Source organism: Viridibacillus sp. FSL R5-0888 (genome assembly GCF_038009105.1).
Classification (GTDB): Bacteria; Bacillota; Bacilli; order Bacillales_A; family Planococcaceae; genus Viridibacillus; species Viridibacillus arenosi.
In genome coordinates this window covers 2652891-2710561 of record NZ_JBBPAU010000001.1, presented here as the reverse complement: position 1 = coordinate 2710561, position 57671 = coordinate 2652891, and the positions used below count along the sequence as shown (strand labels likewise).

The 57671-nt window shown below is 33.3% G+C and carries 62 protein-coding genes and 1 pseudogene (2 of these 63 cut by a window edge); 43 read left to right on the top strand and 20 right to left on the bottom strand.

Going from position 1 to position 57671, the window contains the following annotated elements:
• Together MKY02_RS13550 and MKY02_RS13545 are read left to right on the top strand one after the other, a co-directional pair.
• A protein-coding gene (locus MKY02_RS13550; protein WP_038189474.1) for an IclR family transcriptional regulator crosses the window boundary here: on the top strand, positions 1-425 show its 3' portion. Its footprint begins 325 nt before the window's first position; 425 of the gene's 750 nt are visible here — the last part of the coding sequence; its start codon lies off the left edge, out of view; its stop codon occupies positions 423-425.
• Between the two features lie 21 nt (positions 426-446).
• Positions 447-1379 carry an aldo/keto reductase gene (locus MKY02_RS13545; RefSeq protein WP_038189473.1) on the top strand — a complete coding sequence of 311 codons (933 nt, stop codon included), beginning with the start codon at positions 447-449 and terminating at the stop codon, positions 1377-1379.
• Positions 1380-1545: 166 nt separating this feature from the next.
• Here the strand turns inward: MKY02_RS13545 and MKY02_RS13540 are convergent, their stop codons facing one another.
• The gene (locus MKY02_RS13540; protein ID WP_051448823.1) at positions 1546-1998 is read right to left on the bottom strand and encodes a hypothetical protein; all 453 of its coding nucleotides are present in this window, start codon (positions 1996-1998) and stop codon (positions 1546-1548) included.
• Between the two features lie 349 nt (positions 1999-2347).
• On the opposite strand from MKY02_RS13540, the gene MKY02_RS13535 reads away from it, so the two are divergent.
• The 9 genes from MKY02_RS13535 to MKY02_RS13495 all read left to right on the top strand — a co-directional run bounded on the left by MKY02_RS13535 (position 2348) and on the right by MKY02_RS13495 (position 10241).
• The gene (locus tag MKY02_RS13535; RefSeq protein WP_143691536.1) at positions 2348-2710 is read left to right on the top strand and encodes a hypothetical protein; all 363 of its coding nucleotides are present in this window, start codon (positions 2348-2350) and stop codon (positions 2708-2710) included.
• 434 nt (positions 2711-3144) lie between these two features.
• On the top strand, positions 3145-3840 hold the full coding sequence (locus MKY02_RS13530) for a response regulator transcription factor (protein ID WP_038189469.1): 696 nt from the start codon (positions 3145-3147) through the stop codon (positions 3838-3840).
• 1 nt (position 3841) lies between these two features.
• Positions 3842-4777 carry a sensor histidine kinase gene (locus MKY02_RS13525; protein WP_038189466.1) on the top strand — a complete coding sequence of 312 codons (936 nt, stop codon included), beginning with the start codon at positions 3842-3844 and terminating at the stop codon, positions 4775-4777.
• 158 nt (positions 4778-4935) lie between these two features.
• Entirely contained in the window at positions 4936-5859 is a 924-nt protein-coding gene (locus tag MKY02_RS13520) for an ABC transporter ATP-binding protein (RefSeq protein ID WP_038189462.1), read from the top strand.
• Positions 5852-6544: an ABC transporter permease gene (locus MKY02_RS13515; protein WP_340711367.1), complete on the top strand. Its 693-nt coding sequence runs from the start codon at positions 5852-5854 to the stop codon at positions 6542-6544. Before MKY02_RS13520 ends, MKY02_RS13515 begins: the two co-directional genes overlap by 8 nt.
• 78 nt (positions 6545-6622) lie before the next feature.
• Positions 6623-7327, top strand: coding sequence for an ABC transporter permease (locus tag MKY02_RS13510; protein WP_038189456.1), 705 nt, complete (start codon positions 6623-6625; stop codon positions 7325-7327).
• 18 nt (positions 7328-7345) lie between these two features.
• Complete coding sequence (locus MKY02_RS13505) at positions 7346-8215, top strand: DUF4097 family beta strand repeat-containing protein (RefSeq protein ID WP_038189454.1); 870 nt, start codon at positions 7346-7348, stop codon at positions 8213-8215.
• 432 nt (positions 8216-8647) lie between these two features.
• A complete protein-coding gene (locus MKY02_RS13500; protein WP_038189452.1) occupies positions 8648-8833 on the top strand; it encodes a hypothetical protein in 186 nt (61 codons plus the stop codon).
• A complete protein-coding gene (locus MKY02_RS13495) occupies positions 8823-10241 on the top strand; it encodes an amidase (protein ID WP_143691074.1) in 1419 nt (472 codons plus the stop codon). The genes MKY02_RS13500 and MKY02_RS13495 overlap by 11 nt, the downstream gene beginning before the upstream one ends.
• Before the next feature lie 141 nt (positions 10242-10382).
• On the opposite strand, the gene MKY02_RS13490 is transcribed toward MKY02_RS13495, so the two are convergent.
• Complete coding sequence (locus MKY02_RS13490) at positions 10383-11324, bottom strand: helix-turn-helix transcriptional regulator (RefSeq protein ID WP_038189449.1); 942 nt, start codon at positions 11322-11324, stop codon at positions 10383-10385.
• A gap of 116 nt (positions 11325-11440) precedes the next feature.
• Here MKY02_RS13490 and MKY02_RS13485 point away from each other — a divergent pair, with 116 nt between their 5' ends.
• From MKY02_RS13485 to MKY02_RS13475, 3 genes are all read left to right on the top strand, one after another.
• The gene (locus MKY02_RS13485) at positions 11441-11962 is read left to right on the top strand and encodes a dihydrofolate reductase family protein (protein WP_038189446.1); all 522 of its coding nucleotides are present in this window, start codon (positions 11441-11443) and stop codon (positions 11960-11962) included.
• A gap of 273 nt (positions 11963-12235) precedes the next feature.
• Positions 12236-12475 carry a DUF3784 domain-containing protein gene (locus MKY02_RS13480; RefSeq protein ID WP_051448822.1) on the top strand — a complete coding sequence of 80 codons (240 nt, stop codon included), beginning with the start codon at positions 12236-12238 and terminating at the stop codon, positions 12473-12475.
• A 117-nt stretch (positions 12476-12592) separates the two neighbouring features.
• The gene (locus MKY02_RS13475; RefSeq protein WP_038189444.1) at positions 12593-12787 is read left to right on the top strand and encodes a YwbE family protein; all 195 of its coding nucleotides are present in this window, start codon (positions 12593-12595) and stop codon (positions 12785-12787) included.
• Positions 12788-12874: 87 nt separating this feature from the next.
• Here MKY02_RS13475 and MKY02_RS13470 read toward each other — a convergent pair whose 3' ends face one another.
• The 4 genes from MKY02_RS13470 to MKY02_RS13455 all read right to left on the bottom strand — a co-directional run bounded on the left by MKY02_RS13470 (position 12875) and on the right by MKY02_RS13455 (position 16375).
• On the bottom strand, positions 12875-13873 hold the full coding sequence (locus MKY02_RS13470; protein WP_038189441.1) for a sensor histidine kinase: 999 nt from the start codon (positions 13871-13873) through the stop codon (positions 12875-12877).
• Positions 13870-14541, bottom strand: coding sequence for a response regulator transcription factor (locus MKY02_RS13465; RefSeq protein WP_038189438.1), 672 nt, complete (start codon positions 14539-14541; stop codon positions 13870-13872). Before MKY02_RS13465 ends, MKY02_RS13470 begins: the two co-directional genes overlap by 4 nt.
• Positions 14542-14579: 38 nt before the next feature.
• Positions 14580-15566, bottom strand: coding sequence for an alpha/beta fold hydrolase (locus MKY02_RS13460; protein WP_340711365.1), 987 nt, complete (start codon positions 15564-15566; stop codon positions 14580-14582).
• Between the two features lie 278 nt (positions 15567-15844).
• The gene (locus MKY02_RS13455; RefSeq protein ID WP_038189433.1) at positions 15845-16375 is read right to left on the bottom strand and encodes a GNAT family N-acetyltransferase; all 531 of its coding nucleotides are present in this window, start codon (positions 16373-16375) and stop codon (positions 15845-15847) included.
• 281 nt (positions 16376-16656) lie between these two features.
• On the opposite strand from MKY02_RS13455, the gene MKY02_RS13450 reads away from it, so the two are divergent.
• The 9 genes from MKY02_RS13450 (at position 16657) to MKY02_RS13410 (ending at position 27829) form a co-directional block, all read left to right on the top strand.
• Entirely contained in the window at positions 16657-18126 is a 1470-nt protein-coding gene (locus MKY02_RS13450) for a UDP-N-acetylmuramoyl-L-alanyl-D-glutamate--2,6-diaminopimelate ligase (RefSeq protein WP_038189430.1), read from the top strand.
• A gap of 404 nt (positions 18127-18530) precedes the next feature.
• Entirely contained in the window at positions 18531-18965 is a 435-nt protein-coding gene (locus tag MKY02_RS13445) for a MarR family winged helix-turn-helix transcriptional regulator (protein WP_038189426.1), read from the top strand.
• Positions 18966-18981: 16 nt separating this feature from the next.
• Complete coding sequence (locus tag MKY02_RS13440) at positions 18982-20532, top strand: ABC transporter substrate-binding protein (protein WP_038189423.1); 1551 nt, start codon at positions 18982-18984, stop codon at positions 20530-20532.
• A gap of 99 nt (positions 20533-20631) precedes the next feature.
• Positions 20632-21549: an ABC transporter permease gene (locus MKY02_RS13435; protein ID WP_076035109.1), complete on the top strand. Its 918-nt coding sequence runs from the start codon at positions 20632-20634 to the stop codon at positions 21547-21549.
• 8 nt (positions 21550-21557) lie between these two features.
• Complete coding sequence (locus MKY02_RS13430; RefSeq protein ID WP_038189416.1) at positions 21558-22466, top strand: ABC transporter permease; 909 nt, start codon at positions 21558-21560, stop codon at positions 22464-22466.
• 18 nt (positions 22467-22484) lie between these two features.
• Positions 22485-23498 carry an ABC transporter ATP-binding protein gene (locus MKY02_RS13425; protein ID WP_340711362.1) on the top strand — a complete coding sequence of 338 codons (1014 nt, stop codon included), beginning with the start codon at positions 22485-22487 and terminating at the stop codon, positions 23496-23498.
• Positions 23499-23532: 34 nt separating this feature from the next.
• On the top strand, positions 23533-24477 hold the full coding sequence (locus tag MKY02_RS13420) for an ABC transporter ATP-binding protein (RefSeq protein WP_051448827.1): 945 nt from the start codon (positions 23533-23535) through the stop codon (positions 24475-24477).
• Positions 24458-25636: a M24 family metallopeptidase gene (locus MKY02_RS13415; protein ID WP_340711359.1), complete on the top strand. Its 1179-nt coding sequence runs from the start codon at positions 24458-24460 to the stop codon at positions 25634-25636. The genes MKY02_RS13420 and MKY02_RS13415 overlap by 20 nt, the downstream gene beginning before the upstream one ends.
• Before the next feature lie 1650 nt (positions 25637-27286).
• Complete coding sequence (locus MKY02_RS13410) at positions 27287-27829, top strand: YusW family protein (protein WP_038189399.1); 543 nt, start codon at positions 27287-27289, stop codon at positions 27827-27829.
• 111 nt (positions 27830-27940) lie between these two features.
• On the opposite strand, the gene MKY02_RS13405 is transcribed toward MKY02_RS13410, so the two are convergent.
• Both MKY02_RS13405 and MKY02_RS13400 read right to left on the bottom strand, forming a co-directional pair.
• Positions 27941-29263, bottom strand: coding sequence for an MFS transporter (locus MKY02_RS13405; RefSeq protein ID WP_412104699.1), 1323 nt, complete (start codon positions 29261-29263; stop codon positions 27941-27943).
• A 243-nt stretch (positions 29264-29506) separates the two neighbouring features.
• The gene (locus MKY02_RS13400) at positions 29507-30109 is read right to left on the bottom strand and encodes a LysE/ArgO family amino acid transporter (protein ID WP_038189392.1); all 603 of its coding nucleotides are present in this window, start codon (positions 30107-30109) and stop codon (positions 29507-29509) included.
• Between the two features lie 109 nt (positions 30110-30218).
• Here MKY02_RS13400 and MKY02_RS13395 point away from each other — a divergent pair, with 109 nt between their 5' ends.
• The 4 genes from MKY02_RS13395 to MKY02_RS13380 all read left to right on the top strand — a co-directional run bounded on the left by MKY02_RS13395 (position 30219) and on the right by MKY02_RS13380 (position 33569).
• Complete coding sequence (locus MKY02_RS13395; RefSeq protein WP_076065849.1) at positions 30219-31643, top strand: aminotransferase-like domain-containing protein; 1425 nt, start codon at positions 30219-30221, stop codon at positions 31641-31643.
• Positions 31644-31815: 172 nt separating this feature from the next.
• On the top strand, positions 31816-32130 hold the full coding sequence (locus MKY02_RS13390; RefSeq protein WP_038189386.1) for a PadR family transcriptional regulator: 315 nt from the start codon (positions 31816-31818) through the stop codon (positions 32128-32130).
• 2 nt (positions 32131-32132) lie between these two features.
• Positions 32133-32660, top strand: coding sequence for a DUF2812 domain-containing protein (locus MKY02_RS13385; RefSeq protein WP_076035113.1), 528 nt, complete (start codon positions 32133-32135; stop codon positions 32658-32660).
• 405 nt (positions 32661-33065) lie between these two features.
• Positions 33066-33569, top strand: coding sequence for an HIT family protein (locus tag MKY02_RS13380; protein WP_340711357.1), 504 nt, complete (start codon positions 33066-33068; stop codon positions 33567-33569).
• A 300-nt stretch (positions 33570-33869) separates the two neighbouring features.
• Here MKY02_RS13380 and MKY02_RS13375 read toward each other — a convergent pair whose 3' ends face one another.
• Positions 33870-35135 carry a hypothetical protein gene (locus MKY02_RS13375; protein ID WP_340711356.1) on the bottom strand — a complete coding sequence of 422 codons (1266 nt, stop codon included), beginning with the start codon at positions 35133-35135 and terminating at the stop codon, positions 33870-33872.
• A 365-nt stretch (positions 35136-35500) separates the two neighbouring features.
• Between MKY02_RS13375 and MKY02_RS13370 the strand changes: the two genes are divergently transcribed.
• The 3 genes from MKY02_RS13370 (at position 35501) to MKY02_RS13360 (ending at position 37951) form a co-directional block, all read left to right on the top strand.
• Complete coding sequence (locus MKY02_RS13370; RefSeq protein WP_076035115.1) at positions 35501-36094, top strand: GNAT family N-acetyltransferase; 594 nt, start codon at positions 35501-35503, stop codon at positions 36092-36094.
• Between the two features lie 136 nt (positions 36095-36230).
• Complete coding sequence (locus MKY02_RS13365; protein ID WP_038189376.1) at positions 36231-36695, top strand: DUF523 domain-containing protein; 465 nt, start codon at positions 36231-36233, stop codon at positions 36693-36695.
• A 71-nt stretch (positions 36696-36766) separates the two neighbouring features.
• Positions 36767-37951 (top strand): ABC transporter permease, encoded by a 1185-nt coding sequence (locus MKY02_RS13360; RefSeq protein ID WP_340711353.1) that lies wholly within the window; start codon positions 36767-36769, stop codon positions 37949-37951.
• Positions 37952-38029: 78 nt separating this feature from the next.
• On the opposite strand, the gene MKY02_RS13355 is transcribed toward MKY02_RS13360, so the two are convergent.
• The 4 genes and pseudogenes from MKY02_RS13355 to MKY02_RS13340 all read right to left on the bottom strand — a co-directional run bounded on the left by MKY02_RS13355 (position 38030) and on the right by MKY02_RS13340 (position 42040).
• Complete coding sequence (locus MKY02_RS13355; RefSeq protein WP_038189370.1) at positions 38030-39229, bottom strand: toxic anion resistance protein; 1200 nt, start codon at positions 39227-39229, stop codon at positions 38030-38032.
• Positions 39219-39875 carry a 5-bromo-4-chloroindolyl phosphate hydrolysis family protein gene (locus tag MKY02_RS13350; protein ID WP_038189367.1) on the bottom strand — a complete coding sequence of 219 codons (657 nt, stop codon included), beginning with the start codon at positions 39873-39875 and terminating at the stop codon, positions 39219-39221. Before MKY02_RS13350 ends, MKY02_RS13355 begins: the two co-directional genes overlap by 11 nt.
• Before the next feature lie 210 nt (positions 39876-40085).
• Positions 40086-40214: pseudogene (locus MKY02_RS13345) on the bottom strand (acylphosphatase); the annotation flags it as partial.
• 98 nt (positions 40215-40312) lie between these two features.
• Complete coding sequence (locus tag MKY02_RS13340; RefSeq protein ID WP_076035116.1) at positions 40313-42040, bottom strand: globin-coupled sensor protein; 1728 nt, start codon at positions 42038-42040, stop codon at positions 40313-40315.
• Between the two features lie 125 nt (positions 42041-42165).
• On the opposite strand from MKY02_RS13340, the gene MKY02_RS13335 reads away from it, so the two are divergent.
• From MKY02_RS13335 to MKY02_RS13325, 3 genes are all read left to right on the top strand, one after another.
• The gene (locus MKY02_RS13335; RefSeq protein ID WP_038189359.1) at positions 42166-42459 is read left to right on the top strand and encodes a DUF1033 family protein; all 294 of its coding nucleotides are present in this window, start codon (positions 42166-42168) and stop codon (positions 42457-42459) included.
• Between the two features lie 212 nt (positions 42460-42671).
• Positions 42672-42872, top strand: coding sequence for a cold-shock protein (locus MKY02_RS13330; RefSeq protein WP_038189357.1), 201 nt, complete (start codon positions 42672-42674; stop codon positions 42870-42872).
• A 316-nt stretch (positions 42873-43188) separates the two neighbouring features.
• A complete protein-coding gene (locus tag MKY02_RS13325; protein WP_038189355.1) occupies positions 43189-43560 on the top strand; it encodes a VOC family protein in 372 nt (123 codons plus the stop codon).
• A gap of 227 nt (positions 43561-43787) precedes the next feature.
• On the opposite strand, the gene kynB is transcribed toward MKY02_RS13325, so the two are convergent.
• The 3 genes from kynB to kynU form a co-directional block, all read right to left on the bottom strand.
• Positions 43788-44414 carry an arylformamidase gene (gene kynB, locus MKY02_RS13320; RefSeq protein WP_340709167.1) on the bottom strand — a complete coding sequence of 209 codons (627 nt, stop codon included), beginning with the start codon at positions 44412-44414 and terminating at the stop codon, positions 43788-43790.
• A 75-nt stretch (positions 44415-44489) separates the two neighbouring features.
• Entirely contained in the window at positions 44490-45344 is an 855-nt protein-coding gene (gene kynA, locus MKY02_RS13315) for a tryptophan 2,3-dioxygenase (RefSeq protein ID WP_340711352.1), read from the bottom strand.
• A 30-nt stretch (positions 45345-45374) separates the two neighbouring features.
• Entirely contained in the window at positions 45375-46652 is a 1278-nt protein-coding gene (gene kynU / locus MKY02_RS13310) for a kynureninase (RefSeq protein ID WP_076035118.1), read from the bottom strand.
• 182 nt (positions 46653-46834) lie between these two features.
• On the opposite strand from kynU, the gene MKY02_RS13305 reads away from it, so the two are divergent.
• The gene (locus MKY02_RS13305; protein ID WP_038189344.1) at positions 46835-47449 is read left to right on the top strand and encodes a TetR/AcrR family transcriptional regulator; all 615 of its coding nucleotides are present in this window, start codon (positions 46835-46837) and stop codon (positions 47447-47449) included.
• Between the two features lie 170 nt (positions 47450-47619).
• Here MKY02_RS13305 and MKY02_RS13300 read toward each other — a convergent pair whose 3' ends face one another.
• Positions 47620-47790: a hypothetical protein gene (locus MKY02_RS13300; RefSeq protein WP_155981203.1), complete on the bottom strand. Its 171-nt coding sequence runs from the start codon at positions 47788-47790 to the stop codon at positions 47620-47622.
• A gap of 199 nt (positions 47791-47989) precedes the next feature.
• Between MKY02_RS13300 and MKY02_RS13295 the strand changes: the two genes are divergently transcribed.
• Positions 47990-48451, top strand: a complete 462-nt coding sequence (locus MKY02_RS13295) for a GNAT family N-acetyltransferase (protein WP_038189675.1) — start codon at positions 47990-47992, stop codon at positions 48449-48451.
• Positions 48452-48488: 37 nt separating this feature from the next.
• Positions 48489-48908 carry a DUF5391 family protein gene (locus tag MKY02_RS13290; RefSeq protein WP_038189341.1) on the top strand — a complete coding sequence of 140 codons (420 nt, stop codon included), beginning with the start codon at positions 48489-48491 and terminating at the stop codon, positions 48906-48908.
• 154 nt (positions 48909-49062) lie between these two features.
• Here the strand turns inward: MKY02_RS13290 and MKY02_RS13285 are convergent, their stop codons facing one another.
• Positions 49063-49431, bottom strand: coding sequence for a VOC family protein (locus MKY02_RS13285; RefSeq protein WP_038189338.1), 369 nt, complete (start codon positions 49429-49431; stop codon positions 49063-49065).
• A gap of 243 nt (positions 49432-49674) precedes the next feature.
• Here MKY02_RS13285 and MKY02_RS13280 point away from each other — a divergent pair, with 243 nt between their 5' ends.
• The 3 genes from MKY02_RS13280 to MKY02_RS13270 all read left to right on the top strand — a co-directional run bounded on the left by MKY02_RS13280 (position 49675) and on the right by MKY02_RS13270 (position 51380).
• Entirely contained in the window at positions 49675-50436 is a 762-nt protein-coding gene (locus MKY02_RS13280) for a glycosyltransferase (protein WP_076035119.1), read from the top strand.
• Between the two features lie 177 nt (positions 50437-50613).
• On the top strand, positions 50614-50793 hold the full coding sequence (locus MKY02_RS13275; RefSeq protein ID WP_038189333.1) for a hypothetical protein: 180 nt from the start codon (positions 50614-50616) through the stop codon (positions 50791-50793).
• A 173-nt stretch (positions 50794-50966) separates the two neighbouring features.
• Complete coding sequence (locus MKY02_RS13270) at positions 50967-51380, top strand: MarR family winged helix-turn-helix transcriptional regulator (protein ID WP_038189330.1); 414 nt, start codon at positions 50967-50969, stop codon at positions 51378-51380.
• Positions 51381-51710: 330 nt separating this feature from the next.
• Here MKY02_RS13270 and MKY02_RS13265 read toward each other — a convergent pair whose 3' ends face one another.
• A complete protein-coding gene (locus MKY02_RS13265; RefSeq protein ID WP_210402667.1) occupies positions 51711-52235 on the bottom strand; it encodes a cupin domain-containing protein in 525 nt (174 codons plus the stop codon).
• Positions 52236-52642: 407 nt separating this feature from the next.
• Between MKY02_RS13265 and MKY02_RS13260 the strand changes: the two genes are divergently transcribed.
• Together MKY02_RS13260 and MKY02_RS13255 are read left to right on the top strand one after the other, a co-directional pair.
• Positions 52643-53467 (top strand): DUF4097 family beta strand repeat-containing protein, encoded by an 825-nt coding sequence (locus MKY02_RS13260; protein WP_076065853.1) that lies wholly within the window; start codon positions 52643-52645, stop codon positions 53465-53467.
• Positions 53468-53733: 266 nt separating this feature from the next.
• The gene (locus MKY02_RS13255) at positions 53734-54414 is read left to right on the top strand and encodes a YjjG family noncanonical pyrimidine nucleotidase (RefSeq protein WP_076065854.1); all 681 of its coding nucleotides are present in this window, start codon (positions 53734-53736) and stop codon (positions 54412-54414) included.
• A gap of 167 nt (positions 54415-54581) precedes the next feature.
• Here MKY02_RS13255 and MKY02_RS13250 read toward each other — a convergent pair whose 3' ends face one another.
• Positions 54582-56186 (bottom strand): ABC-F family ATP-binding cassette domain-containing protein, encoded by a 1605-nt coding sequence (locus tag MKY02_RS13250; protein ID WP_038189310.1) that lies wholly within the window; start codon positions 56184-56186, stop codon positions 54582-54584.
• Positions 56187-56475: 289 nt separating this feature from the next.
• On the opposite strand from MKY02_RS13250, the gene MKY02_RS13245 reads away from it, so the two are divergent.
• Positions 56476-57570 (top strand): zinc-binding dehydrogenase, encoded by a 1095-nt coding sequence (locus MKY02_RS13245; protein ID WP_340711350.1) that lies wholly within the window; start codon positions 56476-56478, stop codon positions 57568-57570.
• Between the two features lie 2 nt (positions 57571-57572).
• Positions 57573-57671, top strand: partial view of an enoyl-CoA hydratase/isomerase family protein gene (locus MKY02_RS13240; protein WP_051448821.1) — the 5' end (the start) only. 687 nt of this gene lie beyond the right edge of the window; the window shows 99 of its 786 coding nt (coding positions 1-99); the start codon lies at positions 57573-57575; its stop codon lies beyond the right edge, outside the window.

Genomic DNA, 57671 nt, shown 5'->3' with positions numbered 1-57671 from the left:
CGAAACGAATTGTGAATAGAGAAGGAATAGAGATTGATGTACAGTCAAGGAAGAGAAAATCAAAGGTGCATCATTCTGCCATAGGTAAAGTATTACTGGCTTTTTCATCTGATGAAGATCAAAAAGACATAATTAATAACATCGACTTTTCGCCAATGACTTCTCAGACTTTTCAAGAAAAGGATCTATTTCTAAGACATATTCAAGAGATTAACAAACGTGGTTATGCTATAGATGATGAGGAAACTGAAATTGGTATGCGCTGTATCGCAACACCGATTTTGATCAATCATGAAGTAGTAGCGGCCTTTGCAATCTCAGGTTCAACTGAGAATATATCACGTCGAAAATTTAATCAGCTATCAAAAAAAATCATCAATTACAGTCAACTAGTTGCTGAGGAACTCATTCACTTATCACGCTAAATGTAAAAGGAGGAATCTTGGATGAACTATACGACAATTGAAAAACAGGATATTTCCATTTCAACAATTGGTTTAGGCACGAATGCGGTCGGTGGTCATAACTTGTTCGAAAATTTGAATGAAGAAGATGGAAAAGAATTAGTGAAAGTAGCATTAAACAACGGGGTTACACTTATTGATACGGCAGATATATATGGGCCTGGTCGTTCAGAAGAATTAGTTGGAGAAGTACTTCAAAGTTTCCCACGTGAGCAATACATATTAGCTACAAAGGGTGCGAGAATGCAGAATGAACAGGGAGAAATAGTCACAAATAACGCGCCTGACTATCTACGAAGTGCTTGTGAGGCTAGTTTAAAACGTTTAGGTTTAGACTATATTGATATTTACTATATCCATTTCCCAGAACAAGGTGCTTCACTTGAGTTAGCAGTTGCTGAATTGGTGAAGTTGAAGCAAGAGGGGATAATTAGAGCAATTGGTATTTCTAATGTAACGCTTGAGCAGTTAAAAGAAGCTAATAGTACAGGGAATATTGATGTTGTCCAGTTGGAATACAATATGCTAAACCGTGCTATTGAAGAAGATATTTTACCATATTGCATCGAGCAACAAATTGCTGTTGTTGCATATGGACCTCTTGCTTTTGGTATTCTTGGAGGGAAATATACAAAAGATTTGAAATTAGATAGTGGTGACTGGCGAAATCGTGTAGATCTTTTTAAAGCTGGAAATTTTGAAGCTAATTTAACAAAAGTTGAAAGTTTAAAAGAAATAGCCTTGAAGAAAGATACGACAGTTGGTAATTTAGCAATTGCGTGGTTACTAGCACAAAAAGGTATAACAGCTGTTATACCTGGAGGAAAAAAGACAAATCAATTATTAGAAAACTTAAAAGCAAGTGAGATCAAACTTACAGCCGAAGATTTAGCTAGTATTGAAGCGATTATTTAAGACAAATACTCAATGCCATAAAAGCCGTGAATGACAACATTTTTGTCATCCGGCTTTTATTATTTAATTCCTTAATTCATCATTATTCAGAAATAATAAAAGAACCGGCTCTTCTCAGTAGAATCATACTTTGGTTTTAGAATAGTCGCTGTTAGTTCATTGAAGATTATTTTACTTCTATTGAGAAGGCGTGATTTCCACTTCCATCTTTCCAATTAGCCATAACGTGATAAATGTACACACCTTTTTCTTTTGGCGCTAAAATTTTGGCATCTTTAACTTTTATATTTTTTATATTTTTTTTATCTCTCCATTCTTCCACTTGTAAAGTTCCGGCAAGAGGCTTTCTTTTAAATTTAATTCTTATTTCTTGATTAGGAGAGACTTTCATTGGTTTATGTACTTTTGCCATTTCTAAAGGGGAAGAATAAATCTTATCTACACATCTAGTAAATAAAGGACCATCCCAACAAAATGAGCCTTGTGTAGTAGGAATGACAGTTTTTCCAGTCGTTATTTTTGGTGTGGGCGGTTCTGAACGAAAAGGTTCAAAAATAAATGTACAAATTACAATTAATCCAATAATAATGAATACATAAATTTTTTTTATTCTATTCACCTTCTTCTACAGTAATTACTATAATTTCCAAAAATGCATTTTAAAAATAGCTATTACTCTAGCTAATCAACTTACTGAATTGAAGTACGAGTAGTGATATTTCTATTTTAATAATAAGTTCTACAAATATTACGGAGTACCTTTAAATTAGTGATTTTCATTAATATCATAAATTTCTTTATGGATTATACGTTTGTTGAAGCGGAGTAGTTCCAATGAGTATCATAATAGCCCAATAAAAAAATTTATATAATATTACATCCATACTGTATATAATTTTGATATAGTTATTTATTCCAAAATAAGGTAAAATAATAAATTAAGAGGTATTATGAAGAAGGAGAAATTGATGAAAATTGATGCCATTATACAATTACTATTATTTATTATGATACCAACTTTTTTGATGAGAAGGTCTTTAATGAAAATGTCAGAAGAAGATCGAAAACGGTTTGTGGGTGAGTTGACGAAAAAAAGTGTTCTCTCTACTTACAGTTTGATAGCACTTAGTATTCTACTTTTAATGATTGGACGAATCGTTGACATAGTTTTTTTGAAAATAATTAGCGGTTTGCTATTTTCAATTGGAGTAATTGTACATAGCGTTCTAATATGGTTTCATGTTTCATCTAAATATAAAGCATTACTAAGTACCACCTTAGGAATTATCGGTTTAATAATTTTTTTATGGTCGTTATGGAAAATTTACTGAAGAAAATATCGAAGAAGTTATCTGGTAATAATCAATTAAGTCTATTCAAGAGGTATGTTTGTATAAAAATAGTACATAGAATGGAAGTGCCGAGCTTATGAAATCTATTAAAAAGTATATTTTTATATTCTTGGTTGCCATTATTACATGGAATATTATTGATTACTTCACTCATAAAGATGATCCTTTTATGAAAGGGTTCCTCTTCTGTTTGGCATTAGCACTAATGCAAATAGTTGTAGATTGGGTATGGGACACTAAAGAAGAAAAGTAGAGGAACATTTCAGTATCACTTTCTATTTTTTCCATAATTAATCATAGCCTTATATTATTTAGCTTCCACTCTAAATAAAATTTAACCTTTTATTATCAGTAAATCCATATTGAGGTATAATTACTTGTGTGAATATGTAAAAGCTAGGAGCGAGAAGTGCATGAAATCTAATATTTTACTAGTTGAAGATGATATATCAATACAAGAAATGGTCGAAAGCTACTTAACAAAAGAAGGCTTTGTAGTAGCGACGGCTTATGATGGAGAAGATGGGCTAGCGAAGTTTATGCAAGGTTCATTTGATCTAGTCATTCTTGATATTATGATGCCGAAGATAGATGGTTTAGAAGTTGTGAGATTGATTCGCGAAAAAAGTGCTGTTCCAATTTTAATGATGTCTGCTAAGGATACTGATGTTGATAAGGCGATTGGCTTAGGTCTTGGGGCAGATGATTACATTTGCAAGCCCTTTTCGATGATTGAGTTGTCTGCAAGAGTAAAGGCAGGAATTCGTCGTTCGACAAAATATTCAGTTCCTCCAAAGGTAGACGATAAAATTATTCAAATTGGTGACTTGAAAATAGATACAATCAATTATACAGCTTGGAAGAAAGGTGAAGTCATTAAACTCACATCTAAAGAGTTTGAGCTATTAAAGTTATTTGCAAAAAATCGTAATCGTGTATTTTCGAAAGCTCAAATTTATAATCTCATTTGGAATGAAGAATATTATGGTGATGAAAATGTTATTAATGTTCATATGAGAAGACTGCGAGAGAAGATTGAGGACGATCCATCAAACCCAGTGTATATTAAAACGTTATGGGGAATCGGATATAAATTGGAAGTGATGTAAAATGGAGTTTTTTTTAATATTGATAATTATCGTATTAATAGGTTTTATCGTTTTCCAATACAATATGCAGCAAAATAAAGATAAGGATTTAAGATACATTTATGAGAAGCTACAGAATAATTTAGAAAAGCAAACAACTGAAAAGTTATTAGTAGTAACTGATGATAAAGAACTGCAAAAGTTATTAGTGGTTATTAATCAATTCTTAGTAGCAAAGCATACAACAAATGCAAATCAAGCAAAAGTAGAAATATCAATGCGTAAAATGCTCTCTAATATATCGCATGATTTGAAAACACCGCTTACGGTTGTTCTCGGCTATATAGAGATATTACATACAGATCCAACAATGAACGAGGATGAACGACAAGTTTTGTTAGAAAAGGTACATATAAAAACAATTGAAGTAATGGAACTTATTCAAAAATTTTTTGATTTATCCAAACTGGAGTCAGGAGATAAGGAAATCGAGTTAACGAGAGTTAATATGAACGAAGTATGTCAGGGAAATATTTTATCGTTCTATGATTTACTTATGGCGAAGGGCTTTTCGGTTGAAATTGATATTCCGAATGAACAACTATATGCACATGGAAATACAGATGTGTTAAGTAGAATTTTAAATAATTTAATATCGAATGCAATTACGTATGGTGATGATGGAAAAACACTGGGAATAACTTTGAGAAGTGATGACAAGACAGTGTACATTGATATTTGGGATAAAGGAAAAGGTATTTCGGAGTCACATATCGATAAAGTTTTTGAGCGAATGTATACATTAGAAGATTCAAGAAATCGTTTATATCAAGGTAGTGGACTTGGGCTGACAATCACGAAACGGCTTGTCGAAGCTTTAGGTGGGGAAATTCATCTTTCAAGTAAGCCTTATAATAAAACAGCATTTACAATTATGTTAAAAAGAATGAAATATTAGCTTGTAGAAATTCTACAAGCTTTTTGTTTTGTTTCATGCCACAACAATGAATATCTCCCTTCGCTTTTGAAGGGCTTAAGAAATTTGTAAGAATCGAGTAAGAAAAAAGAGATGTTCGTTTCGTACAATAAAAATAGACAGCGAAAGGGGAAGACAAAATGTCATATATATTAAAAACAAATCAACTAACAAAAGTATTTGAAGGAAAAGAGGTTGTTTCCGAGGTCAATATGCATGTGAAGCAAGGTGAAATATACGGATTTTTGGGTCCAAACGGGGCCGGTAAAACTACGATTATGAAAATGATTACAAATTTAATCAAACCGACGAGCGGTGATATTGAAATTTTTGGTCAAAAGTTAACGAATACATCATACGAAGTCTTAAAAAGAATGGGGACAATTATTGAATATCCTATTTTTTATGAGAAGCTAACAGCTCGAGAAAATCTTTACTTACATTGTGAATACATGGGCTATTATGACAAGAAGTCAATTGACCATGCTTTAGATCTTGTGAAGTTAAATAATGTAGATGATAAAAAGGTGAAAGATTTTTCACTTGGAATGAAACAAAGATTAGGAATAGCTAGAGCGATTACGACAAAACCAGAACTGTTAATTTTAGATGAACCTATCAATGGCTTAGACCCAATCGGTATTAAAGAATTGCGAGAGCTATTTAAAATGCTTTGCAAAGAATATGGCATTACTTTATTAGTTTCTAGCCATATATTAGCTGAAATGGAACAAATGGCAGACACTATTGGAGTCATTCAAAATGGAAAATTGATCAAAGAAGTTTCTATGAAGAGTATCAAAGGAGAACAGACAGATTTTATTGAGGTGAAGGTTCAAAATATCAAAAAGGCTGCTTTCATTTTAGATAATCAGCTAGGATTAAAAAATTATAAAATCGTGAGTGATCAAACAATTCGCATATATGAGATGACCGCAACACAGCAAGAGATTTCAAAAGCCCTAATTATGAATGATATTGAGATCGAAAGTATCAACAAAAAGCATAGCTCTTTGGAGGAATATTTCATGAATTTAATGAACGGAGAGGGGATTCATGCTTAAATTAATGCAATTAGAACTTGTGAAAAATAAATTTGGCTGGTATTTCAGAGGAGCAATAATAGCAAACATCCTTATGATAGCCTTACTTTGGTTCGTAATGTACATCTCTCAAATTGAAGGTGACATAATTGCTACGACGCATCTAGACTTTTTCGTAATAATTGGTGCAATGGTCAGAGCTACATTTATTGTGTTTGCCTCGGTATTAATCGCGAAAATAGTGATTGGTGAATATAAAAGCAAAACCATACTGATCATGTTTTCATATCCAATTAATCGTAAGAAATTAATTGCTAGTAAATTGCTTTTTATTGCTGCTATAACTTTTATAACCATGTTATTGAGTAATATCGTAGTTGCGGGTTTATTTTCAATCATTAGTAATGTTTTTAACAGTGTTCCATTTTCAATAACTGCAAGTCAATACATTGCTGAAGTTTTGAAAACGATCCCATATTCATTTGCCTCTGCAGGAATCAGCTTGATTCCATTGTATTTTGGAATGCGTAAACATTCTGTTCCTACAACTATATTGTCATCTCTCTTAGTAGTGTCAATTGTTTGCTCTTCTAATCCAGTATTCTCAATGGTTACTTTTATTCCGGTTCAATTAGGCCTTGCAGTTGTAGGAGTGATCATTGCTTTCTTATCGATTCGAAATATTGAGATAGAGGATGCAATTTAATTTTAAAAGAGGTATTTAAAGAACGTTGCAGGATAGAAAAAATAGTCTTTCTTAAAATCTTTCTTGGAGGTAATCAACATGTTTAAACTTATGAAACTGGAATGGAAAAAAAATCAGTTATCCAGTTATTTTAAAGGGTTAGTATTTAGTATATTGGGGATCTTAGCTGCTGTTTGTTTAATGGCGTGGGTATCTAAAGTTGAGGATGATCTTATGTTTCGAGATTATACCGAATTCATGTCTTTAACGAATATTTTCATTAGAATCGTATTTATCATTTTTTCGAGTGTTATTTTATCAAGAATAGTAATTGATGAATACAGGAATAAAACGATTCAATTATTATTTAGCTACCCGTTGAAACGAAAAAAATTAATGCAAGCTAAGTTATCAATTGTCTTTGGGTTTTGTTTTTTTAGTATTATTATCGCTACTTTTATCATTAGTGTGATAATTTATTTTTTAAATCCAATTTTAGAATTCTTTCCAACACCAATGAGTTTAAGTGAAATAGTTGCAATAGTTCCAACAACTTTTATTAGTGCTTTTATGATTGCTGGAGTAAGCCTGATTCCTCTGTACTTTGGAATGAGAAAAAAATCAACTGCTACAACCATTACCTCGGCCGTAATAATTAGCTTCTTAATAAATGGAAATGTATCAAGTGGTGGAACTCAGGTTAGTCTTATACAATTCATTGTTGTTCCAATTACACTATGTCTTCTAGGCCTTTTAATCGGCTATCTCTCTTATCATAAAGTTGAAAAAATAGATTTGGTTTAAAAGGAATGAGGAAATGAAGTGAAAAAATTCATAATAACATCCATTATGTTAATCGCTATTTTTGGATTAGTTTTAAGTGGGATGGAAAAAAGATTGGATAAATTTGTGGGAGAAAAATCATTTGATATTGAGGGCATTAAAGAATTAGTAATAAACAATGAATCTTGGGATCTTGAGTTTAATAACAGTGAATCCAATAAATTAACTGTCACATTTGAAGGTAAACAAAAAGACAAAAAGAATGATCCAGTCACAATCAAAAGCAAAAGCAAGAGGATAATAATTAGTCAGCAAGATGAAGATGGTGGGTTTACTGATAACTTCAGCTTTGGAAAAAAAGGAATTATTCATATTTCAATCCCACAGAACGCTTTAGATACGCTTACAGTAAATAATAGCTATGGTGATATAAAAATGAATGATATTAAGAGTAAAAACGTAATAATTTCAAACGACTCAGGTACGGCAAAAATTGAAGGACTGTCAGCCGAGAAAGGTAGATTTACGTCAAAAGATGGTGAACTAAGTTTGAAAGAAAGTTCGTTAAAAAATTTAACATCAGCTTCTACTTCTGGTGATAACTATTTAATGAATGTGAATAGCCCTAATATGAATATTACTTCAGTAGATGGTGAAGTGTCAGTGAATGATGCAGTAGAAGGAAAGACATTACTCGTAGAAACAAAGTCAGGAGATATTACTGTGGCCTATAAAGAAGTTCCGACTTCCTTGAAAATTACGGCTAACAGTAATTCATCTGATATAACACTAAATTTAGATAGTTTGAAATTAGACACGGATACTGAAAAATCAAAAGTAGGCACAATTGGCGACGCATCAAATCAATTGGAGCTCTTAAGTAAATATGGCACTATCAATGCAGAGTAACAATAAATAGAGAAATGTAGTATACTCTATAACTTTAAAAAGAACGATTGATCTTACCCTTTAGAAACAATAAATATTTAAATTTTTTTTAATACGCTTGCAAAGTAGACTAAAAGCTGTCAGCTCTTAGTTTATTTTTATGCAAATAAATAGATAATATTTTTATTAGGAGAGTAAAACCTTTTATCCAATTGACAATAATCTACCAGTCATGTAATGTTTAATATGATTTAGAAAATTATGAATTTTTTGATTTAAAGAGAATGATTTGATTTTAACATAGCGTATTTTTAACAAAATAATCCTCATATGAGGTTACTATTCTATTGTTAATCGTATATTTTTCTTTCTACATTTAAGAAACTTTGGTCCAATCTTATTAGGTCATAGACTTATTGAGATATATGAATAATTTTGAGGAGAGTGATTCATTTGTCATTGTCGATTCAAGAATTGTTAGAGAACAAGGGGATTCAAGTAAAGAAAGACCATTTTGAAAGTTTGCAAGAGAAATGGGAAGGTATACAAGCGCTAAGAGGGAACTTAGAGGGAGTTAATATTGATGATGCTGACATTAGTCTGAAGAATATTCCTGGAGGTGACCACATTGATGAATGATCTAATTTTGAAGTCAGTTGATGAACTTGCACCGTTAATTAAAAATAAAACATTATCGCCAGTTGAGCTAACAAAAGCTGTCCTAGATCATGCGGAAAAAAGTCAGGACAAGATTAACTCATATATGTCTTTTTATAGAGAAGAAGCAGTAGAAGCTGCTAAAAAAGCAGAACAAGAAATTATGCAAGGTAATTATCGTGGGATGTATCATGGTATGCCAATTGCACTTAAAGATAATTTATATTTTAAAGATAAAATAACAACAATGTCTTCAAAAATTCATAAGGATTTTGTTTCTGATTACGACGCTACAGTAGTTAGAAAATTAAGAGATGCAGGTGTTATTTTTACTGGGAAACTCAGCATGCACGAATATGCATGGGGGATAACAAATAATAATCCACACTATGGTCCAGTAAGAAATCCTTGGAATTTAAATAAAATTCCTGGGGGTTCAAGTGGTGGTTCAGGAGCTGCTGTAGCAGTAGGTGCTAGTATTGCGTCGTTAGGGACTGATACTGCGGGGTCTATTCGTATTCCTTCATCTGCATGTGGTATTGTAGGTCTTAAGCCAACACATGGTCGAGTTAGTAAGTATGGATGTTATCCACTTGCTTGGTCTCTGGATCATATTGGACCAATGACAAAAACAGTTAAAGATGCAGCAGGGATGTTAGAAATTATTTCTGGCTATGACAGAAATGATCCTACTTCTGTAAATGTCTCTATTGATAACTATATAGGACAAGTTACAGGTGAGGTGAAGGATATAGTAATTGGAGTTAATGAAGATTACTTCTTTAATCAAGTAGATGATGATATTAATAAACTTGTTCGTGCTAGTATTCAAAAACTAGTAGATCAAGGAGCTAAAGTAGAAACGGTTAAAATTCCAACACTTCAACATTCTGAATGGGCTGAATTAGTCACTTCTTTATCAGAAGCTTCTGCTATACATCACTCAGATTTAATGAACCGACCAGATGATTTTGGTGATGATATTCGATTCTTATTTGAATTAGGAGAGCTTCCTTCGGCTGTTGATTATTTACAAGCACAGCAAGTTAGAAGACAGTTAAAACATGAATTTAACGAAGTATTTAATAAGGTTGATGTATTAATATCACCAACACTACCAATTATAGCGCCAACTATTGGCGAAAATTTTGCAGACTTGAATGGTGAAAAAGTAGATTTAATAGATAATATTATACGTTTTACTGGTCCAGGGAATTTAACGGGTTTACCTGCATTATCAGTACCTTGTGGTTTTAAAGGAGATATGCCAGTAGGAATACAAATCATGGGACCAGCTTTCAGTGAAGGTAGAGTATTAAATGTAGGCTATGCAATTGAGCAAACACAACCTTTAAAGGGAAGAAAACCACTTATTTTTACTAACGCATAATGCAAAACACAAATTGATTTTTAATAATAAATAGAAAAAGCAGGAGCATTTTAGCTTCTGCTTTTATTTGTATGTTTTTTGAGGTTAGTGGCCTATTATTGAAAAAGGAGTTATTGGAAAGGGCATAATAACGTAAATACTTTAATTATTACGTTGATACATAGTTAAAATTTCTTCAGCTTTTAAACGTAAGCTATCTATTAATTCCTTTGGTTCTAATACTAGCGCATCTTTTCCAAGTCTAAAAAATAATGGAGTTATAAAATTAATCTCACCTTGGTCAATGTCAGAATCGATATATCCAGTTCCATCTTCTTTTGTTTTCACAAGCCCTTCAAAACTAGGCACACTTTTACATTGACGTACACCCTCCATAGATAAGAGAACATTCAATCGGATTGGTCTTTTTACATCATGTGAGTCAAACCATTCTTCTAAATTCATGAATTCATCATTATTATTTTCAGTTGATAAAACTGAAAGAATACGATCAACACGATACAGCAAAATTTTCTGCTTACTAAAATCATAAGCAGGCATATACCATAGTGCGTCATGAGCATATACACCGATAGGGCGAATATGTTTTGCTTTTATGCCTGCCTTAGACTCATATTGAATATGTAAACTTCTATTTTCTATAGAAGCTTCTAATACATCGTTTAATAATGGAGTATCAATTGTCCTTTTAGGGTTCCAAAAAGCGATATAAGAACGAATCTTATCGACTTTCACTTTGGCATCATTCGGAAGTGAACTATATAATTTATGTTCAACTGAGCTGATTTCGGTATCAAAAGGCAAGTTGCGATAATAATTTAGGGATTGAAAAGCAAAAAAAATTGAAACAGCTTCTTCCTCGGTAAATAAAATCGGAGGGAGCAGTCTGTTTGATAAAACTGTATATCCACCGTTCCGACCTTGCTCAGCATAAATTGGTAAACCCATATCACTCAAATCCAATATATATCGATGAACTGTACGAATGGAAATTTTAAATTCATCCGCAATTTCTTGTGCTGTGAACTTTCTTTTTGCATTAGCAAACATAAGAATATCTAGTAGACGTTTTGCTTTTGACATTTTTTCACCTTTTCTTTTTAATCATGCCATTACTTGTCATGTTTTATCGTTAGTATAGTTAATACCTAATGATTTTATCAATAAGGGACAAACTAAAAATAAAAGGAGACAAGAATATGGCACGAGAAGTTATTTTATATATTGGTGTTAGTTTAGATGGATTTATTGCTAAGGAAGATGATGATTTGCAGTGGTTAGAAGAAGTTGAAGGTGAGGGTGACACTGGATATACAGCAATGTATGAAACAATTGATACAACGATTATGGGAAAAAGAACATATGACTACGTGATGGAACACGCAGAATCATTTCCATATCCTGATAAGAAAAATTATGTATTTTCTACCTCTGAAAAAGGTTCAACTGAATATGTAGATTTTGTAAAAGAAGATGTAGTTGAGTTTACTAAAAAATTGAAAAAACAAGAAGGCACTAAAATTTGGATGGTTGGTGGTTCGGGGATACTCGATGCTTTTGTTAAAGAAAATTTAATAGACGAATATATTATAACTGTGACACCCCATATATTGGGATCTGGAATTCCATTATTTAAAGAAAAAAACCCACAAATCAATTTAACTTTAATAGATACAAAGCGTTTTGGACAATTTGTCCATTTACATTATAAAGTGAAATAACTAGTATGTATTTCTTTGCTATTTTAGAATAGTATTAAAAACAGGGAACTTCTATCTATTTTAGAGTAGTGTGCATAAATATGCATAACGAGGAATAGACAACACTATTAAGAGTTTTTCTACTTATATTCATTATCAAACAAAATGTCGAAATAAGCAATAATCAATAACTATTAATAAGAGGATGTAGAATTCATGATTTCAAAAATAGAGTTTTTTATAGCTGTTTCTATTTGTTTAATCATTGGTTTACTTATGTTCTTTTGTGGATGATTGATATGGAAAAAGAAAAAGCTTAGTTTAATCGCTGGTTTCCAGGAATCTGATTTTAATGGGGACAAGGAAAAGCTTGCAAAAGATATATGGATATTCTCGATATTTATAGGTGTTGTTGGAATCGCATTTCCTTTTAGCATTCAGTTAATTGGTGAATGGGTAGCGTGGGTATTGACGATTGTCATTTTTGTAAGCTCCATTTTTAATGTCATTAAGATTAATATTGGAAATAATTGATGTGACTTATGTGTGAAATAAAACTCTACATAGTATATAGCTACCTGTTATCCATCCATTAAAATCGTTATGCTATACTAGATGAATCATCAAAGCAGTAGAGAAGGGAATTTTCAAATGAACGGACAAAATCGAAGTGACGTAAAACCTGGACTTGTCGTAGATATTATCTTGAAGAAAGATCAACGAACAGGTATTAAAACGAGAGGTGTCGTAAAGGATTTATTGACGAATTCTTCTTTCCACCCTCATGGAATTAAAGTTCGTCTTACAGATGGTCAAATTGGCCGTGTATGTGACATCATCGAATAAAAATAAAAAGCTGGGAATGACTGATTTGGTCATCCCAGCTTTTTATCTTGAAGTAGTTTTGAAAACAAATGCTATTGTGTCATGGCTTTATTCATTGTATTCTGTTGTAAAACTAAATAACGTTCCATTTTTATTTGACTGTAAAGTATATTTTATATTCAATGACCTAGATATATCTTCAATTATTTTTAAACCTAGCCCCGTATTATTATGAGCGATATTGAAACCAATTCCATTATCTTGGAATGAAATAATATTATTGTCTACGATAATTTCTAGTTTTGTTGCATTTGAATGTTTTAATGTATTTTGGAAAATATTATCGAACAATCTTTGAAGCCATAAATCGTTACTTACCCATGTTAAATCTTTATTTAATGTACTATAAATCAAATCAATATCATGAATGCTATACAAATAACTCCACTTCTTGCACATGACTTCTAATAAATTATTCATATTCACTTCATCATTTAGGATATAAGAATTCTCCAACGAATCAGTAGAATGTATATTCAGTTCATTTGTTAAATCAGAAATGTATTGTATTTGTTGGTAGAGTGATTCTAGTATAGGTACTTGATCAGTAAATTGGTCTTCTAAATAAAACAATTGTAATCTAACGGTAGTTAACGGTGTATTTATATCATGCCTTAATTTATTTAAAAGTTCTTTTTTTATTTCTTCTTTTTGCTTTAGTTCTAATTCTCTATACGTCGTTCTTTCGATTAATATATTTACAGACTTGATTAGTTCACCTATTTCATCATCTCTAGTTACAACTATTTTTTCAGGGATTTTTTCATCACTAGCCAAATTTCTAATAGTTTTATTCAAAATATTAATTTTGTTTAATAATGAGTTAATAGATTTCGAAAATAAAAAGGCTAGCAAAAATAAAGAAAGTAAAAATAGGAACAGCATAGTTGGATATGCAAAAGATTCATGAAAAGGGATGTCTTGATGTTTTGATTTAAAGGTAGCATTATAAATTATTGACATAAGCACACTAATCACTAGTAACAAAAAGGGCACACTAATAATTGCAGAAAATAATAATAACTGATATTTCTTTTTTAAATTCATTTTTTTATATAGGTATTTAATCTATACCCTTCTCCATATATATTTTGTATAATCTCACCATTAATATCATTAATCTTTGTTCTAATTTTTTTCATGTGTACGTTTATGATATTTTGATTTCTATCATCTAATGGCCATAAATAATTAAAGAAATGTTCTTTTGTCAAAATGCGATCTCTATTATCATATAAATAAAAGAATATTTTTCTTTCAATAGATGTAAAAGGAACCTCATTATTTAAGTTATTATTAAAAACCCTAGTAAGATCCGCATCAATATATAAATGTTTGATTTGTGTAAAAGTACCGTATTGATTCTCTAGCATTTTCTGAATTCTTAGTAATAACTCTCTAGGGTCAAATGGCTTTATCATATAATCTTCACCGACTGTCAAACCTTGAAGTTTGCTATCAATATCCTGCCTTGCAGATAGAAAAATAATCGGGATATTTAAACCTAAATTTTTTATCTTTTTGGTGATTTGATAACCATCTTCACCGGGTAACATGACATCCATTATAACTAAGTCTATTTTATGGATTACATCTAGTACTTCTTTACCGTTTGTTTTCCAACAAACATTATACTCTTCGCGTCGTAAAATCTTCTGTAGTAAATGACCAATCATAAGATCGTCTTCAACAATTAAAATGTTATATTCTTTCATTGGTTTGACCTTCCAGTATCATAATTAATGTAAATCGTTTAATTTTTCTCTACTCTATTATTAATAAAATCCTTGGCAAGGTTATAAATCTTATCTGGTGAATATAAATAAATGCTGTGCTTTCCTTCTATAGTTAGCACATCGGATATTAATAGTTGTTCTGCAAACTCTTCATAATCTTTATTTTTCTGCTTAGTATATTTTGAATTTTTATTTTCTTCAGCAATTGCATCTAAAAATAAAATAGGTGTTTCTGTTGGTATCGGTAGGTCAACTGATTTTTCACCATTTTCGTATACCTGTAAAAGTTCTTGCTCCATATTGTTATTAAAAAACTGTTTATATGAAATGGCTTTAAATACTTCTTTTTCATGTTCAGTTAAAAACGACTGTTTAATTACTTCGGGATTAAATGTTAAAGAAGGAAAGAGTCGATGAATACCCACTTTTGATAAAAGATTCATTCCTCTTACTGTTATTGAATCAACTAGGCTCATTTTATGAGTTACATACTGTTGGGGTAAACCAATATCTAAAGCAATAATTCCCTTCACTTCATTTGGGTATTTTTGCGCCCAGTAAATAGCTTCTAATCCAGATAAAGAGTGTGGTACTAATATATATGGTGGTGTATTACCACTCTGAATAAGTGCGCTTCTAGTTTGTTCTAATATAGTGTCGATATCTCTGTTATCGTTAAAAACATCACTGAGACCATAGCCCGCTCTATTAATTACAGCAATTTTATTTTCTGTTGAGAATTTGCTATAAAGACCTTTCATTTCATAAACAGGGGCAGCTACTCCTGAGCCGGGCATAAATACATACGTATCCTCACCTCTACCTTCAATGTAAACATTAATCTTTTTACTATTAAAATCGACTAACGCACCTGCATTTTTAATTAGTGCCGACTCTTTCTTTAAAAGATAATTATGGTAGGTAAAGATGGATGCGGTTACTAGTACCATTAAGATAATGAACAGAACAGATAGTTTTATTAATACTTTAATTATTTTTCGCATAGTATTCTCCTTTCGACTTATATTGAAAGGATATAATATAAAAATAAATTTCTAATTAATTTTCTAGTAATTAATTTTTCGTGATTTTATCAAAGAGGAACTGGGTGAAATGATTATTGGTTTTGCTTACTGGAAAAAATATAATATGAAAAATTGAGCAATATTGTATTTACATTACCACATTAATGCAATTTCTGACGGGCTTTTTTCACAAAAAAACCCATTAGATAATAAAATCCAATGGGGGATAGTTAGACAATGTTAATCTGATTGATATGTTATTCAAAAAATGCACTTGAGTATTCAACTACACCTGAAACATTACTAAGAGCGTTATCACTTAATTCAAATGCCATAATTGCATCATCCGGCACTTCAAAAGGTGCTTTTATTTTCCATGATGATGCTTTTTTAAATCCGAATTGCGGATAATAGTCTGGGTGTCCTAATACGACAACAGATTTGTAACCGAGTTCTTTAGCTTTTTCTAACGCTGTGTTTATTAAAAGCTTGCCAATGCCTTTGTTTTGATACTCAGGTAATACAGAAACTGGGGCAAGTGCAAGAGACTCTGTAGATTGATCCACATTGATTATTTTAATTTTTGTTAAAAGAATATGCCCAATAACTTCATCATTAACAACTGCGACTATAGATAATTGAGGGATGAATGTATTAGTTTTTCTTAAGCGGTCCACTAGCTCATGTTCTGTTTTATCACTAAATTCCATGTTCACAAATGCTTTTTGTACAACATTTTCTGTGAATTTATAATCTGAAGATTGCTCTTGTCTAATTGTTATGTTCATTTTTACAACTCCTAAATACATCGCTTTTCTAATATTTACCTTTAGTTTAGCGTAATTCTTTTAGCGTTTAATCATTTTGTAAGTTCTTGGTTTTAAAACACTTCATTCAATGAAATAAAAATGTTCTCATTTTACTTATCAGTTATTAATTATAATTTTTCAGTAAAAAGGTGCTCACATATTAGAGCGCCTTTTTAGTATAAATATTTCACAATAGGTCATAAATAAAATGCGCGGATTAATATAAATGACTCGTTTTGTAACCTAGGAGTGAGCCGTAGATGAAATTAAACATACTATTGGAACATGTAGATAAAGCTGTGAATTCACATCTTCTTGATATTGATGTAGATATAAAAGGGATCGCCACAAATTCTTCTTTAGTACGTCCTAACGACATTTTTGTAGCAATTCCAGGCTATCGTGTAGACGGTCATCAGTTTATAGATGCCGCTATTCAAGCGGGAGCGAGTGTAGTGGTTGGAGAGAAAGACTTAAAAGACTTGATTGTACCTTATGTTCGAGTAATTAACAGTCGTTTAGCACTTGCGCAAATAGCGTGTCAGTTTTATGGTAACCCTTCACGAAATAAGATTGTAATTGGTATTACTGGTACGAATGGTAAAACCACAACTACCTATATGCTTAAGTATATTTTGGAAAGCTGCGGAAGATCTTGTTCTTTATTTGGTACAGTTCAGAATGTTGTTAATGGAAAAACCTTACCCTCTGTAAATACTACCCCCGATGCACTAGAACTTCAAAAGCAAATTGCCCTGAGTGAAGATGAATTTATAATAATGGAAGTTTCATCACACGGTCTTTCTCAATATCGTGTAGAGGGTGTAGAATTTGATTATTGTTTATTTACAAATTTAGATAAAGAACACCTTGATTATCATCGTGATATGGAGGCTTACTTCTCTGTAAAGGCAAGCCTGTTTGATCAATTAAAGCCTAATGGACTAGCCATTATTAACCATATGGACAATTGGGGGAAGAGACTAGCAGATCTTTTAACTTCAAAAGGATATCAAATATTTTTGGTAGGCGACAAAAGTTACCATGATCTACAAATCGTTCATTTCAAATCAGGTGTATCAACAGTATCCCTTAAAGGGAATCAAAGTTTCGAATTAAGTCTTAACATTTTAGGGAAGCACAATATTCTGAATGCTTCTATGGCTTTTTTAACTGCTTTATTGATAGGTATTCCACAACAAAAAGTTGTTTATGCTTTAGAAAAATTTCCGGGAGTACCCGGTAGATTTGAAATGCTACAACATCCTAATGGAGCTACAGTTGTAATAGATTATGCTCATACAGCAGATGCCTTTTATCAGTGTCTTCAAACGGCAAGAGAAGAAGGCGCCAATCGTGTATTTCACGTTTTTGGATTTAGAGGGGATAGGGATAAGGAAAAGAGACGGGATATGGTTAGTGTTTCCAAAGAAATAAGCGATGTTCATATTCTAACATTGGATGATTTGAATGATGTTCCTTATGAAGAAATGGAGCAGGCTCTTTATGCATTAAGTGATGGAGGGTATGTCATTTCTGATCGAACAATAGCGATAAAAGAGGTATTGGAGCATGCCCATAAAGGAGATTGGGTTTGTATAACAGGTAAAGGGGCAGAAGATTACCAACAAAAATTTCGTTTGCCAACAGCCTCTGATAAGGAAACAGTCCAGTTTCTTTTTCAAAAAATTGATGAAGCAACAAATGGAGGGTTTGAGCCTCTTCATTAATGGAGAATCAATAACGTGAAAGAATTGATATTGTTAAATGCAATTGGATTTTAAAATATAAAACGATATGCAATCTTCCTAAACGATGTAATTGAGAGCCTTTTCAAAATTAATTAATTCTAAAATATTTTGTCCAAAAATGTATAACGCATCAAGTGAAGTAAATAAACTCATTAAATTTAATTGAGACATGTTAAAAACTCTTTTTGATTGAAATTTAATCAAAAAGAGTTTTTTTGTGTATTTGCTTAAACATTATTTAAAAGTTATATAAAGAATTTACTTTAATACGCTTACGAGAAATATAGAATTTATTTGCTGGTTTTAATAAAAATAATAGTTGACTAAAGCCACTTTCTAATTTAAAGTAAATCTAAAATTCAGAATAGGATGAAAATTAAGAAATGTCAGAAAAAATAATACAAGATATAAAAAAGTTTAATCGTTTTTACACACGTCACATGGGGCTTTTTAACATTTACACCGATGAAAGTCCTTATTCAGCTACGGAAGCATTAATTCTATTTGAAATCTCCAACAAGAAAGACTGTACAGCTGCATATTTATCAAATTATTTTCTATTAGACAAAAGCTATATAAGTAGAATTCTAAAACATTTTGAACGAGATGGTCTTATAGCAAAGAAGCTTTCTGAATTGGATCGTCGTATTCAACATATAGAGCTCACAGATATAGGAGAGGAGGCATTAAAAACACTTGCTGATAAGGCTAGTAACACTGTTCAAAGTATGATTGATAAAATTTCTGAAGAAGAAATCGAAATCCTAGTTGAATCGATGAAAAAAATCGAAGAGATATTATATTCAAAAACTCAATAAGGGGGAGCATCGTTATATGAAAAAAAGTATCTTTGTTTTATTAGCAGTAAGTTTATTGTTAATGTTATCTGCTTGTACTGAGGGTACAGCAGGTACGAGTAATTCAGGTAAAGAAGGTAACACTTCCTCATCAAATAAAGATAGCCTTGTCATTGCATTTGAAGCTGATGCTGGAACTTTAATGGCAAATACAGACGTTAATTATGTAACTGACACACAAATTCGTAATGTCTATGATGCCCTTATTGGTCGGGATGGTCAATCTGGGGAATTCGTCCCTGAGCTTGCTGAAAAATGGGAAAACGTAGATGAATTGACTTGGAGATTGAATTTAAAAGAAGGAGTCAAATTTCATAATGGAGCTGATTTCGATGCCAATTCAGTCAAATTCAGCATTGACTACATCTTGGACGATGCGAATAAATCATTTTATAAAACTCGATGGGTGGACGTGAAAGAAGTGAAAGTTATTTCACCGTTGGAAGTTGAGATCAAAACAAGTAAGCCTTTCCCAGGCATAATTCAGCGTATTGCTGAAGATTTACTAATAATGGAACCAGGCTATGTTAACGAGGTAGGAACAGAAGTAGCAGCAAAAAAACCAGTAGGAACTGGAGCCTATAAATTTGTTGAATGGTCTAGAGACAACTATTTGAAATTAGAAGCTTTTGAGGATTATTGGAGAGGGAAACCACAAATTAAGACATTAGAGTTCCGTTATATCCCAGAATATAGTTCACGTTTATCTGCTTTCTTAAGTGGAGAAGTAGATTTGTTTAAAAATATTCCAGTGGATTCAGTTGGGAAAATTGAAGGTGATGATAAATCGAAAGTAGAAGAAGTTGCATCAGCACGTATTAATTACCTTGCTTTAAACACATTTTTTGATGGTCCACTAAAAAATGAAAAAGTTCGTCAAGCATTAAATTATGCGGTGGATGTAGATGAATTACTCAATTCGGTTTTGAATGGCCATGGGACAAAAATGACAGGTCCGCTTTCAGAAATCAATTCAGCCTACATCGAAACTAAAGGCTATGATTACGATAAAGAAAAGGCAAAAAGCTTATTGAAAGAAGCAGGATATGAATCTGAAACTTTAACCTTAACGTTGGATACACCAAATGGTCGTTATCCTATGGACTCCCAAGTTGCTCAAGCTATTGCTGCTCAGTTACAGCGAATTGGTGTGAAGGTCAATGTTCAAGTGAACGAGTGGGGAGCACATTTGGAGAAAATAAGAAATAGAGAAATGGGTGACATGTTTATTCTAGGATGGGGACCAGCATTCGATCCGCAATCTACAATTGAGGATCTCTTCACAAAAGTTGCACCGTACAGCAGTTTTTATGACAAAGACATTGAAACAAAAATTTATAAAACAACCGCTTTGTTTAATGAAGAGGAAAGACTTGATGGATTTGCTGAACTTCAAAATAGTTTAGTTAAAAAAGCTGCTTGGGTTCCTTTATGGCAACAGGCAGACTTATATGCTGTCCGAAAAGACTTGAATTTCAAAGCTCGAGTGGATGAGAAAATGCAAGCGTATGAGATGTCATGGAATTAAAAATTCTATTATAAATTGGGCGAATTAAGAGGGATTTGTTGTTTCCCTCTCTTTTAATAAATAGGTAATAAATATTTATCTGATTTAAGGGGGTTGAGTATGCTTGATTTTATAATCAAAAGACTGATTCAAGTAGTGGTTGTTGTCTTATTAGCGCTTACTGTTGTATTTTTTCTAATACGTTTATCTGGTGATCCAACAGCTCTGTTCTTACCCCCAGATGCTTCAAGGGAACAAATTGAGGAATATAGAGAAATGTTGGGGTTTGATCGTCCAATATATATTCAATATGGAGAATTTATGGTGAATGCGGTTCAAGGTGATTTTGGCCAATCTTTACGTAGTAGAGAAGATGCTTTACCACTCGTATTGAGTCGTTTACCTGCTACATTTCAGTTAGCAATATCAGCATTAATTCTTTCCTTATTGATTGCCATTCCTCTAGGTGTGCTTTCTGCTTATAAAAGAAATTCAGTTTTTGACAGAATTAGTGTCGCTTTTACTGTACTAGGTCAAGCTGTCCCAAGCTTTTGGCTAGGTCTAATACTCATTTACTTTTTTGCTGCTCAACTAAATATACTCCCTTCAGGTGGTGCAGGTTCAATAGTACATTTAATTCTTCCAATGATAACTCTAGCGGCTTATAGCGTAGCAAGGTTTACTCGCTTCACTAGATCCACCATGTTGGATGTGTTAAGAAAAGATTATATCCGAACCGCGAAGGCTTCAGGGGTGCCAACTATTCGATTAGTGGGGCGATACGCACTTAAAAATTCACTTATTCCAATTATCACGTTGGTAGCACTTGATTTAGGTACCTTACTCGGAGGTGCTGTTATTACAGAAGTCGTTTTTGCATGGCCAGGGGTTGGAAGGTTATTAATGCAATCCCTTATGAATAGAGATTTTCCAATCGTACTTGCTGGTGTATTTATCGTAGCCCTAATTTATGCAGTGATTAATTTCATTGCGGATATATTGTACGCATATGTTAATCCGCAAATTCGAGTAAAGTAGGTGAGTGAATGACAGTAAATTTTCCAAAAGTACCTCATACAACAAAGCTACTGAGTGTTAGAAAAAATAGACAATCGGCAATAACTACTTTTTTCTTAAATCTAATGAGAAGTTGGACAGGAATTATTGGATTTATTATCATACTAATCTTGCTATTAATAAGCATTTTCGGTCAATGGATTGTTCCTTTTGATCCTCTTCTTGCAGATTTCAGTAAAAAGTTGTTACCTCCTATGACTGGGGGTCATCTGTTAGGAACGGATCAGTTAGGAAGAGATATATTTTCTAGAATAATTATGGGAGCAAAAATATCCGTGATTATAGGTTTAAGTACTGTGCTTCTTGCTGGTACATTTGGAACAATTGTTGGAATCATCTCAGGCTACTTTAGGGGATGGGTTGATGTCGTATTAATGCGTATTGTTGATGTCCAATTAAGCTTTCCTTTTATTCTATTGGTTTTAGTAATTAACGCTATTATAGGATCAGGTCTTCGAAATATCATTATCTCACTTGCTATTGGAGGCTGGGTTATTTTTGCCCGTGTCATTCGGAGCGAAGTTCTTGCATTACGTGAACAAGAATTTATAACTGCATGTGTGGCAACAGGTGTTTCAAAATTTGGGATATTGTTCAAACACATTCTTCCTAACTTATTTACACCAATTATTATCCTGTCTTCCCTTCAAATTGGGACTTATATTATTGCAGAAGCCTCTGTAAGTTTCTTGGGTTTTGGTGTTCAACCTCCAGAACCAGCATGGGGCAATATGTTGAATGAAGGTAAGGATTATATTTTCAGTTCGTGGTGGCTAATCACATTTCCCGGAATCGCCATTATGATTACTGCTCTGGGTGTTAACCTTTTTGGAGATTGGCTCCGTGATACATTGGATACGGAATTGAAAGGTGAATAGCGAGGAGGGACGATTGTAATGGAAAAAATCTTGCAAGTAAAAGACTTACGTATTCAATTTAATAATGGCAAAGAGAAAATCCAACCTATAAGAGGGGTATATTTTCATGTGAATAAAGGAGAAACCCTCGGCATTGTAGGTGAGTCAGGATGCGGGAAAAGTGTGACATCCCTATCTGTTATGGGACTTCTCCCGCAAAAAACGAGCGAAATTGTTTCTGGAGAAATTCTATTCAATGATAGAGATTTATCGAAATTAACTGAAAGAGAGTTTCGCAAACTACGCGGGAATGAGATTTCAATGATATTCCAAGAACCCATGACTTCCTTGAATCCTGTATTTACTATTGGTAAACAACTGAGCGAACCTTTAAGGCAACATAAGAAGATGTCTAAATCTAAAATACGGGAAACGATTATTGCAGTTTTAAAGCAGGTTGGTCTTCCGAGAGCTGAGCAGATTATCGATGAATATCCACATCAATTGTCTGGAGGGATGAGACAAAGGGTGATGATTTCACTTGCTTTGTTGTGTCAGCCTAAGCTCATGATTGCAGATGAACCTACAACAGCCTTAGATGTTACGATACAAGCCCAGATATTAGAGTTGCTAAAAAATATTAAAAGAAAGAATGATATGAGTTTAATACTGATTACACATGATTTAAGTGTTGTTGCAGAAATGTGTGATCGTGTAGTCGTAATGTATGCTGGTGAAGTAGTAGAGGAGGCAGAAGTAAATGAATTATTCGATCAACCGTTGCATCCATATACCCAAGGACTTATACAATCATTGCCATCGAATAATAAAAGAAAGAGTAAACTGTTTTCCATCCAAGGACAAGTACCAAAACCATCTGAAATTAAAGAAGGTTGTGTATTCGCAAATAGATGCCCATTTGTATTTGGAAAATGTTTGACAGAAACTCCCCCCTCTTTTCAAAAGGGAAAGCATATTAGCAAATGTTGGCTTCAGAATCCAGAGGGAATGGAGGTGAAGCATATTGGAGAATCAAGTACTGTTATCAGTTAAAAATTTAAAAAAGTATTATGAAATTTCCCAAGGAATGTTTAAAGAAAAGATTGTAGTAAGAGCTGTGGATGATGTGAACTTTACGGTAATGAAAGGGGAAACCTTTGCATTGGTGGGGGAGTCTGGATGTGGTAAATCAACAACAGGCAGGGCGATATTAAGATTGACTGAACCAACTGATGGAGAAGTCAAATTCAACGGAACAAATTTAGGTTTATTACCATATGAGAAAATGCGTTCTCTTCGTAAACATATGCAAATGGTATTTCAAGACCCATATGCTTCACTAAATCCGAAAAAAAGTATCCGGCAAATATTGATGGAACCATTGAAGGTTCATAGCAAATTTGACAAAAAAGAATCTTTACAAAAGGTTATTTCGATACTTCAGATAGTCGGATTATCTGAGTATCATTTGGACCGGTATCCTCATGAATTTTCTGGTGGTCAAAGACAGCGAATCGGGATTGCACGCGCGATGATACTTCAGCCAGATTTTATTATTGCAGATGAACCAGTATCTGCTTTAGATGTATCAGTACAATCACAAGTAATCAATCTGATGCTCGAACTACAGAAAGAATTTGGGTTAACTTATTTGTTTATTTCACACGATTTAAGCGTTATTCAGCATATGACTGACCGTGTAGCAGTAATGTACTTGGGGAAAATCGTGGAGATTGCGAAAACAGAAGATTTGTTTAATAACCCGAAGCATCCATATACCCAAGCCCTACTATCTGCAGTACCGATAACTCATCCAAAAGAAAAGAAACAAAGAATTATTTTGAAAGGGGATGTGCCTAGTCCGGCTAACCCGCCATCTGGATGTACGTTTCACCCAAGGTGCCCATTCGCAATGGAGATATGCAAAACAGAGTTACCAGATCAAGCTGAATTTGAAGAAGGTCACACGGTAAATTGCCATTTATATAGCCAAAACAAGGAGGAGATTACTTATGCTATTAGCCATTCCTAAGTATGAATTTAAGGAGCGCCAACAAAAGTTTTTTGGGAAATTAGTTGAAAAAAATTGTGATGCTGCAATCGTGTTTTCAGTAACAGATATCTTTTATTTAACTGGTTTCCATTTCCACCCAACAGAGAGACCAATCGGGGTATTTATAGACCCTAACCAAAATGTTCACTTATTTGTACCTGAATTGGAGCATGAACATGCTAAAGAATACGGTGTTGTAGATTTTGTTCACTCATATCCTGAATATCCAGGAATTAAACATCCAATGGAGTACTTAAAGGAAGTATTAAAGGAGTACGGATTTGAAAATAAAACAGTAGGCTATGATGCTATTGGGTATGGTTCCTCAATGGGCTATCGTGGTCAGTCGGTAGATGCAATAATTACCGTCAAAGAATTTGTAACATTAAAAGGTGTTATAGAGGAAATGCGTTTTATTAAATCTAAAAATGAAATTGAGCTAATTAAAGAATCTTGTCGTTGGGGTAATTTAGCACATCGATTATTGCAAAAGTATACTAAAGCCGGATTGAGCGAGATTGAGATTACTAGCAGAGCTTCTATGGAAGCTACTATGGCAATGATTGAAACATTAGGGCAAGAATATAAGCCTCACGGGAGTACTGCTTATGCTATTTTCAGAGGCCAAATCGGCCCACAATCCGCATTTCCGCATGCTGTAACTCAAAATATTGTGCTGAAAAAAGGTGATACTTTAGTAACTGGAGCTGCTTCAGACGTCTTTGGTTATACGAGTGAATTGGAGAGAGTTATGTTTGTAGAAGAAGCAAACAAAGAGCAAGAGAGATATTTCCAATACATGTATGAAGCACAAGAAGTGGCGTTTTCAGCAATAAAACCTGGTATACCATGCTCTGCAGTTGAGGAGTCGGTTCAAAAATACTTTAAAGAAGCTGGAATAACAGAATTAACCAGCCATCATACAGGTCACAATATTGGATTACTTGGTCATGAAGCACCATTCTTTGATTTAGGAGATCATACAGAAATAAAGCCTGGAATGGTATTTACTGTGGAACCTGGTATTTATGTAAAGGGACTAGGCGGATTCAGACATTCAGATACGGTTCTTGTCACTGACGAAGGCATCGAAATGTTAACATATTATCCTAGAGATTTGCAGTCTCTCATTTGTTGATAGATTACTTTACACTTGGCCATGTTCTGGCTAAGTGTTTTTTTCTACCTAAAAATACATATAGTGTTTACCCTCAGTCTTTACGATTTACCGTAGATATTAATCAAACCTTAAATTCATCTATTAGCAAAATAAGCAGAAATAGAAATGAACCAAAAATACATACATATTAAAATTAATATAATATAAAAGTCAAAAGAAGTTACTACTAAAATAATAAAAATCATAAAAAGTGTATACAATACGGTGACTAAAATACTGAAAGGAAGTTTGTTTTTAAGACTTACTTCTACTTGCAAAATTATAAAAATCATTGAAGTCAAAATTGGCCACCAAAACATAAATATATTGTAAAACATATAACCACTTCCTTTTTTTGGTTTATATGGATAAAATAATATTATACATTAATGGTAGAGGTGGTGGTATAAAATGAAACTTAAAAAGATTTATTACTATTTTTGCAGGATTAACAATTCTATCTATTTCAATTTTCGGATCATCAACAACTGAAGTAGCAGTCGCTAGTCATCCGGGTTATGATGATGCAGCACTTTGCGTAATAGCTTATTAGTCTAACTCCGCCGCCTCCTTTTCCAGAACTTTGTACAATAGTGTCGTCGAAATTGGACTATTGGCTCTCTGATTGGAAACAACCATGCAGAAGAGGTAATATCACGTGTATAGTCTTCGATCAATTCTCTTGTTGTGCGTGGAATCAAAAAGCGCTTGGTTTTCTTCGTATTTTGCTTGTTTATTCCCAAATGTGTTTTCCCTCGTCCACTTGCTGTGTTTCAATGATATTATCAAAATGAAACTTTTATAAAACTCTTACGTAAATACATAAATAACAACTTCTATGGAGGTGCCCACATGAAAGATATATTTAAAGGTATTCTAACACTAATCTTAGCCTTAGCTATATGGGATGGAATCAAATACATATGGAATTATTTTGTTTAAACTCCGACTAAATAGCCATTCTTTGGTTGTGTTGCTGTTTTAATAAATATTTTCAATCATCTGTTTCGTTTAATGTGTCAAAAATGGGACATAACAAAATAATAGCAATATGGTCCCGATTTATAGGGTAGGGGTAACTATATTTACAATGAATTTCGCCTATTTTTTAGCTGAGAATCGTGTTTATACAGCTGTCTTAGAGGGATTAAGTGATCAACCAGTTTTGAAAAATTGGCTTAAAAGATATACAAGTGTCCCTACAAGTTGGAAAAGCTATTGCAGAGGAAGAGACACAAGAAATATGTATTTTATGAAATCTATTGGCTTATCATTTAACGTTTCCAGACTTTTTATCAAAGTTCTTTTAATAACGTTAGGTTTTGATTTTCAATTTCCCTCATTGTTAATATGGGATAAAAACATATAAATAATCAAGAGATTTGATTAATAAGTTATTTTTTGTGTCGATAAAATAATCGTGCTCATCTCTATAGATATCCTTATTAACTAAAACTTTTTTACAAGTTCGAATAAATCTCTTAAACGATTTCCTCAATTTGAATTCAATAGTTAAATTATTTACGTTTTTTTATTCAAGTTTTTATAATAAATTGTGTGTAAAGTTTATTTTTTAAATTATAGGGAATATTAAAAACCGAGAAGTAAATTCAGAAAGGATGAATGTAAATGAAAAATTGGAAAATGGCATTAGGGGTACCACTTTTGTTTGGTATGTTGTACGGTTGTGGTTCTGACAAGGCAACAGATAAAACGGGTGACACGACTGTTAAACAGGAAGAAACGGATACTAACACTAATACAGATACAAATGCGAATACAGATACAAATACAAACACGGACACAAACAAAGATATGAATAACAATGGACAAGCAGGGACAACGGAAAATTTACCTTATAATTTTGCAGAGTTTTCGTTAGATGTTGATTATTCACCGACAGAATCTTATGAAGTTGATTACGAAAATGAAACTACAGGTGTAGAAGTTGAGTTAGATGATGACCGTAATAATGTGAAGCTTAGAGGAGACGAAGCTTTGTCTAAGTTAGAGCCTATGTTTAAGAAGCTTAAATTTGATGCATCTACAGCAAATGATGAAGTAATCGATCATGTGATTTCTGTCTTTGGCATAGATAAAAACTATACTTCGTTTGAACTTGAAGTGAAATTCGCGGATGGAACAGAGAAGGAATATAAGAAAACAAAGTAAGATAAGAATGTGTTTTAAAATACTATCACAATATTCAAAAGCTCCTTGCAATTTTTCGTAGCAAGGAGCTTTTTCTCGAAATTTTGTATATTTATTAACCTTGTGAAATGTCTACTCTTCTGAATTTATAAGTACTTGTTTTTTCGGTTTACTACGAGACCACACTACTACTGGGATCAGTAAAAGTGAGAGAGTACTTCCTACAAAGGAAAGTGTAGCATAACTAGAACTTGCTACGACGATGCCTGACATTGCTCCGGCAGATGCTCCAGATAAGGCGATTAAAACATCTACTGTCCCTTGCGTTTTTGCACGAGTAGTAATATTCGTGGCATCTACAATAAGTGCTGTTCCACTAATAAAGCCAAAGTTCCAACCCATGCCAAGTAAAACAAGCGCAAGGATTAAGAAAGGCAACGAATCTCCAGGCGCTAAAGCTGCAACAATGCCAGATGCTAGCAGTGTTGCACCAGCAGCAATGGCCATAGTGATACGGCCCATTTTGTCTACGAGTATTCCAGTTATAAGGGATGGGAGATACATTGCTCCAATATGAAAGCCAATTACCAAACCTATTGCATTTAATCCATGTCCATGATGTCCCATATGTACTGGTGTCATAGTCATTATTGATACCATGACTATTTGTGTTAAGACCATTATTGTAGCTCCAACTATTATACCTCGTTTATTCGTTAGTTGAGTCGTAGAATATGCTTTTGAATTTTTACTATTATTAGTGTCCTTAGCTTCTGCAATTGCTTTTGCCACGATGAAAGGATCTGGGCGAAGAAAAATAAGTATTACTAACCCTGCTAAGATAAAAGCCGCTGCACCAAGTATAAATGGACCAGCTAATGGTGGAATACCTATGGAGATAGCCACCCCTCCCATTACGCCTACTAAATTGGGCCCTGCGACCGCACCTAATGTCGTTGACACCATAGCTATACTGACAGCAGTTGCTCTCTGAGTAGAATTTGCTAAGTCTGTACCCGCGTAGCGTGCTTGTAAGTTAGTCGCTGTACCAGCACCATAAATAAGTAGTGAAGCAAAGAGTAGAATGATGTTATCTGTTGTAGCAGCTAATATTACACCTAATGCCCCAACTCCTCCAGCTAAAAAGCCAGTTGTGAGACCCATACGACGTCCAAACCGTTGAGTTAGGCGACCTACAATTAGCGCTGCACTTGCTGAACCTAAAGTTAAGAATGCTACAGGCAATCCTGCAAAACTATCTGTACCCAGCATATCTTGAACTAAAAGTGCCCCAACAGTTACTCCCGCAGCTAGCCCAGCACCACCAAATATTTGTGACATAACAATAATGAATAATGTTCGCTTATACAATTGTCGCTGTTTTTCTGGAGACTCAATATAACTTTGTAACCACGAAGCTTGGGTTTTTAATGCTTTAGAATCGTTATCTTCAATTGCCAATACAAGTCCGCCTTTCAATAAATAAAAATTAATTCACATGATTAGTTGTGAATTTATGTGTTTTTAAGGAACTTACTTTAATGCACTTCGACTATATAAGATATTCTTCGGAATTAACAATATACAAAGCTTCCTTATTTTTAAATAGGGTTACTATAACAACTCTAGTATTCTTCTAGTTTATAGGTGATAGAGTAATTTATCAATAATTCTGAAAAAATTTGTAGTTCAATCAATTTAAAATAATCCTTTGAATAAGAACACTGCTGTACACCATATAAAAATACTTGAACATTTATTGAAAAGATTCATTAGTGTTCCTGAGCTATCAACTTTTTTCATCGTTGCTCCTGCTAATGTAATACCGATAAACCAACACCATGATACGGCAATACAAGTAACAGTGAAAATAACTTGTTCCATGCCAGTGTATCGTAATGCACTTGTCCCAATTACAGCTACCGTATCTAAAATAGCATGTGGATTTAATAGTGACACCGATAATGCAAAGATGATTTGTTTCTTCATCGTTAAGTTTTTTCCTGTCTCAACTGTTGCCGGTTTAGAAGTCCAAATGGAATACCCCATATAAAGTAAAAAAATGATTCCAACACTCATTAACCCCAAGCGTAACCATTCAAATTGCAATACGATGGCAGATAAGCCAAACACCGCAAGTACAATAAGCAAAGTATCACAAAGTGAAGCAGCAATAGTCGCAGGTAGTGCCTTCAATAAATTTGGTTGCGAAGCACCTTGCGAGAAAATAAAAACGTTTTGTACACCTAAAGGTAAAATAAGTCCAAATGCTAGTAAAAATCCATGTAATATAGCTTCCATATCAAAAAACTCCCTTCCATTACAACTTTATCTATGTTACAACTAAAAGAAAACATCCAATTGGTTGGTTTTTAACCCAACCAATTTTTTAAAAAAGGAGAAGATCTTTTTGCAATGGAAACCAAAACGACATTCACAATTATCACTTCATAGTCAAATTGTTGATTGGATGACTTCTCTTATACAACAAGGTGAATGGACAATAGGGATGAATCTCCCACCCCAACGAAAGTTAGCTGAAATGTTGGAAGTGAACCGTAGTACTATTATTCAAGTATTAGATGAGTTAAAGGCCGATGGATTACTTGAAACAAAAAGAGGCGGGGGAACTTTTGTGGCTAATAATAGCTGGAATGTTCTACTAAACAAATCACAGCCTAATTGGCAAAAGCATATTCAGATGAGTATTCATAAGCCTAATTACCATACAATTCAACTAATCAATGAATATGAGCAAGATGTATCCATGATACGGTTAGGTACGGGAGAACTGTCTCCAGAATTATTGCCAACCAATTTACTAGAAGAATCACTACAATCCATGACACTTAATGCTCGAGATATAGGTTATTCAGAACCTAAAGGGAGTAAAAGACTGAGAATGGTATTAAGTGATTATTTGGGTAAACAAGGTATTCATACGTCTCCTGAAAGTATATTAATCGTTTCGGGTGCGTTACAAGCGCTTCAATTAATTTCAGTAGGATTACTTGAACAGCAATCCATTATTTTTCAAGAGCATCCTTCTTATTTGAATTCTATTCATCCCTTTCAATCTGCTGGAATGCAGATGGTGTCAGTACAAAGCAATGAACGTTTAGCTGAAACATTAAAAACTTTAAAGGGAAAAAGACAATCTCTTTTTTATACTGTACCTACATTACATAATCCTACTGGGCGAATAATGTCAGTGGAGGAACGCCATCAATTATTGGAAATCTGTAGTACGTTACAAATACCAATCATTGAAGATAATGTATACCAAGAATTATTATTTGAGGAATCTGTTCCGGCTCTAAAATCATTTGATCACTCAGGACAAGTTTTATATTTGGGTAGTGTATCAAAGACTTTAAGTCCAGGACTCCGAATTGGCTGGGTAGTCGCGCCTGAACCGGTTATTAATCGACTTGCTGATATTAAAATGCAAACCGACTACGGATCTAGTGCTTTTTCACAAAAAATCGTCGCACATTGGATAGAGACTGGATTATATGATCAACATCTTGGACAACTGCGTCAACAATTACAACAGCGTACTTCATTTGTTGAAAGGATATTAACAAAAGATTTTAAAGAAGTAGCAACATGGGATAAGCCAAAAGGGGGCTTTTATATTTGGCTACGATTTAATGAGCCTATAGTTAATAAAGGATTGTTTTTAAAACTTATAAAGCAAAAGGTTCTTATCAATCCTGGTTACATATATGATCCTAATGATATGCATCATATACGTTTGTCTTATGCATATGCTTCATTGGCTGAATTACAAGAGGGGCTGGCTATATTGTTATCCATTATTAAATTACAATAACCAATTGAAACTGGTGTTTATGTGATAAAGTTATTACTTCAAGAAGCGAAAATGTATTTTGGAATTAATCAACATTTAAAAAGCAATCTCATCCTGAGGTTGCTTTTTTGTATCACTTAATGATATATTACTTTTAGATATATCATTAAGTGATACATTTGGAGGTGCTAAGTTGAAATCACTTGAACAATTAACAGATCCAGTTTTTTATATTATGACAGCATTGGCAAAACCAAAGCATGGCTATGCAGTGATGAGCTTAGTGGAGGAAACAACGAATGGCGCATTTGTCATTGGACCTGCTACTTTATATACGATTATTAAAAAGTTATTAGCTGAAGAATTGATAGTGCTACATGACGCATCAGATTCTCGCCGTAAGGTATATGTACTTACGGAAAAAGGGAGAACCGTTTTAAAAGAAGATATTGAACGCCGCAAAATAATGATTACGTTAGCGGAAAATGAACTTACAAAGGGGGGCTAAGTATGACGAATATGAAATATATGATGTCTGGGGGATTAGCATTTTCCGAGCAAAAGGATATGCAAAAGTTACAGAAGAATGCACAAAAAGGATGGCATTTAAGTAGTTTTGCAACACTTGGTTACAACTTAGAGAAAAAGGACCCAGAGGATGTACAGTATAGTATTGATTATCGTAAGTTAGAAAAAGATGAAGAGGAGGAATATTTTGAATTATTTTCTACAGCCGGTTGGACACATGTATGTTCAAGTTATGAAATGCATATTTTCAAAGCTACACCTAAAACAAAACCAATTTACACTGATGTAGAATCGAATATTGATAAAATTGCACGATTAGCTAGACCAGTTAATATTTCCACCATTTTTGTTGCACTTATTGCTATGTTATTTTGGGTGATCATGACATTTACAAATAGTCCGTTTCAGCAAATAGGTACATGGCTATTTATAGGTTCATATGTATTATTGATGCCGATGCTAGGGATGCTTGTTGTTCTACAGTATCGAAAGTGGATAAAAAAGAGTTAAATGTATTGATAAGTTGAAATGAAGTTCGATAATTTGACTATTTTCTATGGAAAGTTTGGTCTATATTTAACTTATTTTATAAAATAGTTATTGGTAAAACTCCATTTCCTATATTAAGTAGTATCTTAAGTAAGGAGCCTATATGGCTCCTTTTTCAACAGCTAGAATAAAGTTTATTCTATTAGTGAGGAATTTCAGAATAGAATAATGTCTATTAGAAGAAGTGATGAAAGTACATGTAATTAACATAGTGAAAGTAATAATACTTGTATAATCTTAAAGCAATTATTACCTAATCTAAATGATAAGGATACGGTATTTTTACAGCCCTATTAATGGATATAATTCCCTTTATTGTTGTAAACTAATTATTAGCTTTATATATTTATGTTTTTAGGAGGAATTATGAGGGAAATCACTTTATCTAATGGAAAAACAGTTGCCGTTGAATGCTTGAGTTGTGCAATAACAAATGGTCTAATTGAAATTGATGGTGGTGTAATAGTTGAAACAGAGTATTTTCACGCGCATCAAGACGTTGCATATCCGATAAAGGGGTTAGTTATTTTAGCATCGAAACGACATATTAAATGTTTGGATGAATTAAATGAAGAAGAAATGATTGATTACATAAACTTATTATCTAAGATTAGAAAAGCACAAAGAGAGGTACTGGGCATAGAACATGTTTATTACTTTTATAATGAAGATACCACCCATCACTTTCACACTTGGATGGTTCCTCGCTACGAATGGATGAACGAGTTTGGTCGTTCCGTCGAATCAGTTAGGCCAGTTTTGCTTCATGCAAGGAACGAATTAAATAATGGTGAAAATGTAAATAGAGTAATTGAAGGAATAGATGCATTAAGAGAAGAATTAAATAAGTACTATCTTATTTTTCAATGAAAGCACTCCTATGTTTAGTAGGGTGTTGATTCAAACGTAGAAGTTCATGATTCCTGCATAACATTTCGAAACTTATATGGGTTACCGCTAGAAATAGTATCACCGTAAAGCCGGATAAGGGGTATTGAGATAATCTCACCCGCAATAATAATTATCGTTGCACTTCTGGGAAATCAAAATAACTCACAAACAATGATTTGACACTTAAAACTTTAGATTCGAAATGTATAAATGACATGTCTATGGTTTCCTTTATAAGTAAAGAGTTTCGTATACCTTAAAAATGTGGTATTTGTTTATTCAATATTCGATAAAACCTGTCTCAACATAAGTGATTTCTCCGGTATTCACATCTATTTTTTCAATATGCGCTTTTGTTCTTGGAAAATCAATTAAATAGACAAGGCTATAAACATTATTTACAAGATTTACTCGTTCAAAAGATAGGGACAAGCTCATTTCATTTTTGAAAATAGTATCAGCTGTTTTTAATGAGATACGAGGTTTTTTGATTAACTTTAAAGCGGCATAGTCTATTGTATTAACGATAATATTGTAGAAGCATCCTGAACGACGTCCCATAGTCATTTCTATCGCATATTCATGTAATAATATTTTTTCAAAATGGTAAACAAAGCGAAATGAAATAAATTGATCTTCAGTTCCTTCCATTGGCTTGTTTATCGAACGGAACGGGCTATATTGGAATATATGATCATAGTATACTTGTTCTTCAAGTTTATAGTGTGTATAGTAGTCGACGACAAGAATTTTCAGCACTTGAAGAGCCTTATTATATAGTGTGTTGTAGGGAAGTGGGTCTCCTACTTCATGATTAAGTTCTGCTATTACGGAATAATTGTAACCAGCATCGTTTTCCACTTTAATAATTTTCGGTATTTCGTCAGTTAAATGATTGCCTTGTAAAAGTTCTGTAAGTGTTTGATTCACCTGTATATCAGGCAATGGTGCCCATGTTGGTAATTCGATTTCTATCATATCGTTCGCCGTAGATAAATGACCATCTACAGTAATGCCAAAAATTGTATGTATAGGAGTATATGTATAGACATATGTTGGTTCAGTTTGAATCGTTAACTCAATCAATTGCTCTTTCATAATAATTCCCTTCGCTTCTTCAGCAGTCAGCTTTATTTCAGGATAAAGCAATGTATACAGATCCCTATAAAAATTAGCAGACAAAATATATCCCTCAGGAGAAATCGTAAGCATAGCGCCACTATTAGGGATAGGCAACCCCAATTTATCATCAAGTTTTTCATAGATGGCCATAAAATAATTCTCTACATTAACAAAACCATCTAAAGTGAGCGTACGACAATCAAACTCTTTTACAAATTGATTTGCAACATTAATAAGTTCTTCTATTGGAAGTAACTCCTCTTTTATAATTTCATTATGAAAAGAGAAACTTAAGAGTTGACCTTGTTCGTCTAATTCCAGAGTCCCTTCAGCTGGACTCCCTAAAATTACAAAAATGTTGTCTTCGATTTCTTGTATACTTTTTATGTGTTGAGATACGTATTTTTGTAATTTTTTTAGCATTTTTTCATATCCTTTCGAATTAATTGAATTAATCATTTTCTATTAGTTTAACAGATATACCAATGGTTATATTTTGATAATAAAGAAATCATTTGTCTATTCAGTCCAAATCAAATATGCATCTATCTAAATAATTCCTTGTATCCAAAACTGGAGGGGGAAAAAGTGTGCTCTAAAATCATCAAATACGTTAGATCTAGATACATACTGATTACATCTTGTAGTAGGATTAATTGAATGGGTATTTGTTATTGACAACCTTCTTAATGGTGTATATTGTAAATGCATATCGAGAATATCAAAATTCAACTTATTATCCATATAGAGGTGCTAAGGCTATTAAATAAATAATGGGATGTGTATTGATGATGAATGACTTTTTTCAAGCTGATATTATGTTAGAAAATGCGAGAGTATTGGTTGTCCCTTTTTCATTAAAATATAAAGAACCACTAAAGAAAATAGTTTTCGATGAGCATATATGGAGATATATGGGTTTCTCTATTCGCACAGAACATGAATTAGAAGAATATATAGATACAACCTTATTAGAAAAGCTAGAAGGGAAAGCATATCCATTTATTATTATTGATAAAGAAAGTGAAAGTGTAATAGGTAGTACAAGGTTAGGAAATATAAATTTTCATAACAAACGTTTGGAAATTGGATGGACTTGGTATGGTACAAAGTTCCAAGGAACAGGACACAATAAAGCTTGTAAATATGAATTGTTACGATATGTTTTTGAACAAATGAAATTTAACCGAGTTCAATTTAGTGCAGATATTGATAATAAAAAATCACAAAACGCAATTATAAAGCTAGGTGCTAAACAAGAAGGAATTTTTCGAAGCAATTATATAGATCAGTATGGAAAGCAAAGAGATGATGTATATTTTAGTATTATTGCAGATGAATGGTTTGATACGAAAAAGAAATTCTTTAGTGAGTATGACTAAAATTGAATTATATATTTATTAATAGGGGTTTTATTAAAGCGAGAAAATCTTAATATACATAAACATCTCTAAGTAATTAAGATTCTTTTTCAGAGGTGTTTTTTTCTTGAGATTATATAATATAGAGGTGATAACGATGATAGTCGTAAGTTCATGTTTGGCAGGATTAAAGGTAAGATATAACGGTACACATAGTTTAAATCATAAAATTCATAAACTAATAGAAGAAAAAAAGGCTGTAACTGTATGTCCTGAACTGTTAGGTGGTTTCTCAACACCAAGAGAACCTGCGGAAATAATAGGAGGTAATGGGGAAGATGTACTGGACGGGAAGGCTAAAGTAATTGAACAGTCAGGTAGAGATGTTACGGAATTATACATAAAAGGTGCTTTTGCTACACTTAAAAAGGTACAGGAGCTAAATGCAACTATAATTGTCCTCAAAGAATATAGCCCATCATGTGGTAGTACAATGATTTATAATGGACAATTTGAAAATGAAAAAATTGTCGGAAATGGTGTGACAACTGCTTTACTCAAAAGAAATGGATTACAAGTAATCTCAGAAGAACAGTTTTCCGAAGTTAAGGTTGAGGTATAACAAAGATAACTATGTTAAAGAATTCCAGGCTAACGTAAATTAAAAAGTCATTTAATATGTAGGAGAATATAATGAAGAATCTAGAAGAAATATGGGCTAAAAGATTCCGACAATATTTGAAAGAACTTTTTAAATACCTACGGTTTGTCTTTGCTACAAGTTATATAGCTATAATTATTGCCGGAAGCTTTGCTGTTGCTTATTATATGAAATGGTTACAGGTGGTTCCGCATGATTTCCCTTCTGAGTTGCTAGTATCCACTGTTTGTGGGATATTGTTGTCATTTAGTAGTCCGACAACATTAATTCGTGAACCTGACCAGGTCTATTTTTTACAGTTAGAGTCCGGAATGGGTAGCTTTTTTAAAAAAGCACTGATATGGACATACTGGTCGCAAATTTTCGGTGTATTAGTCATATATATTGCTGCAATTCCACTTTTATTAAGTGTGGAAAGTCCATCTCTATGGAAAATCTCATTGGGATTTTGTACGATACTAATCTTAAAATATTTAAATGTTCAAATTGAGTTTTCAAATCATCGGAAGCAGCAGGGGAGATATCACTTTTTTAATCGTTTACTTCGGTTGTGCATTTCAATTATTGTATTGAAACTTGCTATCGAGGGTGAAATCATTCTCTTCTTTGTTATTATTGTCATATTATTAGCATATGAGAAACAGGATAGAAAGAAAGCTATATTAGAACCTATTCCGTATGACTATTTTTCGAAGATCGAAAGTGCTCGAATGGCTCGATTTTATCGATTTGTGAGTTATTTTACAGATGTACCTTTTTTAAAAGAAAATATTAGTCGAAGAGCATGGCTAGATTTTGCGACTAAACTTATACATTACGATCAAAAGAATACTTCTCTTTATTTAATAGTTCGTACATTTATGAGAACAGATGAGTCTATCTATTTATGGTTGAGGTTAACGATTATTTCAGCTTTTATAGTAGCTTTTGTAAACGTACCTTTTGTTGTATGGGTGATTGTAAGTGCCTTGTCATTTGCAACGACATACCAAATTAAACATATGTTCATTTCTCCGAGGGGTGTTCGAATGAATGCCTTTTATCCGATTCCAGTAACTAATCAACAAATAGCCGTGAATAAGCTATTACGTACATTGATGCTATTACAAAGTAATATTGTTTTGTTAAGTAGCTTTGTACAAACAGTTTCATTTATTAGTTTCATACTAATACTTATCATAGGGAAAATGACAATTCGCTTTACTGGAACGAAGTAACACAGCGATATTATTGGTCGGAAAAATAATCATAAAAAAGAGATCAATTCAGTTAACTGAATTGATCTCTTTTTGTAATTAATAATTCGGACGATTATTATTTTGTTGTTGTGTATGAATAGCTAGTAGACGTTGTTTTAATTCGCCTTCCATACGAGCAATTTCAATTTCAGCAGCTTTTCGTTTTTGACGTCCATCTGCTTGGATTTGAAGAGTTTCTTCGATTGTTTGAAGAAGGTTTTCTTGTGTTTTTTTCAAAGTATCGATTTCGATGAGACCGCGTTCGTTTTCTTTTGCAGTTTCAATGGTATTTACTTTTAGCATTTCAGAGTTTTTAAGTAACAGGTCGTTCGTTGTTTTAGTAACTTGTTTTTGTGCTTCTACGGCTCTTCGTTGATTGTTTAAAGTAAGAGCGATAGCAATTTGGTTTTTCCATAAAGGGATAGCCGTCATAATTGAAGCTTGAATTTTCTCTGCTAACGTTTGGTTCGTTTGTTGGATCATTCGGATTTGTGGCGCAGATTGAATTGTAATTTGACGAGATAGTTGTAAGTCGTAAATACGTTTTTCAAGACGATCCACGAATTGAGCTAAATCATTTACTTCTTGTACAAGCATTTGGTCGTTAGCAAATTCTGCTTTTTGACGTAATTCTGGTAATAATTTGGCTGTGATTTCGTCGCGTTTTAGTTCAGCTGCAGCGATATAAACATTCAATGCTTCGAAATACGTTTTGTTTTGCTCATATAGTTTATCAAGCATTTGCACATCTTCTACTAAACCGCGTTTAGAATGTTCCAATTGAATGCCTATGCGGTCAATTTGTGTGCTAAGTTTTTGATATTTTGTCATCATTTCTTGGATTGGACGTGCTATTTTACCGAAAAGTTTGCGAAGACCTGACTTTTTATCTTGAGAAAGTTCTTCAGGATCGATTTCAGATAGCTTATCCATTAAATCTTTTAAGACATCACCCACTGGACCAATATCTTTACGTTGTACATGGTCAAGCATTTGATGAGAAAAGCGTGAAAGTTCGTTTTGAGCATTAGCACCGTAAGTTAAAATGGATTCATAGTTACCAACTGGAATTTGCGAAGCAAGTTGTTCCGCTTTCTTTTTATCCTCATCCGATAATCGGTCAATTTGTTTGACGGGCATGTCCGGAGTAGGAGATACAGATGGTGCTTTCGCTAGTTCTGGTTGCATATCAAACGGATTACTAAGTAGGTCGTCCATTGATTTAATTGGTTCGGGTGAAGATGGATTATTCGTCATATAAATTCTCCTTTCGAGCTAGCAAAGGCTTGTTTTTTTGCGTTGAGATCTGTGCAAAATCAAGTTCCATTTTTAACTCTTCTATATCAGATGCTAAAACTGCTCGTAGATCTTCTTGCATTGTATGATTTAAGTCTTCTAATGTATCGCGCGTTTGTTGAAGAGCTATATGAACATCTATGTCTTTAATCGGTTGCGTTGAGAGTAGGGCATATTTCTCAGTTAATTCAGCAGCTGATTCTAGATGTGCATAAAAGAAATCTTCAGCTTGGTAAAATTTCTTTGGGTTTGTCCGTACGATTTGGAAAATCCGTTTTGCTAATCGATTCATTTCAAATAGTTGTTTAAAGGCCGAGATAGAGCGAACCTTTGTGTAGTGTCGATTTAAGTTTTTAATTTGTGCTTCTGCAAGCATCATTTGTTCTTTAATGTGACGATATTCTGAGCGAGTTATGCCTACCAGTTTCAATTGCTTTCTTACTTGAACTTTTTTCACAATATAGGCTGTTGTAAAATAAGTGATTAAACCTAAGCCAGAACATTCAAGAAAATTCAGTTTAAAACCAAATAGAAATACAAACCACATGAAGAAAGTAAAAGGGATTGTGATTGCATATCTTGCTAGAAAGTGTCGGAAATTGAGCATTTTAAATTCCTCCTTAAACACCCTAATATTATGTACGAAATAGATACAAGAAAGTTTCACTTTATCGTACAAAAAAGAGTCGGTTAAAACTATATCCGACTCCATAGAAGTATACCCTTTTAAATCATTATGTAATTCAACACGAAAACTATTATTTTCCGATTGTGGATTAACACCACGTTGTACATATGGTAGAAATTGTTAGATTTGTTATATTATGTCGTATACATCAACTTCAATTTGTTTACGTTCATTTAAATAGCATGTACCCTTCAAGTCGATTTCAATAGATTTTTGTTTAAAGAAAAATCGATATCCGTTATTTTGAACTTTGCCAGTAAATACGAAATGCGCTCACTTTTTCATACTGTTGTCCCCAATAAATTCAGAAGTGGTAAGCCGGAATTTTCTATATTATCGGCTTACCTATATTTATATTATATTATGAAGCGCTCTTTTTCCAATTTTTCAATGAGTTCATTAATAAAATGGAGTACTTGCTGAGATGAACTTTCAACCTCTTTTAGTGCTAATTCAGCATCGGAGATTTTACCTGCATTATAGGAAACAGCTGCTCGTTTTGCAGCTTCATGAACTTTTTGATGATATGCGTCTAACTCGATATAGGCTTTTTCTTTATCGAATCTATCGCGTGCTTTTTCAGATGAATACCATTTCCCTAGTCTGCAATCTCTATGTGAAGATACTTCACTTTCTTCAATTTTCTCTAGCCCTAAGAACATATTATAGACGCGCCATTTCCATAGAATATGATCTGCTTTTGATAATTGTAATAGAGCATTACTTGAAAGTTGGACGTTATTATTTTCAACAATGCTTAATCGGAAATGATTAATCTCAGCACCTAGTTGATGGATACCAGCTGATGTAGCTTGTCCTAATTCGCGAATATCATCTTGCAAATCAGAAATTTGTACCATACGATGAGAGACTTCATCTATTGCTGCAGCTTGTTGTTCTGATATTGCTGCTGTATTGGTTACATCCACATTGATCTCTTCGATCGCTTCTACGATTGAGGAAAGAAGTGGTAGGGAATCTTTTGCCTCATTTGTTGCCTCTTTTATAATAGTAGTTGTTTGAGAAATTGATGTTGCTACATTACTTGAATAGCTTTTTAGATGTTGTACGTTTGAAGAGACTTCTCCTAATGCTGATACAGTGTTTTCAGCGAGCTTACGAACTTCTTGAGCAACAACAGCAAAGCCCTTTCCGTGTTCACCTGCACGTGCAGCTTCTATAGAAGCATTTAGCGCAAGTAGGTTTGTTTGATCAGCAATCTCTTTTATTAAAGTTACTACATTCTCGATATCATTGACTCGTTTTTGTAATTCACTGAATGATTCTACAATCGATGTGAAGGTTTCTTCTGTTTTGAAGATTTCATTTAATGCTAAGTCAATTGTGTTTTTACTATTTGTTGCATATTCAACGGAGTCAGCTGTTTTTTCAGAAATACGGGCGGATGTTTTAGCTACTTCACTAATGGAGGCAGTAATCTGCTCTGTTGCAGCAGTGGATGATTGAATTTCTTCGTTTTGACGATCCAAACTATATACAAGGTCTTTCATATACATAATTTGTGAGTTCGTATCCATCAAAGCTGAAACTTCACTAACTGCGTGTTCAATCATTCTTTCTGTCGCTACCTCAAATAATAGTTCTTGATCGATATTCACAGCACCTTGAAATGAACGCATCAAGTCGAATGCTTTGGCAGGTTTGTACCCAAAGTTATACAATATGTGTGTAGTCACATAAAAAGCAAATTGATTGAAGATAACAATAGTTTTACCTGGTTCAAATTTATGGTGTCTGAATAAGTAGAAGAAACGTACTGTTTCATCTACGTACTTTTCATCTCTTGGATGTAAAAAGAATGCATTTAAGTATTTTTCTATATATTGATCAGAAATTGGATTATGCTTTTCAGGTGCAATTTCTTCTAAGTATTTTGTGAAAATATCACGCATAGAAGGTGTACATTCCAATAATTTTGAATACAGCTCTTTTAAGTTTTCTTCATCTCTTTTATGGAAATTATTAAATGCTAGTGTATCTTTAAATCTCCCAATGGTATTGATATCAGTTCCTCTTTGGAGTAGTTGAGCCATTTCTAATTTGGGTCTAATAGTAGCAAACATCCGTATCCCCCTGTGTTAAAATATTGTATTTTTATAGTAATTTTAGCACATTAACAGTAGGGAATAAAGGCACAAAAAAGATTTCGATAGAATATTCAAAATACAAATAAAAGGATTTGAAAAATATGTATAAAATAATTTATATGAAAGCGGATTATGAGCCGTGGTGGCAATTTGAAGGTTGGGAAGAACATATTGTTGAAGAAAATGCATTTGAAATAAAAGAAGAAGCCGAACAATATTTGGTTGAGACATTACAAAATTTTAAAGAAAAGTATGATCACGACTCTAGTAAAAAAGAACGATTCTGGGCATTTTGGTCTGATGATGAAATTGGGTTTTGTGAAGCTTGTGATGAAGATATCCAAACTTATCACGGTATTATTTGGTTAGATGAGAAAAATCAACCTAAAATATAAGAATATTTACCAAAAATCATGAACATTCGTTGACAAAACTTCCAGCTGTACGTATAATTATCTTAACAATTGAAATTGATTAACCGCAACTCGCATTCACATATTACATAAAGTGATCGGCAGTAGTTCGGTACTTTATGTAATATGTGAATTTTTGATTTCGGTCATTAATTGCATATTGTCTACATTTATTTTTTTGGAGGTTTTCTCACATGAAACAAGGTACAGTAAAATGGTTTAACTCAGAAAAAGGCTTCGGTTTTATCGAAGTTGAAGGCGAAAACGACGTATTCGTACACTTCAGCGCTATCCAAGGTGATGGCTTCAAAACTCTTGACGAAGGTCAAAAAGTTGAGTTTGAAGTAGTTGAAGGTAACCGCGGACCACAAGCAGCTAACGTTACTAAACTTTAATATTAGCTAATAAAAAGGAATATCTTTCGGGATATTCCTTTTTTTGTTCTTTTTTTATGTATATGGTAAGTGTTCTTTGAAAAATATGTATCAGAAAAGCTTCTGTTGCTAGTATAAGTTTAAATGAGTGAAATAATACATTATTACAAATTATTTTTGGAAGAAGATTTCTAAGAATCCAAATACGTTCAGAATAATTAAATAAATGATATTAAAAAAGAAGTAATCGTGATTTCTGAGGTTATAGGGAAGTGATAGTCTTTATATAACCGTAATCAAAATGTTATACTATTTTAATCAAATAGGAGGTGGCGTTATGATTAATAAAATTGGACAAGTAATGCTATATGTAAACGATGTTGAGGCAGTGTCAACTTTTTGGGAGGATAAATTAAACTTTGTAGTTCGACAAAAAAGCACCGAACCATTATCGGTAGAGCTTGCACCTACTGAAGACAGTGAGACTAGCTTTGTTTTGCATGATAAAGAATTTATAGCTAAGATGAGTCCGGAATTACATTTAGGTACACCATCTATTTTGCTTTATTCAAATGATCTTGAAAAAGACTATCAAACTTTACAGGGAAAAGGCGTAAAAGTCGGAGCAATTGTTGAATTACCTCATGGGAAAGTGTTTAACTTTGCGGATGTAGAAGAGAATTACTTTGCTATTATTGAACCAAAATAATTCTTAACTAAACGCCATTTAAACAATAGTGTTTTGTACAACCAAATTGGTGGAATCTTGTCGATGACTAAACGAGTATTCTGGATTCGCAATTTTATCATATCATCTGAAATATTGTTAATGGGAGCGATAAATCTCACCTTCTAATAATCCATAAAAAAGAAAAACACATATTAGTGATGGCTAATATGTGTTTTTTTATTGATGTATAAATTTTTATATTTCTTTTAAAGTAACTTTTTCAATACAGCACGTACAGGACTTCCATCTGCTTCAACCAATGGAAGTGGGAGGGCTGCCAACTCATAATTACCTGGTCCAATATCGTCTAATACAAGCCCCTCTAAAATGTGAATTCTATGACTGGCAAGTTCATGATGAGCAGACAATTCTTTACTATCAAGTGGATCTACAGAAGGCAAATCAAGACCAATAAGACGAACACCGAGTTCTGAAAGATATGCCGCTAATTCTGGTTGGATATGAGGAATGGTTTGTGGAAACTCACTTCGATCCTTCCATGCATCTGTGCGGATTAACAATCGCGTCACGCCTTGTAGATTTAGATTGGATAATTCATTGACGCCAATGCTAGTTCTGTTTGGTAAATGGATGACTGTTGCATTCCCTATATATAAATCGAGATCCAGATCAATTACTCTTTTTCCATCGTTATCAAAATGAAAAGGTGCATCAATATGAGTACCAGTGTGTAAACTCATATTGATTTGACCTACATTGACAGATCCACTCTCTACTTTACTCCAATTGACTTTGTATGAGAATGGTGTATCCCCTGGCCATACTGCAACGTTTTCATCAAGACGTTGTGAAATATCTATCCATATACCCATGCATCTTACCTCCATCTCTTTTGGCTATTATTTTCTTTGCCGTTCTTTTAAAAGTAAAACCTACTTTATTTCTTCTTATAACTTTGTTCTTAGACTCCAAAGTTCTGGGAAAAATTGTTGATCAAGTACTCTTTTTAAATACGTAACACCTGATGATCCACCAGTTCCTTGTTTATGACCAATAATTCTTTCCACTGTACTTACATGATTAAAACGCCATAATTGCTGTTGATTACCAATGTCCACTAACTTCTCGGCCAACTCATATAAGTCCCAATATTGCTCAACATCGCGGTAAACTGTCAACCATGCGGCCTCCACACTGGCATTTGGTTCATATTTTTGTGAAAAATTCCTGTCAATTGCTTCTTGATCAATAGGTAATCCACGCGCCACCAGGGCATGAATCGCGGCGTCATAAATACTTGGCTCATGAAGGGCCTGCATCATTTGCTCAGATAAATCTGTCTGATGTTGATAGACTGATAGCATATGGATATTTTTGTTTCCTAATGCAAATTCAATCAAACGATTTTGATAAGATTGGAATCCAGAAGATTGTCCTAGTTTATCCCTAAATTCCATGTATTCAGAAGGCGTCAAAGTTGAAAGGACACTCCATGACTGAATCAATTGCTGTTGAATCCTCGATACGCGCGACAACATTTTAAACGAGGGTTCCAGCTTATTTTGGCGTATACACTCAGTAGCAGCTGCCAACTCATGTAAAATGAGCTTCATCCATAACTCACTCGCTTGATGGATAATGATGAAAAGCATTTCATCATGATGGTCAGAAAGTCTATGCTGACTAGATAAAATCTTATCAAGGTGGAGATAATCTCCGTAAGACATCGATTTTTGAAAATCGGTTTGAATTTCTTTCTCTAGCCCAGTTATTATATGTTCATTGTTATCCTTATTCTTCATTCTGCAATCCCCTCACTTTTGGATTTCACGTTATGCAACCACTTCTCGTTCATTCTTGAATTTTTCATATTTTTTTTCTAACATGATATTCTTAAGTATTTGTACCACTTTCCAAACTTCTGCGTAGGAAGTATATAGGGCAACTGGAGCAAGGCGAATGATGTTAGGTGCTCGGAAATCCGGAATGACACCGTTTTCTTTCAATGCCTTACAAATGCGTGCAGCTTCTTTATGCTCAAGGCTCACATGACCTCCGCGACGTATGTCTTCTCTAGGAGTTCCAATGAAAAATCCCATATTTTCCAACTCAAATTCCACTAAATCTATTAAATATTGATTGATTTTTAGAGATTTTTCTCGAATATTCTCGATTCCTGCTTCTATAAAAATATCTAAAGACCCAATCAAGGGTGCACAACTTAAAACATGAGGTGTTCCGATTTGATATGCACCCGCAGATTCAGCTGGTGTTAATGTATGCTCCATATCGAATTGTTTATCTTTTCTGGAACCGAACCATCCAGCCAATCCAGGCATCGTTCCAAAATGTTTTCGATTTACGTATAAGCCCCCAACTGCGCCAGGACCACCATTTAAGTGTTTATAATTACACCAATACGCAAAGTCAACACCCCATTCACTGAATAAATGCGGAATTGCACCAATAGAATGACATCCGTCAAATCCGATCATGATACCTCGTTTATGTGCTTCCTCAGTTAAACGTTTCATATCCAATATTTGACCACTTCGATACAGTACTGTAGGCAAGATGATCAGAGCGATGTCATCGGTCATTGCTTCGATAATGTCATCCTCATCAAGAAATCGGCCATCGCGACTTTTCACACGAATGAGGTTGGTTTGCGGGTCGTATCCATGTATAGACAGTTGACTTTGAAGAGCATAAATATCAGTCGGAAAAGTTAGTTCATCTGCTAAAATTTTTGTGCGTATTCCTTCCGGCTTATAAAAAGTAGCTACAAGTTGATGCAGATTTACAGTTGTAGACCCGGTTACAATAACTTCCTCGTGAGATGCACCAACTAATTGTGCAATCTTCTTGGACAATTTCTCTGCCATGTAAAACCATGGGTGATTCCCTTGAGTCCATCCGTCAATCCCGTATTTTTTCCAATCCTCTAAGGATTCCAAAAGAGTTCGCTCAGCTCTTTTCGAAAGAAGTCCCAATGAGTTTCCATCCATATAGATAGTATCTGGCTTTAAATAAAACTCTTCCCGAAAACTTTTAAGGATATCTTTCTCATCCAGTCGTTTTGCGTAATCCAAAGTGTATTTTGAAACCATAATGATCCTCCTAAATTGGTTTGCCTGAATATTCCAGAAGAATCGTACCAAAGAATATGACACAATGTCAATAAGTTAATTCAGAAAATTATTAATATTAAATTATTCTAATATTTTTTCCAATAAATGTTTTTTATTTTGGGGGATTTCCTTTATGCTTGTAGATAAGGGGAGGAATAGGAATGGATAATGGTAAAGTAGGGGATAAACGACATTTACGCTCAATTATGACACGTCAAAAGTTATTAGAAGTTGCAAAGGAAATTTTCCTTGAAGAAGGTTTTCAAGCTGCGGTTATTTCTCAAATGATAAAAAAGGCAAATATCGGTTATGGAACTGCATATGTTCATTTTAAAGGAAAAGAGGATCTTTTAATTGTATTAATGGAGAATATCATGGAGCAGTTTTATGATATTGCCGAAACCTCTTTCTTTCCAAAATCAAAAGATGAAGCACAGCTTATTATAAACAAACAAGCAAATGCTTTTTTGAAAATGGCAGAGGCTGAACGTAATATGATGCAAGTTTTTGAACAGGCTATTGGAATTTCAACCGTTATATCAGATAAATGGAAAGTAATTCGGATGAAGTTCATTCAGCGAATATCAAAGGACGTCGCCTATGCACAGCAAAATGGACTGGCAAGAGCTGAACTAAACCATGAGCTTGTAGCAAAAGGATGGTTTTTTACAAATGAAATGTATCTTTGGGAAATTGTCCGTAACGAACATCAAAGTTCTATCGAAGAAATTGCTCAAACCATCACTTCGGTTTACTTCGAAGGTTTGTATTTGTGAATATATTAATAATGCCATAATTGGTAGTTCAAAAAATCTTCAAGTTTTATACAATCAGTAGATTTAGCTTTATTTATTCAAGTAATCCTGCTACTTTTCAGATAATCTATATAGAGAAGAATCATACTAAATAAAGGATAAAACATATACTTTTAATAAACAGGAGGGTGTTAATAATTGTTCCTTTCAAATACCATTATTTCACTTTTCCAGATCACTTCTTGAAAAACAAGTCGAGTATCTTGAAGTGGAAATAAGAAATAATTAAAACGTGATAATAGACGTTCTTTGTCTACAACAGATAATCTATTAATTTTATTGAAAATTTCAACTATCTCCAATCTAACTGCACCTAAACTTATATTCTTACAACAATTTTAGAACGAATGTTTGAAAAAAGTTGAATGTCAACTGTGTAATTAAACAGAGGTCGTTTATTAAATTGAAATGGATTATTGTTACTTAATTTGTGTATTATGGATATATGAAGTAGTGGAAATGCAAATGACTAATAATTTAATTGATATAGAGGTGATTTATATAAAAGTACAATTAAAACCCGTAACGAGAGAAAATTGGGAAGAAGCAATGAGGTTAAGTGTTAAAAATGGACAGACGAATTTTGTGCCTTCAGTTGCAGTCTCTCTTGCAAAAGTATATATCAAACCAGATGGAGATTCTGTTGAATACATACCATTCGCCATTTATGACAATGAGCAAATGGTTGGCTTTATAATGCATGCTTATGAAGAAAATACGACAGATATGTATTGGATAAACGGTTTTATAGTGGATAACAAATATCAACGTCGAGGGTTTGGTAAAGCGGCATTAAATGAGATGGTTCAGTGGATAGTAAATCGATTTGATATTTGTAAGGAGATACGTTTAACAGTCCATAAAGAAAATATAAATGCACGCCATTTATATGAACAATTCGGTTTTCTGATTACAGGAGAAGTATATGATGATGAGGATGTTATGTATCTACCTATTAAATAAATATAATCTATAAAAAATAAGGTGGTTAGAAATACTGATGGTGAATAAAAAAGGCGTTATTGTAATGACGCTTATATCGGCAATCCTCTTTTGTTCTTTAATAATCGCTAGTTCACTTACACCTATCTCTGATTTGGGCCCGAATACCAATAAATTTGGCTCGGTAGGTATGTGGTTAGGCATGTTGATGATATTGTTCTGCTATCTATTACCTGTAATCCTATTTTTAGCAGGAATAAATGCGATGAAATTCGTTATGGCAATATTTTGTGGCTTCGGCATTCTAATATTTACGGCTACAATAGGAACAGTGTTTGTCTTAGGCATTGTTCAAAATATCGTCCCTGAAGTTTTAGTCGTCGTTGCGATCTGTTTAGCTGCAATAATAGTCAATATTAGCTGGTTTTTTGTAGCTTTTCGACCTTCAAACATTCGGTTAGTTGTATCCAATGACTAGGAACTGGTAGTTTAGCTTAACAGAGGCAGAACAAATCAATTACAAATTTTTTAATAATATAGATAAAGAGTATGTTTTGAAGAATTTGTTTCAAAACATACTCTTTAATTTTTAGATTGCTAGTATATACGAAATAATATAATTGTAAAGGATGTCAAAGCCACTCTAAAATTTCAATTCGATTACCAAAAGGATCGTTTATATAAATTCTATTGGCTCCTGGCAAATCGTCATCATTAATGAATTTAATATCGTTTTTGGATAAATGGGATTTTAAAGCTTCAATATTTTCTATCTCAAAAGCTGGATGTGCCTTTTTGGCGGGAGTAAATGGTTCTTCAATTCCAATATGAATTTGATAGTGAGCGAATTCAAACCAAACACCACCTCTTTTTTTTAACAGTTCTGGTTTTGCAATTTCTCGAAATCCTAGAATATCACTAAAAAATCTTTTCGCTTTGTCTTCTGAACCTTTAGGAGCAGCTAGTTGAATATGAGCAATCGATTTAAATACAAATGACATTGTAAAACCTCCTTGAATTGTTATACTTCCATTTTATCTCAAATCATTTGATAAGAAAATATGATTAAAATTATGAATATTTATAATAATTACTTATGTCGCTTTTTGGAATATTCACCGTTGAGTAGATTGAAGTTGGAAATTTATTGTATTAATTATATTTGAAAGCGATACTTCCATAATTTAAAGCATATACATTATTGAAGAGGGTAGTCAGTGGCAAACACAAAAAGGAGTTGGCATATGACGAGTGCAAATCAAAAATCGAAAGAGGAACATAAAGAGAAAATAAAGTTCTCCGTAATAATCCCTGCACATAATGAAGAAAAGTACATAGGGAAATGTTTAGAATCAATAAAAAAGGCATCACAAGCATATGCAGATCAAATCGAAATCATTGTCGTATTAAATCGATGTACAGACAAAACGGAGGAAGTTGCAAAGTCTTATAATTGTATTACATTAGAAAATAAAGATAAAAACTTATCTAAAATCCGAAATGCAGGTGTTGCAATAGCACAAGGTGAAATAATCATCACCATTGACGCCGATACACAGATGACAGAGGGAATGCTGTCGAATGTAGACAATTATTTAGCATCAGGAAAATACATTGGAGGTGGCGTGAACGGGCAGTTTGAAAGGATGTCTTTAGGAATCATCGTCTCTGCATTGTTATTAATTATTCCCTTACTTTTTAAGTACGGGTTAATATCAGTGGGGATTTTTTGGTGTTATAGAAAAGACTTTAACGCAATCAACGGATTTAATGAAAATATGTTAATGGCTGAAGACGCAGATTTTGCAAAACGATTAAAAGAATGGGGAAAGAAAAATAATAAAAAGTATGGAACGATAAAAAATGGAATGATTACTTCATGTAGAAGATTTGATGCTTACGGGGATTGGGGATTATTGAAAAATCCAAGAGTGATTTTAGCTTATTTAAATGGTACTGATCAAAAATATGCGGATAGAACATATTATGAGAACCAAGTAAGATAACTAAAATGGACTGGAAACAAATGTAGAGTATCTTCATCCATAAAATATATATCGATATGAAAATCGAGTAGTTTTGTATGTGTATCTTAAAACTTTAAATAATACTTATCAAATGTGGCATGAACCTCTCTATTACTAGCATATGATATTAATAATATGTTAGGAGGAGGAAGAGATATGAAGAAATCACTGGTCATTATGGGAAATGGGAATACATACGTTGTTGATGAATCTCCCGACGAGTTCTATGAAAATTATTTAAGTGAAACAGTAGAAAGTTATGCATACCTTGATTTGGATGATTTTACAACGGTAGCGATTGCACATATCTCTGAAATTGTTGGTATAGAAGAGTAGTAATTTAAGCCACATCTACTAGGTGTGGCTTTTTATTTTGAGTTACTTTAGAAAATGACCATCTCTTAAGAATTAGCAAAATCTTACTGTAGATTGTATAATACATATATAGTTCTTAAATTATTTAATCATTTTAAATTTTAATAACTAAAATTATCTAAGGGATGATTGTGATGGAAAAATCTTTTGAAGACGCTATAAAGAATTTAATGGAGGAAATGTTTGATATTCAAAATAAATCAAATGAATTTATGAAGGTACTTACGCATGAAGAAAACCTCTCAGAAAATTTAATCCTCTTATTGCTTAGACTAAAATTATTCAAACATATGAAAATTACTGAAATCTCAGAAGCGTTTATGCTAACACCTGGAGCAGCAACGAATATGTGTGATAAACTTGAAAACTTAGATTATGTAGAAAGAATAAGGATAAAAGATGATAGAAGAGTTGTAAGGGTATCTCTAACTAAAAAAGGGGAAGAAAGAGTTGCATTAATTTTTTCAAAATTCTCAAAAGAAAAGATAGAGGAAATCTCAAGCACATTTGTAGAGATAAATAAGCTATTTAAAAAAATCGAATATTAATCAATTCTAAAAACAGATTACTTCCAATCTGTTTTTTTGTTTTTTAAAATTCTTATGTCACTAAAATCACTGTTTATCGAAGGGGCATTTTAAAATTCTTATAAAAGTAGTTAGTTATCTCAATATATATGTAGTTGATAGCATTTTCCAACTAACCAACTCTTATTGTGCAAATAAAATAATGAAATCCTGCATAATAATTAAAGTTTATTTTAAATCCAAACAATCATATTTGTAGTGGATATAGAAAACAGGGACAAAAAGACATATTCTTTTTGTCCCTATGTAAATAATCTTGGAGAACTATATTTAGGTAGTGTATGCCCTAAATTATTTTGGAATTTCTTTGTACGCTAACTTCAAAATTATATCTTTGTGTTGAGGATATTTTAGTAAAAGTTCGTCTTGTGTAAATAACTCGAAGTCTTGGAATTCAAAACCTGGAGAAACCATGCACCCAACAAGAGAGCATACATCTTCCCCCATAACAGAAGAGCCAAAGATTGAATGTTTAGGAACTAAAGCTTGAGGAACTTCTCCTTTTTCAAGATTTAATCCTAATTTAATCTCCTCATATTCTCCATTTTCATGAATGATATGGATTGTTAAAGGACTACCACCGTGATAATACCATAATTCATCAGATTTCAAACGATGGAAATGAGAAATATCATTTGACGTTAATAGAAAATAAATACTCGTATAAAGCTTTTTTTGACCTTTAAAAGTTACTTGTAATTCTTTATCAGAAGTGCGTTCCTCAGATTGGAAAGTTTCTTTGTAATATCCACCTTCTGGATGTGGAATAAGTCCAAGTTTTGATATCCAAGATTGTAATTCACTTAGTTTGATCATTTTATATATCCATCCTTTCAACTCAATATCTAAATATTACATCATTTCTTTATGTCATAGTTAGACTTTTATAAAAGAAAACTGTAAATCTACCCGTTAAAAAGCAAAGTATTATAGCGTTATTGAGATTGATCGAATTAAAAAAATCGCATCTTCCTTCCTTATGTATGCTCAGAATATAGGGCTAGGGAAAGGTCGATACAACGATTTAATGATATGGTAACAATCTACCTCCATTATTATTTGATGGGGTTTCTATCCTTAGATATTGTGGAAAATCTTTTATTTAAAAAATTTGACAATTAGTATCGTGATTATATATTATAGTTTATATATATTTTAGTAATTAAAATATTTTATTTTTGAAGTTAAAATGATTATTATTAATTCTAAATAAGGAGAAGAGTATGAAAAGAATGAAATGGATGATTGGGGTGTTGATTTTAATGATAGCTGGCTCTATTGTTGCATCGAATATGAGTAAAAAAGATGTTGAGTACAAGAGTGATTTGGATTACGTAAAGAGAATTTATGTTGATGCTGATATTTCAAACATTGTTATTGTCACTGGTGAGCAAATGATGAAGGTTAAATATACAGGTCAAAAATCATTAGTTGGAAGTCCTAGCATGGATATTGTTTATGAGAAGGATCAAGCCATTATAAAGGTAAAGGCAATTCAAAAAAAGTGGATGACCATAGTGCCTGGTTCAACAAAAAGAGGGGAATTGGTATTGAATATTCCTTCTAGATTATTAGAACATGTGCAAATAAATACGCGAAATGGCAATATAACTGCAAAAAATGTAAGTGAAATTAATCAATTAAGCCTTAGTTCGAGTGTAGGAAATATTATTGTAGACTCTTTTAAAGGGGATGACTTAAATATAGAAGCAAAAAACGGTTCTATTAAAATAGGGTCTGTGGATGGAACGGTTAATATAAAGAACCAAACAGGCTCATTAAAAGGTTTGATTTTTACACATATTAAGGGTAAGAACAAGATAAAATTGTCAAACGGCAATGTCCACATAACGCTACCTAGAGAGCTAGAGATGAATGAAATTAGCTTTAATATTGCATCTAAGAATGGGAAGATAACCTCAGAAAATGATAAATTACTAAACGAAAATATTATTAAACAAGGGGCGGGAAATCGAATAGTAAATAACATAAAGTCGGATAACGAATTAGATATTTCTGTTTCAGTAGGTCATATAAAAATTAAATAATTGACTAAAGCTAATTAAATGAAAGAGCTGTTTGTTATACAAGACTTTCTAAATATACCGTATAATAAGGGTGTACTCTTGTATTAATTAAACTATTAAAATAAGCATTCTTCCGAAGTCATATCACATTTTAATTTTTGCACACTATAGAGGAAAAGATAGAGATATTACAAATGAAGTAACAGAGAGTACATCAATGTTTTTTATGAATGTAAATTGAGTGAAGCGGCCTAGTTAGGTCGGTATTGTTTAATGGAGGTAGCTATATGAAGTACGAAACTATTTTGTTCGATGTTGATGATACTCTATTCGACTTTAGTAAGTCGGAAAAAAATGCCTTACATAAAACTTTTGTGGAGTTCGGATTACCTACGGGATTGGCGGATTATGAAGCAAACTACAAAGAGATTAGCATGATGTTATGGAGAGATTTGGAACAAGGACTTATCACTTTACCAAAACTGGGAGTTGAAAGATTTAAGCAGTTGTTCTATACAAATGAGCTTGAAATTAATGCTGATAAGTTCAGTTGTGTGTATCTTGGATATTTGGGCAAGGAAATACATCCTATACAGGGAGCCGTAGAAGTATGTGACAAGCTTTCTGGGTGTCGGCTGTCTATTATCACAAATGGCTTTAAAGATGTGCAGATATCAAGAATAGGGGGCTCTCCTCTCAGTAACGCTTTTGAGCATATCTTTATTTCTGAAGAAGTTGGATTCCAGAAACCTGAAAAAGGTATTTTCGATTATGCATTTTCCAAGCTACAGATTACAGATAAAGAAAAAGTGTTGATCGTGGGTGATTCTTTAACCTCTGATATTCAAGGTGGGATAAATTACGGGATTGATACGTGCTGGTTTAATCCGCATTATAAAGAAAATAAAATAGGAATTAAGCCGACGTATGAAATACATGAGCTGACGGATCTTTTAGAAATTGTATAGGAGTAGAGAAGTTTAAACGAATCATCAATTTATTTGTTTTGTAATATATTTCAGCATATAAATGGAGATTAAATTCTAAGCGTTGACATGAAAAACCCCGCACTTTCCAATTAAATTGGGAATTGCGGGGTTTTGTTCGGAATAAATCCTTAAAAGTGATTAAAGGATTATTTCAAACCTTCTTTTTCTTTCCACTCTAAATATTCATCATAAGTTAATTGCTTATCTAAAATTGAACCGTCTTCACGGATTTCGATTACGCGGTTAGCAATTGTTTGAATGAACTGATGGTCATGAGATGTGAAGATCATAGCGCCTTTGAAGCGGATTAAACCTTCATTTAGTGCTTGGATTGACTCAAGGTCAAGATGGTTAGTAGGCTCATCAAGTAAAATAACATTTGCAGAAGCAAGCATCATTTTAGAAAGCATACAACGAACTTTTTCTCCCCCTGATAATACAGAAGGAGATTTTTTCACTTCTTCACCTGAGAATAGCATACGACCTAAGAATCCACGTAAGAAGCTTTCAGTTTCGTCTTCTGGTGAATATTGGCGTAACCATTCTACTAATGATTTCTCATTGCCTCCGAAGTATTTATCATGATCATTTTCAAAGTAGCTTTGAGATGTAGTAACACCCCATTTATATGTTCCTGCATCTGCTTCTTTTTGTTCCATTAAGATATCAAGAAGAGCAGTTTTTGCTTGCGGGCTACCTAATAAAATGATTTTGTCTTCTTTGTTCATAGAGAAGCGAATGTCTTTAAATAGAGTTTCGCCATCATGACTTGCTGTTAGACCATCAACAGTTAACACGTCATTACCAATTTCACGACCAGTTTGGAAGTTGATGAATGGATATTTACGGCTAGATGGTTTAATGTCATCAAGCTCGATTTTATCCAACATTTTTTTACGAGAAGTTGCTTGGCTAGATTTAGATGCGTTCGCAGAGAAACGAGCAACGAATGCTTGTAGCTCTTTAATCTTCTCTTCTTTCTTCTTGTTTTGGTCAGACATCATTTTTTGTGCTAATTGGCTAGACTCATACCAGAAGTCATAGTTACCAACATATAATTGGATTTTAGAGAAATCAAGGTCAGCAATATGTGTACATACTTTGTTTAAGAAGTGACGGTCATGGGATACAACAATAACCGTATTTTCAAAGTTGATTAAAAATTCTTCTAACCATTGGATTGCTTTTAAGTCAAGGTGGTTGGTAGGCTCATCCAGTAATAGAACGTCAGGCTTACCAAAAAGAGCTTGTGCTAATAACACTTTAACTTTGTCTGAACCTTCTAGGTCAGCCATAAGCATATAGTGAAGTTCGTCACCAATCCCTAAACCATTTAATAATGTTGCCGCTTCAGATTCAGCTTCCCAACCGTTTAGGTCAGCAAACTCACCTTCTAATTCAGCAGCACGCATGCCATCTTCATCAGAAAATTCTTCTTTTGCGTAGATTGCGTCTTTTTCAGCTTTTACTTCCCAAAGACGTTTGTTCCCCATAACAACTGTATCTAAAACGTTAAATTCATCGTATTCGAAGTGATTTTGCTTTAATACAGAAAGACGTTCGTCTTTACCCATTGATACGTGGCCATCTTGTGCCTCAATATCACCAGATAGAATTTTTAAGAATGTGGATTTACCCGCACCGTTTGCTCCGATTAGTCCGTAACAGTTACCCGGTGTGAATTTAATATTTACGTCGTCAAATAATTTACGGTCGCCATAGCGAAGACCTACATTACTTACTTGAATCATGTAAGTTCCTCCTTTTTTTCACAATGCTTCAAGTATATCATGGAACGCTATGCAAGGCAGTAAATAAAACTCTAAAAGTGTATAAATTTACGTATAATATATGCTTTTAAGCCAAAACCACTGCATTTTGCAGCTTATTGAGAAAAAAAATAGTAAGAATGGTCATTCTAAGTGCATCTTTTGTAAAAATATTGATATAGAAAAAATTAAACTTTAGATTATACTCATTTTTTGAATCTCATAGAAATAGAATTAATAAGATGTAAATCAAAGAAAAGGTGGGATTCCTATGAAAGGGAAAGTCGCGGTGATGACAGAGCCTGAGCAACTTATCTTTGAAGAATATGATTTACCAACAGCTGGACAAGGTAGCGTGTTAGTGAAAGTGATTCGAACGAATGTATGTGGTTCTGAACTACACATTTGGAGAGGACAACATCCGACAAAAAAATCAGGTGTAATGGGACATGAGATGGTGGGAGAAATTGTGGAACTTGGTGAAAATGTCACAACGGATTTTGCTGGAAATCCAGTGAAAGTTGGAGACAGGATTGCAGCTGCTTACTTTTTAACTTGCCGCAAGTGTACCCATTGTCAGCAAGGTTTGTTTAACTTGTGCGAAAATGCATACGAATTTTGGAGTAAGGATGCTCATGAATATCCTCATTTCCATGGTTCGTTTGCAACGCATTATTATATTCATCCAAATCAATATTTTTATAAAGTACCAGGAAATGTCTCAGATGCATCTGCAGCCAGTGCCAATTGTGCATTGTCTCAAGTATATTATGGGGTTGAAAAAGCGGGTACTAAGTATGGCGATACAGTCGTCATACAAGGAGCTGGAGGACTTGGATTGAATGCATCCGCTGTTGCGAAATCATTAGGTGCGACAGTAATTGTGATCGATGCAGTTGAAAGTCGCCTTGCACTTGCGAAGAGGTTTGGGGCCGATTATACAATTTCTTTTGCAGAATATCCTTCAGTAGCAGATCGCGTAGCTCGCCTATTAGCTTTAACGAATAATAGAGGCGCTGATATTGCGATGGAGTTAACGGGTGTACCTGCTGCATTAAATGAGGGTATCCATTTATTAAAAGCAGGAGGCAAGTACATTAGTATTGGTAATATCTCACCAGGAAAGTTGACTGAGTTTGACCCAGGGCTAATGACGCGAAAAAATATTCAGATTTTAGGAGTTATTCGATACAATCCATGGTATTTGCAAAAAGCACTCACGTTTTTAAGTGACAAAAGCGATGTATACCCATTTGATGACATGCTAGCTTGTGATTATACGTTAGCAGATATTGCAAAAGCACTTGATACTTCCGCAACTCGTGAAATAACACGAGCTTCAATTTTAGTCAATGAAGGAGTGTAATTATGAATCCCATTCTAACTGAAATATTAGGAGATAACGGACAGATTTTAAACATAACTTTAAATCGACCGAAAATGCTCAATGCTTTTAATACAAAAATG

What these genes read in the sequence shown, in the direction of transcription:
- MKY02_RS13545 (WP_038189473.1), top strand. Translation starts at nt 447, where the DNA reads ATGAACTATACGACAATTGAAAAACAGGATATTTCCATTTCAACAATT.
- MKY02_RS13535 (WP_143691536.1), top strand. Translation starts at nt 2,348, where the DNA reads ATGAAAATTGATGCCATTATACAATTACTATTATTTATTATGATACCA.
- MKY02_RS13530 (WP_038189469.1), top strand. Translation starts at nt 3,145, where the DNA reads ATGAAATCTAATATTTTACTAGTTGAAGATGATATATCAATACAAGAA.
- MKY02_RS13525 (WP_038189466.1), top strand. Translation starts at nt 3,842, where the DNA reads ATGGAGTTTTTTTTAATATTGATAATTATCGTATTAATAGGTTTTATC.
- MKY02_RS13520 (WP_038189462.1), top strand. Translation starts at nt 4,936, where the DNA reads ATGTCATATATATTAAAAACAAATCAACTAACAAAAGTATTTGAAGGA.
- MKY02_RS13515 (WP_340711367.1), top strand. Translation starts at nt 5,852, where the DNA reads ATGCTTAAATTAATGCAATTAGAACTTGTGAAAAATAAATTTGGCTGG.
- MKY02_RS13510 (WP_038189456.1), top strand. Translation starts at nt 6,623, where the DNA reads ATGTTTAAACTTATGAAACTGGAATGGAAAAAAAATCAGTTATCCAGT.
- MKY02_RS13490 (WP_038189449.1), bottom strand. Translation starts at nt 11,324, where the DNA reads ATGTCAAAAGCAAAACGTCTACTAGATATTCTTATGTTTGCTAATGCA.
- MKY02_RS13485 (WP_038189446.1), top strand. Translation starts at nt 11,441, where the DNA reads ATGGCACGAGAAGTTATTTTATATATTGGTGTTAGTTTAGATGGATTT.
- MKY02_RS13475 (WP_038189444.1), top strand. Translation starts at nt 12,593, where the DNA reads ATGAACGGACAAAATCGAAGTGACGTAAAACCTGGACTTGTCGTAGAT.
- MKY02_RS13470 (WP_038189441.1), bottom strand. Translation starts at nt 13,873, where the DNA reads ATGAATTTAAAAAAGAAATATCAGTTATTATTATTTTCTGCAATTATT.
- MKY02_RS13465 (WP_038189438.1), bottom strand. Translation starts at nt 14,541, where the DNA reads ATGAAAGAATATAACATTTTAATTGTTGAAGACGATCTTATGATTGGT.
- MKY02_RS13460 (WP_340711365.1), bottom strand. Translation starts at nt 15,566, where the DNA reads ATGCGAAAAATAATTAAAGTATTAATAAAACTATCTGTTCTGTTCATT.
- MKY02_RS13455 (WP_038189433.1), bottom strand. Translation starts at nt 16,375, where the DNA reads ATGAACATAACAATTAGACAAGAGCAATCTTCAGATTATAAATTCACA.
- MKY02_RS13450 (WP_038189430.1), top strand. Translation starts at nt 16,657, where the DNA reads ATGAAATTAAACATACTATTGGAACATGTAGATAAAGCTGTGAATTCA.
- MKY02_RS13445 (WP_038189426.1), top strand. Translation starts at nt 18,531, where the DNA reads ATGTCAGAAAAAATAATACAAGATATAAAAAAGTTTAATCGTTTTTAC.
- MKY02_RS13440 (WP_038189423.1), top strand. Translation starts at nt 18,982, where the DNA reads ATGAAAAAAAGTATCTTTGTTTTATTAGCAGTAAGTTTATTGTTAATG.
- MKY02_RS13435 (WP_076035109.1), top strand. Translation starts at nt 20,632, where the DNA reads ATGCTTGATTTTATAATCAAAAGACTGATTCAAGTAGTGGTTGTTGTC.
- MKY02_RS13430 (WP_038189416.1), top strand. Translation starts at nt 21,558, where the DNA reads ATGACAGTAAATTTTCCAAAAGTACCTCATACAACAAAGCTACTGAGT.
- MKY02_RS13425 (WP_340711362.1), top strand. Translation starts at nt 22,485, where the DNA reads ATGGAAAAAATCTTGCAAGTAAAAGACTTACGTATTCAATTTAATAAT.
- MKY02_RS13420 (WP_051448827.1), top strand. Translation starts at nt 23,533, where the DNA reads ATGTTTAAAGAAAAGATTGTAGTAAGAGCTGTGGATGATGTGAACTTT.
- MKY02_RS13415 (WP_340711359.1), top strand. Translation starts at nt 24,458, where the DNA reads ATGCTATTAGCCATTCCTAAGTATGAATTTAAGGAGCGCCAACAAAAG.
- MKY02_RS13410 (WP_038189399.1), top strand. Translation starts at nt 27,287, where the DNA reads ATGAAAAATTGGAAAATGGCATTAGGGGTACCACTTTTGTTTGGTATG.
- MKY02_RS13400 (WP_038189392.1), bottom strand. Translation starts at nt 30,109, where the DNA reads ATGGAAGCTATATTACATGGATTTTTACTAGCATTTGGACTTATTTTA.
- MKY02_RS13385 (WP_076035113.1), top strand. Translation starts at nt 32,133, where the DNA reads ATGACGAATATGAAATATATGATGTCTGGGGGATTAGCATTTTCCGAG.
- MKY02_RS13380 (WP_340711357.1), top strand. Translation starts at nt 33,066, where the DNA reads ATGAGGGAAATCACTTTATCTAATGGAAAAACAGTTGCCGTTGAATGC.
- MKY02_RS13375 (WP_340711356.1), bottom strand. Translation starts at nt 35,135, where the DNA reads ATGCTAAAAAAATTACAAAAATACGTATCTCAACACATAAAAAGTATA.
- MKY02_RS13370 (WP_076035115.1), top strand. Translation starts at nt 35,501, where the DNA reads ATGATGAATGACTTTTTTCAAGCTGATATTATGTTAGAAAATGCGAGA.
- MKY02_RS13365 (WP_038189376.1), top strand. Translation starts at nt 36,231, where the DNA reads ATGATAGTCGTAAGTTCATGTTTGGCAGGATTAAAGGTAAGATATAAC.
- MKY02_RS13360 (WP_340711353.1), top strand. Translation starts at nt 36,767, where the DNA reads ATGAAGAATCTAGAAGAAATATGGGCTAAAAGATTCCGACAATATTTG.
- MKY02_RS13355 (WP_038189370.1), bottom strand. Translation starts at nt 39,229, where the DNA reads ATGACGAATAATCCATCTTCACCCGAACCAATTAAATCAATGGACGAC.
- MKY02_RS13350 (WP_038189367.1), bottom strand. Translation starts at nt 39,875, where the DNA reads ATGCTCAATTTCCGACACTTTCTAGCAAGATATGCAATCACAATCCCT.
- MKY02_RS13340 (WP_076035116.1), bottom strand. Translation starts at nt 42,040, where the DNA reads ATGTTTGCTACTATTAGACCCAAATTAGAAATGGCTCAACTACTCCAA.
- MKY02_RS13335 (WP_038189359.1), top strand. Translation starts at nt 42,166, where the DNA reads ATGTATAAAATAATTTATATGAAAGCGGATTATGAGCCGTGGTGGCAA.
- MKY02_RS13330 (WP_038189357.1), top strand. Translation starts at nt 42,672, where the DNA reads ATGAAACAAGGTACAGTAAAATGGTTTAACTCAGAAAAAGGCTTCGGT.
- MKY02_RS13325 (WP_038189355.1), top strand. Translation starts at nt 43,189, where the DNA reads ATGATTAATAAAATTGGACAAGTAATGCTATATGTAAACGATGTTGAG.
- kynB (WP_340709167.1), bottom strand. Translation starts at nt 44,414, where the DNA reads ATGGGTATATGGATAGATATTTCACAACGTCTTGATGAAAACGTTGCA.
- kynA (WP_340711352.1), bottom strand. Translation starts at nt 45,344, where the DNA reads ATGAAGAATAAGGATAACAATGAACATATAATAACTGGGCTAGAGAAA.
- kynU (WP_076035118.1), bottom strand. Translation starts at nt 46,652, where the DNA reads ATGGTTTCAAAATACACTTTGGATTACGCAAAACGACTGGATGAGAAA.
- MKY02_RS13305 (WP_038189344.1), top strand. Translation starts at nt 46,835, where the DNA reads ATGGATAATGGTAAAGTAGGGGATAAACGACATTTACGCTCAATTATG.
- MKY02_RS13290 (WP_038189341.1), top strand. Translation starts at nt 48,489, where the DNA reads ATGGTGAATAAAAAAGGCGTTATTGTAATGACGCTTATATCGGCAATC.
- MKY02_RS13285 (WP_038189338.1), bottom strand. Translation starts at nt 49,431, where the DNA reads ATGTCATTTGTATTTAAATCGATTGCTCATATTCAACTAGCTGCTCCT.
- MKY02_RS13280 (WP_076035119.1), top strand. Translation starts at nt 49,675, where the DNA reads ATGACGAGTGCAAATCAAAAATCGAAAGAGGAACATAAAGAGAAAATA.
- MKY02_RS13275 (WP_038189333.1), top strand. Translation starts at nt 50,614, where the DNA reads ATGAAGAAATCACTGGTCATTATGGGAAATGGGAATACATACGTTGTT.
- MKY02_RS13270 (WP_038189330.1), top strand. Translation starts at nt 50,967, where the DNA reads ATGGAAAAATCTTTTGAAGACGCTATAAAGAATTTAATGGAGGAAATG.
- MKY02_RS13265 (WP_210402667.1), bottom strand. Translation starts at nt 52,235, where the DNA reads ATGATCAAACTAAGTGAATTACAATCTTGGATATCAAAACTTGGACTT.
- MKY02_RS13260 (WP_076065853.1), top strand. Translation starts at nt 52,643, where the DNA reads ATGAAAAGAATGAAATGGATGATTGGGGTGTTGATTTTAATGATAGCT.
- MKY02_RS13255 (WP_076065854.1), top strand. Translation starts at nt 53,734, where the DNA reads ATGAAGTACGAAACTATTTTGTTCGATGTTGATGATACTCTATTCGAC.
- MKY02_RS13250 (WP_038189310.1), bottom strand. Translation starts at nt 56,186, where the DNA reads ATGATTCAAGTAAGTAATGTAGGTCTTCGCTATGGCGACCGTAAATTA.
- MKY02_RS13245 (WP_340711350.1), top strand. Translation starts at nt 56,476, where the DNA reads ATGAAAGGGAAAGTCGCGGTGATGACAGAGCCTGAGCAACTTATCTTT.